Genomic DNA, 56,379 nt, shown 5'->3' on the forward strand with positions numbered 1-56,379 from the left:
TGATGCTCGCCACCGGCATGTACAAACTGCAGTTCTGGGTGCCGGAAAGCCGCAGCTACCACGGCGAACTGATCGGCAACGGCCAGGGCCGCGCCGAGCTGGGGGTCGCGACCGACGAGGCGCGCTGGCAACTGCTGGTCAGCACCCCTGGTGACTGTGACGCAGACTGCCAGCAACTGGTGTACCTGGCGCGCCAGGTACAGATCGGCCTTGGCCGCGACGCCGCCCGTGCCAGCCACGCGCTGGCCGCCGGGCAACCGTTGAGCGAGGCGTATCAGGCCAGGCTTGCGCGCGAGTACCCGCAACTGCAGCGCTATGCGCTGGAGCTGGCGCAGTACAGCAGGGCCGCCGGGGGCCTGAAGGGCGCGCAGCTGTGGATCGTCGACCCCCACGGCAACCTGGTGTTGCGCTACGACGCACGGGTCAAGGGCAAGGACCTGCTCAACGACCTGCGCCATCTGCTCAAGCTGTCCAACATCGGCTAGGAGGCACGCACCATGGCCAGACCCGGATACCGCCTCGCCGTGTTCGCCACCTTCCTCGCGCTGGTGGTGGTGCTGCTGGGGGCCTATACCCGCCTGACCCACGCCGGCCTGGGCTGCCCCGACTGGCCGGGCTGCTACGGCTTCATCAGCGTGCCCAAGACCGAGGCGCAACTGGCACATGCCGAACGCCACTACCCGGACACGCCGGTCGAGGCCCACAAGGGCCGCAACGAGATGGTGCACCGTTATTTTGCCGGCACCCTGGCGCTGGTGATCGCCATGCTGGCGGTGCAGGCGCTGCGTCGGCACGGGCACAACGGCCAGCCGTACCGCCTGCCGCTGCTGCTGTTGGCGGTGGTGTTCTTCCAGGCCGCGTTCGGCATGTGGACGGTCACCCTCAAGCTGTGGCCGCAGGTGGTCACGGCGCACCTGCTGGGCGGCTTTGCCACCCTGAGCCTGCTGTTTCTGCTGAGCCTGCGCCTGTCGCGCGCGTTCATGCCCCTGCCCGGCCTGCCGCTGCGGCTAAGGCGCCTGGCGGCACTGGCGTTGCTGCTGGTGATCGGGCAAGTCGCCCTGGGCGGCTGGGTGAGCGCCAACTATGCCGCGGTGGCCTGCGTCGACCTGCCGACCTGTCACGGCCAGTGGTGGCCCGAGGCGGATTTTGCCAACGGCTTTCACCTCACCCAGCACATCGGCCCCAACTACCTGGGCGGACAGCTCGACAGCGAAGCGCGCACCGCCATCCATATCACCCACCGCCTGGGGGCGCTGCTGGTCACGCTGGTGTTGCTGACCCTGGCCTGGCAGCTGCACGCTATCGGCCTGCGGCGCCTGGCCAGGCTGGTGCTGCTGGCGCTGGCGGTGCAGGTGGGGCTGGGCATCAGCAATGTGGCGTTCGGGCTGCCGCTGGCGGTGGCGGTGGCGCACAACGCCGGTGGCGCGGCGCTGCTGCTGACGCTGGTGCTGGTCAACTACCGCACGCGCCTGGCCACGCAGCCCAAGGCGCGCAGGGTCAGCCAGGGCTGGCGCCTGACGCCGCTGCGCCCGGTGGGCGTGGTGCATTATCTGGGAGAGAACCCATGGCAACGCTTCTGAACCCCGCGCGCCAGCAGGCGCTGTGGCGCGACTACCTGGAGCTGACCAAGCCCAAGGTGGTGGTGCTGATGCTCATCACCTCGCTGGTGGGGATGTTCCTGGCCACCCGCGCGGGCGTGCCGTGGACGGTACTTGTGTTCGGCAACCTGGGCATCGGCCTGTGTGCGGGTGCCGCGGCGGCGGTCAACCATGTGGTGGACCGGCGCATCGACGCACTGATGGCGCGCACCCACAAGCGGCCGCTGGCCGAGGGGCGCGTCGCACCGCTGGCGGCGCTGGCGTTCGCCTTGCTGCTGGCGGTGCTGGGCATGGTGCTGCTGCTGAGCTTCACCAACGCACTGACCGCCTGGCTGACCCTGGCCTCGCTGCTGGGCTATGCGGTGCTCTACACCGGCTTTCTCAAGCGGGCCACGCCGCAGAACATCGTGATCGGCGGGCTGGCCGGGGCGGCGCCGCCGCTGCTGGGCTGGGTGGCGGTGACCGGGCATGTGGGCGCCGAGCCCCTGTTGCTGGTGCTGATCATCTTCGCCTGGACCCCGCCGCACTTCTGGGCCCTGGCCATCCATCGCAAGGAGGAGTACGCCAAGGCCGATATCCCGATGCTGCCGGTGACCCACGGCGAGCACTACACCAAGCTGCACATTCTGCTGTACACCGCCGCCCTGCTGGCGGTGAGCCTGTTGCCTTACGTGATCCACATGAGCGGGCCGCTGTACCTGGCCTGCGCCGTGGTGCTGGGCGGGCGCTTCCTGCACTGGGCCTGGGTGTTGTACCGTGGCAGTCGGCCGCACGCGGCGATCAGGACCTTCAAGTACTCTATCGCGTACCTGTTCCTGCTGTTCATCGCGCTGCTTGTTGACCATTACCTACTGTTGAACCTATGACTCGAACCCAGAAAACCGTTTTCATCCTCGTTGCCCTGGTCGCACTGATTCTCGGGCTTACCATCAACAAGGTGCTGAGCAATCGCAGCCAGGGCGACCCCACGGCGCTGATCGATGCCGGGATCATCCTGCTGCCGCAGAGCCGCCAGGTGCCGGCGCTGCAGATGACCGACGAGAACGGCCAGCCGGTGGTGCTGGACCAGCTCAAGGGCAAGTGGTCGCTGCTGTTCTTCGGCTACACTTTCTGCCCGGACATCTGCCCGACCACGCTGGCGCAACTGCGGCAGGTCAAGAGCGAGCTGCCCAAGGAGGCGGTGGACCGTTTGCAGGTGGTGCTGGTGAGCGTCGACCCGAACCGGGATACACCGGCGCAGTTGAAGACGTACCTGGGCTACTTCGACAAGGATTTTCGCGGGGTGACGGGGTCGTTGGAGGATACGCAGAAGCTGGCCAATGCGGTGAGCATCCCGTTCATTCCGGCCGACACCAGCAAGCCGAACTACACGGTCGATCACAGTGGCAACCTGGCGCTGCTCGGGCCGGATGGTACCCAGCGCGGGTTCATTCGGGCGCCGTTCAACAACCAGAAGCTGGTGGCGCAGTTGCCGGGGCTGGTCAAGCGCGACTGAAAAAACTTCGCCGGCAAGGCCGGCTTCTACAGGTTGTACGTAACCCTGCAGGAGCCGGCCTTGCCGGCGAATGGGGCGCTGCGGTCTATCAGAACGCTGGCTTGACCGCGCCCTTGTACTTCTCTTCGATGAACTTCTTCACTTCAGGCGTGTGCAGTGCTGCTACCAGCTTCTTCACCGCGTCCGAATCCTTGTTGTCCTCGCGGGTCACCAGGATGTTCACATAAGGCGAATCGCTGCCTTCGATGACCAGGGCGTCCTTTTCAGGGTTGAGCTTGGCTTCCAGCGCATAGTTGGTGTTGATCAGCGCCAGGTCGACCTGGGTCAGCACGCGCGGAATGGTGGCAGCTTCCAGCTCACGGAATTTCAGGCCCTTGTCGTTACCGGTGATGTCCTTCACGGTCGACAGGATGTTGGTGTTGTCCTTGAGCTTGATCACGCCAGCCTTGTCCAGCAGCAGCAAGGCACGGCCGCCGTTGGTGGCGTCGTTGGGGATGACCACGGTGGCGCCCGATGGCAGTTCGTCGAGCTTCTTGAGCTTGTTCGAATAGGCGCCCAGCGGCTCCAGGTGCACGCCGGCAACGCTGACCAGGTGAGTGCCCTTGGCCTTGTTGAACTCGTCCAGGTACGGCTGGTGCTGGAAGAAGTTGGCATCCAGGCGCTTCTCGGCCACCTGCACGTTGGGCTGGACGTAGTCGGTGAACACCTTCACCTTCAGGTCCACGCCTTCCTTGGCCAGCGCCGGTTTGACGAACTCGAGGATCTCGGCGTGCGGTACCGGGGTGGCGGCAACAGTCAGGGTCTCGGCCGCGTGGGCAGAGAAGGCCGCGACGGCGGCAACAGCAGCAAGCAGTCTTTTCATCTAATCGCTCCTTGTGAGGGCCGTTCCGGCCCCCGGCGCGTCGGCGTGGCCGACCCTTGGTTACTTACGGGAAAAATGCACAACCAGTTTGTCGCCGACACTCTGCAGAACTTGAACCAGCACCAGCAGCAGTACCACGGTGACTACCATCACGTCGGTCTGAAAGCGCTGGTAGCCGAAGCGGATGGCCAGGTCACCCAGCCCGCCGGCACCCACCACACCCGCCATCGCGGTGTACGACACCAGGGTGATGGCCGTCACGGTGATGGCTGCGAAGATGCCCGGCCGCGCTTCGGGCAGCAGGGCGTTCATGATGATCTGGCGCGTGGTGGCCCCCATCGACTGGGTGGCCTCGATGATGCCGCGGTCGACCTCGCGCAGGGCGGTTTCCACCAGTCGCGCGAAGAACGGCGTGGCACCGACCACCAGTGGCGGGATGGCCCCGGCCACGCCCAGCGAGGTGCCGGTGATGAGCACGGTGAACGGGATCATCACGATCAGCAGGATGATGAACGGCAGCGAACGCAGCACGTTGACCACCAGCGACAGCAGCGCATACACGCGCTTTTCTTCGAACAGCTGGCGCGGGCCGCACAGAAACAGCAGCACGCCCAGTGGCAGGCCCAGCAGTACGGTGAACAGCAGCGAGCCGAACAGCATGATCATGGTATCGATCGTGGCCAGCCAGATTTCGGCCCAGTCGATGTTGGCAAAGAAACTCAGGGCGTCCATCAGCGCAGTACCTCCATATGAACATCTGCCGCAATGAAGCGGGCAAATGCCGCCTCGATGTCGCCACCGGTGATGGCCAGGGTCAGTTGACCGTAGGGGGTGTCCTTGATGCGGTCGATACGCCCGGCGAGGATGCTGTAGTCCACCCCGGTTTCACGGGCCACGGTGCCCAGCAGCGGCGCATAGGTGGCGTCGCCCTGGAAGGTCAGGCGCACGATGCGCCCCGGTACATGGGCAAAATCGTCGCGCTGTTCGCTTTCGTCGACCTGCTCGTCTTCCTGCACGAAACGCTTGGTGGTCGGGTGCTTGGGGTGCAGGAACACCTGCGCCACCGGGCCCTGTTCGACGATCTGCCCGGCGTCCATTACCGCCACCTGGTCGCACACGCGGCGGATCACGTCCATCTCGTGGGTGATGAGCACGATGGTCAGCTTCAGCTCGCGGTTGATCTCGGCCAGCAATTGCAGCACCGAGGCGGTGGTTTGCGGGTCCAGGGCGCTGGTGGCTTCGTCGCACAGCAGGATCTTGGGCTTGGTGGCCAGGGCGCGGGCGATGCCGACGCGCTGCTTCTGGCCGCCGGACAGCTGTGCCGGGTACTTCCTGGCATGCTCGCTCAGCCCTACCCGGGCCAGCAGCTCGCCGACGCGCTGGTCGATCTCGGCGCGTGACATGCGCCCGGCCAGGGTCAGCGGCAGCGCCACGTTGTCGGCCACGGTCTTGGAGGCCAGCAGGTTGAAGTGCTGGAAGATCATCCCTACCTGCTGGCGAAAGCGGCGCAGGTCGTTGGCGTTGAACGCCGTGACGTCTTCGCCGTCGACGATGATCTTGCCGCCGCTGGGGGCCTCGAGGCGGTTGATCAGGCGCAGCAGGGTACTTTTGCCGGCACCGGAATGGCCGATCAGACCGAACACCTGGCCGTCTTCGACGCGCAGGCTGGTCGGGTGCAGTGCGGGGATGTCCCTACCGGCGACGCGGTAGGTTTTATGGACTTGTTGAAACTCGATCACGTAGCGAACCTTGTGGGGCGCATGAAATAGGGTCAGCTGTTAGCCGGGGGGCGCATTTTAGCCTGTTCGTATATAGGTTCTTAGCATTTATTTCGTGTTTGACCAACGCTTGAGGAATAACGCGATCAGTGGTTGCTCGCTGGTCATTCGAAAGGAACGCCCGGCACTCCTGTCAGTCACTACCTGAAGAGCCCCATCCAGGGGCCCCGCGTACGATGATGAGGAGTTGCAGACCCATGCCCAGCAAGAAGAATGCGCCCCAGGAAAGTCAACTCGCCGGCGCCCAGACGCCCGACAAGGCCAACACCAACGCCAAGCTGCAGAGCCTGGAGCCGTTTCGCAGCGATGCCACCGGCCAGGCGCTGCGCACCAACCAGGGGGTCAAGGTTGCCGACAACCAAAACACCCTCAAGGCCGGTGACCGCGGCCCCTCGCTGCTTGAAGACTTCATCATGCGCGAGAAAATCACGCATTTCGACCATGAGCGCATTCCCGAGCGCATCGTGCATGCCCGCGGCACCGGCGCGCATGGCTACTTCCAGGCTTACGAGTCGCATGCCGCACTGACCAAGGCCGGCTTCTTGCAGGACCCGGACAAGATCACCCCGGTGTTCGTGCGCTTCTCCACCGTGCAGGGGCCGCGTGGCTCGGGTGACACGGTGCGCGACGTGCGCGGCTTTGCCGTCAAGTTCTTTACCGATGAGGGCAACTTCGACCTGGTTGGCAACAACATGCCGGTGTTCTTCATTCAGGACGCGATCAAGTTTCCCGACTTCGTGCATGCGGTCAAACCCGAACCGCACAACGAGATCCCCACCGGCGGTTCGGCCCACGACACCTTCTGGGACTTCGTCTCGCTGGTGCCCGAGTCGGCGCACATGGTGATCTGGGCGATGTCCGACCGCGCGATACCGAAAAGCCTGCGCACCATGCAGGGCTTTGGCGTGCACACCTTCCGTCTGATCAACGCCGAAGGCGTGGCCAGTTTCGTCAAGTTCCACTGGAAGCCCAAGCAGGGTGTGCATTCGCTGTTGTGGGACGAGGCGCAGAAGCTGGCGGGCAAGGACACTGACTATCACCGCCGCGACCTGTGGGAAGCGATCGAGACCGGCAACTACCCGGAATGGGAACTGGGCGTGCAGATCGTGCCCGAGGCCGACGAGCATAAGTTCGAGTTCGACCTGCTCGACCCGACCAAGATCATCCCAGAAGAGCTGGTACCGGTGACGCCGCTTGGCAAGATGGTGCTCAACCGCAACCCGGACAACTTCTTTGCCGAAATCGAGCAGGTGGCGTTCTGCCCCGGTCATATCGTGCCGGGCATCGACTTTTCCAACGACCCGCTGCTGCAGGGCCGGCTGTTCTCCTACACCGACACGCAGATCAGCCGCCTGGGTGGCCCGAACTTCCACGAGATCCCGATCAACCGGCCCGTGGCGCCCAACCACAACGGCCAGCGCGATGCCCAGCACCGTACCACCGTGCACAAGGGCCGGGCGTCCTACGAGCCCAACTCCATCGATGGCGGCTGGCCGAAGGAAACCCCGCCGGCGGCGCAGGATGGCGGCTTCGAGACCTACCCCGAGCGCATCGAGGCGCACAAGGTGCGCCAGCGCAGCCCCTCGTTCGGCGATCACTTCTCCCAGGCGCGGCTGTTCTTCCAGAGCATGAGCCCGACCGAGCAGGAGCACATCATCAGTGCCTACAGCTTCGAGCTGGGCAAGGTGGAGCGCGAGCATATCCGTGCCCGCGAGGTGAACGAGATTCTCGCCAACATCGACCTCAAGCTGGCGGCGCGGGTAGCGCAGAACCTTGGCCTGCCGGCGCCCAAGGCCGGCACCGTGGACGTCAAGCCACAGTCGCTCAAGGCTTCGCCGGCGCTGAGCCAGATGAACCTGCTGGGCGAAGGCATCAAGGGGCGCAAGGTGGCGATTCTGGTGGCCGATGGCGTGGATGCCACGCTGGTGGACCCGCTGGTGAAGGCGTTGCAGGCCGAGAGCGCCCAGGGCGTGCTGCTGGGGCCGACCTCGGCACCGGTGAAGACCGCTGCCGGCAAGACCCTGGCGGTGGATGCCTCGATGGAAGGCATGCCGTCGGTGGTGTTCGATGCGGTATGGATCGCCGGTGGCAAGGCCAGCCTGCAGGCCCTGAGCGGCGATGGCGTGGCGCTGCACTTCGTGCTGGAGGCCTACAAGCACCTCAAACCGCTGGGTACCGACAGCGATGCCAAGGCCGTGCTCGACAAGCTGGGCCTCAAGGCGGATGAAGGCATGGTGGTGGGCAGCGATCAGAAGGCCTACAAGGCGTTGATCGCGGCGATTGCCAAGCACCGGGTGTGGTCGCGGGAAGCGGCCGCCAAGGCCATTCCGGCGTAGTCAAAAAGGCCGGCTCCTGCAGGAGCCGGCCTTGCCGGCGAAGAACGCACCGCCGACATCACTCGGCGCGCCGCGGCGTAAGCACCACCTGCGCCGGCTGGTTGCGATGAATCTCGTGGGCCTGCTGCAAGGCGAAGCTCGCATCGCGCTTGCTTACCCGCTTGGCCAGCAAGGTCTGTAGCCACGGCGCGTCATCACGGCGCGGCACCTGGAACACCACGTCACACTGGTAATTCACCACATCGGTGGCGATGTCATCCAGTTGTCGGCGAAGTTCTTCTATTTTCGTGATTTTCAACGCCACTACGGTGCTCGGCGCCGTGGGGTCGATGACTTTTGCCGGCGGCTTGGCTTCCGCCGCCTTGAGCGCGGCCTCGGCCTTGTCCAGCTCGGCCTTGCGCGCCTGGGTGATGGCGCCATTTACGCCGCCGGTCAGCGCCGGGGCCTTGGGCATCAGCGCACGGGCACGTGCCAGCGCGGTGGCTGCGGCATTCACATCGCCCTTCTGCAGCACGATCTGGCTGCGCTGCAGGTAGGCTTCGGCCAGCTGGCGCTGCATGGGTTCGAGGCGTGCATCGTCCGGCGACTGGGCCTGCAAGGTGGCCAGCTGGTCTTCGGCGGTGGCCAGCTCGCTGCTGGCGATGTTCTGCTCCAGCAGCTGCCAGGCATCGGGCTGCGCGGGCGGCGGCGGGTCGACCGGCGCGCTGGAACAGGCGGCCAGCAACACGGAAAACGCGGCAAGGAGCAGATAACGGGAGGCGAACGGCTTCATTCCTGCGACTCTCTATTTGCGCAAAAAGCGAGCAAGTCTACACCCAGCGCGCTGGCGCGAAAATAACTCTTCAGGATGTAGCGGCGATTAAAATGTCGCAGGGCGCGACCCTGTCGGCCGCACCCTGCCCATGGGGCTGCGCGCTCAGCGCCGGGGCAGCGCCAGGCTCACCAAGAATAGCACTGCCGCACACACCACGATGGATGGGCCGGCCGGGGTGTCCTTGAACCACGACAGGGCCAGCCCGCCACACACCGCCACTACGCCGATCAGGCTGGCGCCCAGGGCCATCTGTTCCGGCGAGCGCGCATGCCGCTGTGCGGCTGCGGCGGGGATGATCAGCAGCGAGGTGATCAGCAGCACGCCGACGATCTTCATCGCCACCGCGATCACCACCGCGATCAGCAGCATCAGCGCCAAGCGCAGCGCAGCCACCGGCAGGCCTTCGACCCGGGCCAGTTCCTCGTGCACGGTCACCGCCAGCAGCGGGCGCCACAGCGCCACGATCAGCAACAGGACCAGCGCACTGCCGCCCAGGATCCACGCCAGGTCGCCCGGGCTGATCGCCAGCAGGTCGCCGAACAGGTAGGCCATCAGGTCGATGCGCACATCGTGCATGAAGCTCAGCACCACCAGGCCCAGCGACAGCGTGCTCGGCGCGAGAATCCCCAGCAGGGTGTCGGAGGCCAGCGGCTGGCGCTGCTGCAGGGTCACCAGCAACAGCGCCAGCAACAGGCAGCCGACGGTCACCGCCAGCGTCGGGCTGACGTCCAGCACGAAGCCCAGGGCCACGCCCAGCAGCGCCGCGTGGGACAGCGTGTCGCCGAAATACGCCATGCGCCGCCACACCACGAACGAGCCCAGCGGGCCCGCCACCAGCGCCAGGGCCAGGCCTGCAAGCAGGGCATACAACAGAAAATCAGCCATGCTTGCAGTGGTCTCCGTGCACATGCCCGCCAGGGGCCGGGGTGACCACCGACCCGTGCAGGTCGTGGGCGTGGTCGTGATGATGGTGGTAGATCGCCAGGCTTGGCGCGTTGTTGCCGAACAGCTCGACGAAGGCCGGGTCGCCGCTGACCTGCTCCGGGTGGCCCGAGCAGCACACGTGGCGGTTGAGGCACACCACCTGATCGGTGGTGCTCATCACCAGGTGCAGGTCGTGGGAAACCATCAGCACGCCGCAGCCGTAGCGGTCGCGCAGGCGCGTGATCAGGCTGTAGAGCTCGGCCTGACCGGCCACGTCGACGCCCTGTACCGGCTCGTCGAGCACCAGCAGTTCTGGCTTGCGCAGCAGCGCGCGGGCCAGCAGCACCCGCTGCATCTCACCGCCGGACACGGTCTGGATGGGGCTGTCGATGACGTGTTCGGCGCCCACTTCGTTGAGGGCCGCCAGTGCTGTCTTGCGGTCCACGCCCGGCACCAGGCGCAGAAAGCGCAGTACCGACAGCGGCAAGGTGGCGTCCACCTGGATCTTCTGCGGCATGTAGCCGATGCGCAGTCGCGGCTTGCGCCATACGCTGCCGGTATGCGGCGCCAGCAGGCCGAGTACGGCGCGCACCAGGGTGGTCTTGCCGGCGCCGTTGGGGCCGATCAGGGTCACGATCTGCCCGGGCTCCACGCACAGGTCGATGCTGTCGAGCACGGCCTGGCCGCCGAAGGTGACGCCCACCTGCTCGAGGCGGATCAACGCGTTGCTCATCAGGCGCTCCGGCAGGTGCCGCACAGACCGACCACTTCGACGGTCTGGGTCTCGACACTGAAACCCACATCATTGGCGCTGGCCACGATGGCGTCGCTGATGGAGGCTTGCTCCAGTTCGATTGCCACGTGGCATTGGCGGCAGATCAGGAACTGGCCCTGGTGGGCATGCTCGGGGTGGCTGCAGCCCATGAAGGCATTGAGCGACGCGATGCGGTGCACCAGGCTGTTTTCCAGCAGGAAATCCAGTGCGCGGTACACGGTGGGCGGTGCGGCGCGGCGGCCGTCCTGCTCGCTGAGCACGGCAAGGATGTCGTAGGCGCCCAGCGGCTTGTGGCTTTGCCATACCAGCTCCAGCACGCGGCGGCGCAGGGCGGTCAGGCGCAGGCCCTGACGCGCGCACAGCGCATCGGCCTCGGCCAGCGCGCTGTGCACGCAGTGGGAGTGGTCGTGGGGACGGTTGGCCAGCGGGGTATTGGGCATGGGCAGCGACGGTTCTGTTGAGAGACGTTATTATGTTACCCGTTCCTGCCCCGATGAGTGCCTATCGTGTCCCGATTTTTTGCCGTTTTTGTCGCTTTTGTCACAAGCAGCCTGTTGCTGACCCCGGCGCAGGCCGAGGTTCAGGTGCTGACCAGCATCAAGCCGCTGCAGCTGATCGCCGCCGCGGTGCAGGACGGTGTCGGTACGCCGGATGTGCTGCTGCCACCGGGCGCTTCGCCGCACCATTACGCCTTGCGCCCTTCCGATGTGCGCAAGGTGGGCCAGGTGGACTTGCTGTACTGGATCGGCCCGGACATGGAGGGTTTTCTGCCCCGTGTGCTGGGTAGCCGCAGCAAGCCGACGGTGGCGGTGCAGAGCCTGCCGGGCCTGACCTTGCGCCATTTCGGCGAGGACAGCCATTCCCACGCGCAAGACGCCGACGAGCACGACCATGACCACCGCCCAGGCAGCCTGGATGCGCACCTGTGGTTGTCGTCGGTGAACGCGCGGGTGATTGCGGCGAAGATGGCGGCGGACCTGGGCGCGGCCGATCCGCAGAACCAGGCGCGCTACACCGCCAACGCCAAGGCATTCGGCGAGCGCCTGGATGCCTTGGATGCGCGGCTCAAGGCGCGGGTGAGCGCTGTTGCGGGCAAGCCGTACTTTGTCTTCCATGAAGCCTTCGATTACTTCGAGGCGGCCTACGGGCTCAAGCACACCGGCGTGTTCAGTGTGGCGGCGGAGGTGCAGCCGGGCGCGCAGCACGTGGCCGCGATGCGCAAGCGCCTGCAGGAAGTGGGCAAGACCTGTGTATTCAGCGAGCCGCCGCTACGCCCGCGGCTGGCCGAGACGCTGACAGCGGGGTTGCCGGTGACGCTGGCCGAGCTGGATGCGCTGGGCGGCACGATGCCAGCGGATGCCAATGGCTATGAGCGGTTGCTGGAGAACCTGGGCAATGGATTGGCGGGGTGCCTGGAAAAGCTCTGACCCACCGATCTGTAGGAGCCGGCCTTGCCGGCGAAGGGCTGCGCTGCAGCCCAACGGCTCCGCCGGCAAGGCCGGCTCCTACCTGGAGTGGCTCAGTTACAACGCGAACGGCAGGGCGATGTCCACCTGCTGACGCGCCGCCAGGCGCACCTCGAAATCCGCCGGGTCGTGAATCAGCACGTCCATCCCGGCAAACGACTCGGCCGCAATCAGCCGCGACAGCCAGAACCGCACGCAGGCCACCCGCAACATCACCGGCCACAGGTGTGCCTCGGCTGCGGTGAACGGGCGCAGCGCCGCATATGCACCGAGCAACGCCCGCGCCCGCGGCGGGTCGATCTGCCCGGCATCGTCGCAGCACCAGTCGTTCAGGGTGATCGCCAGGTCATACAGCATCGGCCCGGAGCACGCATTGTAGAAATCGATCAGCCCGGTCAGGTGGGTGCCTTCGAACAAGGCGTTGTCGCGGAACAGGTCGGCGTGCAGGTTGGCCCGCGGCAGCGCCATGATCTGGCCCTGGTGCGCGACGATCTCGTCCAGGCAGCCCTGCAGCAGCGCCTGTTGCGTCGAGTTCAGGCGCGGCATCAGTTCGGCGCCGGTCGCCAGCATCCAGTCCAGGCCACGGTCGGTCTTGCGCTCCAGCACCTTGTGCTGGGTCGCGGTGTGCAGGTGGCCGAGCAGTTCGCCCACCTGTACGCAATGCTGGTTGTTCGCCACCTTGATGTGCTTGCCCGGCAGGCGCGGCTGCAGCAGCGCCGGCTTGCCGGCCAGCTCGCGCAGGGCCACGCCGTCGCGGGTGCGCAGCGCATAGGGCACCGGCAGGTCGGCCTCGTGCAGCACGTCGAGCAGTTCGATGAAGAACGGCAGGTCCTGGATCGGCCCGCGTTCGACCAGTGTCAGCACGAACTCACCCTGTTCGAGGCTGACGAAGAAGTTGCTGTTCTCGGTGCCGGCGGCAATTCCCTGGAAGTCCCGCAGGCGACCCAGTCCATAGGGCGCCAGAAAGGTTTCCAGCTCGGGCCGGGTCAGTGGGGTGAAGACAGACATGGTCAAAAACTGCTCATTCGGGCACTTCCCGCAGGAAGTGCCAGGTGGATGGTAGGGGCCCGCATTACCACTCGAAGATTTTCCAGGAAGGAATCAGCATGTCGGGTTGGTCGGAACGGATGAAGTTGCCTTCCGAGCCGTCTGCGCGCACCAGAAAGTAAGGCTTGCCCCCTTTGGGGGTGACCTTGATGGCATACAGGAAACCGTTCTGGCGGTATTCCTGGATGGTCTTGTCGCCTTCCGTGCGAATGGTTACATCCGGATCGGCCGAAGGCGCTTCATCCGCCGCATTGGCTACCAGTGGAGCGGCAGCCAACACACCGAGCAGCAACAGGCGATTTAGTCTACGCATGATAACCTTGTCCCTTTGTCGTCAATGTTCCGGACATTCTAGCGCCGGGCCCGTTGAAAAGGTTGATTCTGCTCATGAGCCAAGCTCCCCTCGTCCTGGTGGACGGTTCGTCCTACCTGTACCGCGCGTTCCACGCGCTGCCACCGCTGACCAACTCCAAGGGCATGCCCACCGGCGCGGTGAAGGGTGTGCTGAACATGCTCAGGAGCCTGCGCAAGCAGTACCCGGACAGCCCCTTCGCGGTGGTGTTCGACGCCAAGGGCGGCACCTTTCGCGACGAGATGTACGCCGAGTACAAGGCCAACCGGCCGAGCATGCCCGACGACATGCGTGTGCAGATCGAGCCGCTGCACGCCAGCGTCAAGGCGCTGGGCTTCCCGCTGCTGTGCGTGGAGGGGGTCGAGGCCGACGACGTGATCGGCACCCTGGCCCGCAGCAGCGCCGCGGCGACCCGCCCGGTGGTGATCTCCACCGGTGACAAGGACATGGCCCAGCTGGTGGATGCGCACATTACCCTGGTCAATACCATGTCGGGCTCGTCGATGGACATCGAGGGCGTGAAGGAGAAGTTCGGCGTCGCACCCGAGCAGATCATCGACCTGCTGGCGCTGATGGGCGACTCATCCGACAACATCCCCGGGGTCAAGGGCGTGGGCGAGAAGACCGCCGTCGGCCTGCTGGTGGGCGTCAATGGCGGTATCAAGGAGCTGTACGAGAATCTCGACCTGGTGCCGAGCCTGCCGATCCGCGGGGCCAAGACCCTGCCGGCCAAGCTGCTGGAGCACAAGGAGCTGGCGTTCCTGTCGTACCAGCTGGCCACGATCAAGGTCGACGTGCCGTTGGAGGTCGGGCTGGACGACCTGCACCTGGGCGAACCTGACCGCGAAACGCTGCTGCAGCTGTACACCGAACTCGAGTTCAAGGGCTGGATCGACGAAGTTCAGCGCGAGAACAAGCGCCTGGAGCTCGCCCCGCCCCCTGCCGCCACACCCGACGCCGAGGCGCCCCCGGTGGCCGTTGCCGAGCCGGTAGCCCCTGTCGAGGCCGCCTATGAAACCATTCTGGACAAGGCACGTTTCGACGTGTGGCTGCAAAAGCTCAAGGACGCCGAGCTGTTCGCATTCGATACCGAAACCACCGGGGTCGATGCACAGCAGGCCCAGCTGGTCGGCCTGTCGTTTGCGGTCAAGCCCCATGAGGCCGCCTACATCCCGCTGGCACACGACTACGAAGGCGCCCCGCAGCAGCTGGACCGCGAGCTGGTGCTGAACGCGCTCAAGCCGCTGCTGGAAGACCCGAACAAGGCCAAGGTCGGGCAGCACGCCAAGTACGACATCAACATCCTGGCCAACTGCGCGGGCATCACCGTGCGTGGGGTGGCCTTCGACACCATGCTCGAATCCTATGTGCTGAATTCCACGGCCACCCGCCACGACATGGACAGCCTGGCCAAGAAGTACCTGGACCACACCACCATCGGCTTCACCGACATTGCCGGCAAGGGTGCCAAGCAGCTGACCTTCAACCAGATCCACCTGGACAAGGCCGGCCCCTACGCCGCCGAAGATGCCGACATCACCCTGCGCCTGCACCACAAGCTGCACGCCGAGCTGGCGGCGCTGCCAAGCCTGGCCAGTGTGCTGAGCGATATCGAGATGCCGCTGGTGCCGGTGCTGGCGCGTATCGAGCGCGAGGGCGCGCTGGTGGATGCCGACCTGCTCAGGATCCAGAGCGGCGAGCTGGGCGACAAGATGGACGCGCTGGAGCGCGAAGCCATCGAGCTGGCGGGCGAGCCGTTCAACCTGGGTTCGCCCAGGCAGCTGGGCGCCATCCTTTATGACAAGTTCGGCCTGCCGGTACTGAAGAAGACCCCCAAGGGCCAGCCGTCGACGGCTGAAGAAGCCCTTGAGGCGCTGGCCGAGGAAGGCTTCCCGCTGCCCAAGGTGCTGATGCAGTACCGCTCCATGAGCAAGCTCAAGAGCACCTACACCGACCGCCTGCCCGAGCAGATCAACCCGCGTACCGGGCGTATCCACACTTCCTACCAGCAGGCGGTGGCTGCCACCGGCCGCCTGTCGTCCAGCGACCCGAACCTGCAGAACATCCCGGTGCGTACCGCCGAGGGCCGGCGCATTCGCCAGGCCTTCATCGCGGCGCCCGGCTACAAATTGCTGGCGGCGGACTACTCGCAGATCGAGCTGCGCATCATGGCCCACCTGGCCAAGGACGAGGGCCTGCTCAGCGCCTTCCGCAACGGCCTGGACGTGCACACTGCCACCGCGGCCGAAGTGTTCAAGGTGGAGCTTGGCGACGTGACCTCCGACCAGCGGCGCAGCGCCAAGGCGATCAACTTCGGCCTGATCTACGGCATGGGCGCAAAGAAGCTGGGCAAGGATATCGGCGTCGACAGCAAGACGGCCAAGGCCTACATCGACGTGTACTTTGCCCGCTACCCGGGCGTGCGCGACTACATGGAGCGCACCCGCAAGCAGGCGGCCGACCAGGGCTACGTGGAAACGCTGTTCGGGCGGCGCCTGTACCTGCCGACCATTCACTCCAACCGTCCGCAGGAGCGCGCTGGCGCCGAGCGTACCGCGATCAACGCGCCGATGCAGGGCACCGCAGCTGACATCATCAAGCGCGCCATGGTCACGGTGGACAACTGGCTGGCGAGCACTGCGCTGGATGCCCGGGTGATCCTGCAGGTGCACGACGAACTGGTGCTGGAAGTGCGCGAGGACCTGGTGGAACAGGTGGCGCAGGAGATTCGCGTGCACATGAGCGGTGCCGCGCAGCTGGATGTACCGCTGGTGGTGGATGTGGGCGTGGGGGCGAACTGGGACGAGGCGCACTGAAAAGCGTGCTTGGCGCCTACCAAAAACAGAAATTTGCTGCGGCATAAGGTCGCGGCAATTTCTGCTTTTTCGGCCTATGGAAAATAGTTTCCCGCGCCGAGGAACTAAACCGGTGAACCACGACTCAGAGTAACTGAATGGCTGGTGAAGCCCTTCGATGCTCCTATGTTGTGTTAAGTGTTGGCAGATATCTGGACCCCGCCCTAGCGGTCCGGAACTTGAACCCCGAACTTCCCCCTCCCCATACGAAGTCCGGGGTTTTTTTTGCCCGGCATTTGCCGGGCAGCCCTTATTCTGCGGGCTTGTCCGGCAGTTGCAGCCAGCGAGCCAGTACCGTGTAGGCCTCTTCCAGCCCCTGGCGCTTGGGCGCCGAGAACAGCTGGATGGTCACGCTGTCGCCCCACCCCTTGCGGATTTCGGCCTGTACCTTGAGCAGCGTGCCCTTGGCCGCGCCGAAGGTCAGCTTGTCGGCCTTGGTCAGCAGGATGTGCATCGGCATGCCGCTGGCCACGGCCCAGTCGAGCATCATCTTGTCGAAGTCGGTCATGGGATGGCGCACGTCCATCATCAGGATCAGGCCCTTGAGGCTCTCCCGGCTGCCCAGGTAGGCCTCCAGGTGGCGCTGCCAGTGCTGCTTGAGCGGGATCGGCACCTTTGCATAACCGTAGCCCGGCAGGTCGACCAGACGCCGATCGTCGTCCAGACTGAAGAAATTCAACAGCTGGGTACGCCCCGGGGTTTTCGAGGTGCGCGCCAGGCTCGCGTGGGTCAGGGTGTTGAGGGCGCTGGACTTGCCGGCGTTGGAGCGGCCGGCAAAGGCCACTTCGAAACCTTCGTCGTCCGGGCACTGGTCGACTTTGGCGGCACTGAGGGCGAATTTGGCCTGCTGGCAGAGTCCGAGGATGGGGTTTTTGACTTGCATGGTATTTCCGATTGGGCGTTGCTCGAGGGGGTCTCGGCAAGCGGTGTCGTTTCCGTTTCAGGCACGGGAGTATATAATGCCCCAGTTTTTGTGTGCGCATTATCCCAGCGTAGGAGGATGTGCACGGGAGCTGCTTGACCAAGCTTGCGCAGTAGACGCAGTGCAGCCCCAACCCTGAAAGGGTCGTATTCGGCGCTCAGGCTACACAGGATCCCTACAGCGTGGAAGTCACGCCTGACATAAGGGACCGCAGAGGCTGTCGAAGCAGCTCCCCAGGGTTTCAAGGCTATGCCGCCGCGTGGTTTGTGCATGGACTGCAGTAACGAGGACGATCAGGCCACCCTGACCGGGTGAGTCAACAAGACAGGTTGCCTCGATACATAACTCTTTCACCCTTAGCCGTAGTTGGATTAGCTGATGAACAAACTATTCGTGAGTCTGCTGTTGACCTTAGGCATCACCGGGGCTGCCAACGCTGCCGGCAATATCGTTGGGGATGCTGCTGCCGGTCAGGCAAAAACCGCTGTATGTGGCGCGTGTCACAACCCCGACGGCAACAGCATGGCGCCGAATTTCCCGAAACTGGCCGGCCAGGGCGAGAAATACCTGGAGAAGCAACTGCACGACATCAAGTCGGGCAAACGTACCGTGCTGGAAATGACCGGCATGCTGGCCGCGTTCAACGATCAGGACCTGGCCGATATCGCGGCCTATTTTGCCAGCCAGAAAGGCAGCGTGGGCGCCGCCGACCCGGCGCTGGTCGAGCGTGGTCGCGCACTGTTCAACGGCGGTGATCTGGAAAAAGGCCTGCCGGCCTGCACCGGTTGCCACTCGCCCAACGGCGCAGGCATTGCCGCCGCCGGCTTCCCGCACCTGGGTGGTCAGCACGCAAGCTACGTGGCCAAGCAGCTGACGGACTTCCGTGAAGGCAACCGCACCAACGATGGCGATGCCACCACCATGCGCACCATCGCCAGCAAGCTGAGCAACAAGGACATCGACGCGTTGTCCAGCTACATCCAGGGCCTGCACTGAGCCCCGGTTTAACGCTGGGTTAATACAGCGGCGCAAAAATGAAAAGGGTGGCCCGGGCCACCCTTTTTTGTGCCCGCTGCCGTTACACTAACGAACTCGGGCCTGCCCCGGCCTGTCTGAACCCAGGTCGCGACGAGGCGACACATCACTGCTCAGGAGTAACGCATGCGTAATCTGATTCTCGGCGCCGCGCTGGTCGCCGCCAGCGCCTTCGGTATGACGGTCCAGGCCGCAGACCCTGTGATCGCCGGCAAGGAATATGTCGAGCTGAGCAACCCGGTACCGGTGTCCCAGCCTGGCAAGATCGAAGTGGTCGAGCTGTTCTGGTATGGCTGCCCGCATTGCTACAGCTTTGAACCGACGATCAACCCGTGGGTCGAAAAGCTGCCTGACGACGTGAACTTCAAGCGTATTCCCGCCATGTTCGGCGGCCCATGGGACGCCCACGGGCAGATGTTCCTGACCCTGGAAGCCATGGGCGTGGAGCACAAGGTGCATGCGGCCGTGTTCGATGCCATCCAGAACCAGCGCAAGCACCTGACCAAGCCTGAAGAGATGGCCGACTTCCTGGCCACCCAGGGTGTGGACAAGGACAAGTTCCTGGCCACCTTCAACTCGTTCGCCATCAAGGGACAGGTCAACCAGGCCAAGGAACTTGCCAAGCAGTACAACATCAAGGGCGTTCCGAGCATGGTCGTCAACGGCAAGTACACCTTCGACCTGGGCACCGCAGGTGGCCCGAACGGCGTACTGAACGTTGCTGACCAACTGATTGCCAAGGAACGCGCCGCCAAATAAGAGGCGAAACTATGCGCCGCTGGAAATCCGAGCGCCTCGTCGGCCTGCACGAACCGCAGGTCAACGAGCACCATATCGATGCAAGTGGTCTACCGTCCGACGGTCGCTTGCGTCTGCTCAGCTTCAATATCCAGGTAGGCATCAGCACCGAGCGTTACCGGCACTACCTGACCCGCAGCTGGCAGCACCTGCTGCCGCACATGGGGCGTGCCGGCAACCTGCAGAAGATCGGCAACCTGCTGGGCGACTTCGACCTGGTGGCCCTGCAGGAAGCCGACGGCGGCAGCCTGCGCTCGGGCTACGTCAACCAGGTGGAACACCTGGCGCAACTGGGTGCTTTCCCCTACTGGTACCAGCAGCTCAACCGCAACCTCGGGCGCCTGGGCCAGCACAGCAACGGCGTGCTCAGCCGCCTCAAGCCGCAACTGCTCGAAGACCACCCGCTGCCCGGCCCGGCCGGCCGCGGTGCGATCCTGGTGCGGTTCGGTGAAGGCGAGGATGCGCTGGTGGTGGTGATGATGCACCTGGCGCTTGGCGCGCGAACCCGCGCCCTGCAACTGGGCTACATCCGCGAGCTGATCGGCGGCTATCGTCACCAGGTGCTGATGGGCGACATGAACACCCATGCCACCGACCTGTTGCAGCACTCCCCGCTGCGCGACCTGGGCCTGATTGCGCCGCAGGTCGAAGCGACCTTCCCCAGCTGGCGACCACAGCGTTGCCTTGATCATATTCTGCTCAGCCCGAGCCTCACCCTGGAACGGGTCGAGGTGCTGTCCCAGCCGATTTCCGACCATCTCCCCGTGGCGGTCGAGATTCGTTTGCCTGATGCCCTGACTGTCGATACCCTTCCGGCCTTGCGTTAGTCCCCTTATCTGCGGACCTTGGCATGACCGACGAAGCTCAACGCTGGAAAGAAAAATACCTCAAGAGCATCGAGCAGCAGGAAAAGCTCGAACGCCGGTGGGACGCCCGTCTCGACCTGCTGCGCCGCGGCCTGGTGCGCAGCACCCTGGCGGCCGAAGGCAGCGACCGCGCGGTAGACCAGTGCATGAAGGAAATGCGCGAGGTCATCCGTACCGACAACATGGACGCCGCCCTGGCCGGGTTGATCCCGCGTCTGGAAAAGGCCGTGCTCGATTCCGAGCAGCGCCGTGAAACCCGGATCGCCCAGGTAGGCACAGCGCTCAACGCGCTGGTGGCCCAGTTGCAGAAGCTGCCGTTGCCCAGCGAGGTCAGCCGACCGCTGAAGAAATTTGCCAAGCAGCTGGATGCGCGGGCCAGCCAGTCACGCGAGATGCCGTTGCTGCTGAGCGAGCTCAGTGGCTTGCAGGGCAAGGCGCTGGCGGTGCTGGAGCACCCTGAAGAGGCGAGCAAGCCGGGGTTTCTGCAGCGCTTGTTTGGCGGGCGTGAAGAAGAGACGCAGGTCGCTCAACCCGAAACGCAGGCCCTGGAGCCGGTGGCGCAAGCAGCGGTCGAACCTGTGCATGAGCAGCCTGCGCCGGCTGCGGCGGATGTGGATGAACTGCAGCCGTTGCCCGAGCCCCCAGCCTTGGTCGACACAGAGGACGCCGAGGCTGCTGCGCAGCCCATCGCCGGCAATGCCGGCTCCTACACTGTAGGCGCCAGCCTTGCTGGCGAAGAGGCCCCAGCGCTCACACCGCCACCCACGCCTGCCCCGGTGCTGACCGAGCAAGCGGACGCTGTCGAAGTCGATGGTGCACCCGAACCCACCCCCGAAGAACTCCTCTACGCCCTCCCCGACGGCACCGAGCCTTCCTATAGCTCCGTCGCCACCCATATCGAGCAGACCCTGCTCGGTTTGCTCGACGACCTGACCCTGCCCGAACGCCACAAGCCCCAGGCCCTGGCGGTGCGTCAGCGCCTGGAGCACGGGCTGAACTGGTACGAGCTGCTGCCGGTGCTGGATGACCTGGCGGTACTGATGCTGGCCATCACCGACAGCGGCCAGCATGAATTCGAAGCCTACCTGCAACAGCTCAACGAGCGCCTCGAGACGTTCCAGAGCCACCTGCAGGAGGCCAGCGAAGGGCATGCCGACAACAGCTCCGTCGCCCGCGACCTCAATACCCAGCTGCGCGAACAGGTCGATGGCCTGCAAAGCAGCGTGCAGGGCGCTGCCGACCTCGACAGTCTCAAGCACATCCTCGAGAACCGCCTCGAGGGCCTGCTCGGCACCATGGACGAGCACCAGCATCAGCGTGACCTGCGCGAGCAGGAACTGGCCAGCCGCCTGCAAGGCCTGGCCGAGCGGGTCGCGAGCATGGAGCAGGAAGCCCTGGGCTACCGCGAGCACCTTGAGGAACAGCGCCAGAAGGCCCTGATCGACCCGCTCACCGGCTTGCCCAACCGCGCCGCCTGGGCCGAGCGCCTGGAGCAGGAAATGCTCGCCTGGCAGGAAAACGGCGGCCACCTGCTGATGGCCATGCTCGACCTCGACCACTTCAAGCGCATCAACGACAGCTACGGCCACCAGGCCGGCGACAAGGTGCTCAAGATCGTTGCCAACGAGCTGCGCAAGCGTCTGCGCAGCCGCGATTTCATCGCCCGCTTCGGCGGCGAGGAGTTCGTCCTGCTGGTGCCGCAGACCGCGCTGGGTAGCGGCATCGAGCTGGCCGAGACGCTGCGCGGCGCCATCGAAGCCTGCCCGTTCCACTTCAAGGGCGAACGGGTGACCATCACCCTGTCCATCGGCATCACCGCGTTCCGCTCCGGCGAGCGCAGCGACGCAGTGCTCAAGCGCGCCGACGAGGCGCTGTACCGCGCCAAGCACCTGGGTCGCAACCGCGTCGAACAGGGGTGAACGGGTTTGCGCAGGATACGTTATGCTATTGCATTACCGACTGCCCAGGCCCTGCCCCATTTCCATGAAAGCCTTCCTTACCGCGCTTGTGATGCTGACATTGGCCGGTTGCGCCACCGGCCTGAAGATCGACCGTAGCCACCCCTCGGTCAGCCAGGACAACCGCATCCAGTTCGTGGTGCTGCATTACACCAATGCCAACCTCGAGCGCTCGCTGGCCCTGCTGACCCACGGTGAAGTCAGCAGCCATTACCTGATCGGCGACAACCCGGCGACCATCTATCAGCTGGTGGATGAAAGTCGTCGCGCCTGGCATGCCGGCGACAGCCAGTGGGAGGGCCGGACCTGGCTCAACTCCACTTCCATCGGCATCGAGATCGTCAACCCGGGCTTCACCGACACCCCCACCGGGCGCGTGTGGCACCCCTACAGCGAGGCGCAGATCCAGGCGCTGATCGTACTGCTCAAGGACATCGTGCAGCGCAACGGCATCCAGCCGCGACACATCATCGGCCACAGCGACATCGCGCCCCTGCGCAAGCTCGACCCGGGCCCGATGTTCCCCTGGAAACGCCTGGCCGACGCCGGCCTTGGCGTCTGGCCCAACGCTCAGGCGGTGGCGCAGCAGCGCGCGCGCTTTGACGTCAACCCGCCAAGCATCACCTGGTACCAGCAGCAACTGGCGCGCTTTGGCTACGCCATCGAGCAGACCGGCGAGCTGGACGTGAGCACCCGGCATGTACTGGCAGCGTTCCAGATGCGCTTTCGGCCACAGCTGTTCGACGGCCAGCCGGATGCCCAGACTGCCGCGATTCTGCAGGTGCTGAACAGCCAGCGCTGAGCGGTACCGCCCAACGGGCAGGCTGATTCGTCCGGCAGTTGCTATACCTCATGGTATTCAACGGGATGATTCTTGATGTCGCCTGCCCTTGCCACGTTGCGTCGCCTCCTCTATCGACCCTGGCTGCTGGCCACGCTTGCGGCCACGGCGAGTGCAACCCTGTTGCTGCTGGCCAGCCTCGGCGTGGCCATGCACCAGGTGCAGCAGCGCGAAAGCGCGCAGATGAACGCCAAGGGCGAGCGCTTTCTCGAACGCCTGGAGCAGATCTTCGGCCAACTGCGCGAAAGCGTCGACGCCCTTCAGGCACAGCCCCTGCGCGGGTGCAGCAGTGCGATGCAGGCAGCCTTGCAGCAGGTGACCTTCGACAACCGCTTCGTGTTCGAGGCCACTTACCTCGACGGCACGCAGTCGTGCTCCAACCGGCTGGGCAGCAGCAACTTCGACCCGCTGCGGGCACCGGACATCCAGGGCCCCACCTACAGCTACTGGCTCAATACCACCACCGAACCCGACGACAACCGCGCCGCACTGGTGCTGGGGCGTGGGCACTTTCGCGTGTCGACGTCGCGCGGGCACCTGACCGACGTGGTCGACCTGCCGCCCGGTGGCAGCCTGCTGGTGGTGCTCGACCACGGCGCGCGTGCCGTGCCGGTACTGGGCCCGGAGCAGCCGTGGCCGCCCGGCGATCAGTGGCCGCCACCGCCCAGGGTGGACCTGATGGAACTGCCCGATCGCCTGGTATACCGCATGCCCACCAAATCGCCTGACTACCAGCTGGTGCTGATCACCCCGCGCGAAAGCCTGCCGCTGAAGATGAACGGCGTGCTCTGGCTGCTGTTCCCCGGCAGCCTGCTGCTGGCCTGGTGCATCGGCTGGCTGGTGCTGCAGTTGGTGCGCCAGAGCCGTTCGATGAGCTCGGAGCTGCAGGGCGCGCTGCGCCGTGGCGAAATGCAGGTGCTGTATCAGCCGATCTTCGAGCTGGCCAGCCGGCGCTGCGTGGGCGCCGAGGCCCTGGTGCGCTGGCGTCGCCCCGACGGCACGCTGACCAGCCCCGACCTGTTCATCCCGCTGGCGGAGAACACCGGGCAGATCCGCCAGATCACCGACTTCGTGCTGCAGCGTGTGCTCGAACAGCTGGGCCAGCTGCTGCGCGCCAACCGCCAGTTGTATATCTCGGTGAACCTGGCGGCGTGCGATGTGATGGTGCCGCGCATCGGCCGGGTGGCGGCGCGCCTGCTGGCCTTGCACCATGTGTCGGCCAGCCAGATCGCCTTCGAGGTCACCGAGCGCGGGCTGATCGACGTGGTGGTGGCGCGGGACAACCTGCAGGCCTTGCGGGCGGTGGGGCACCAGGTGCTGATCGACGACTTCGGTACCGGCTATTGCAGCCTGGCCTACCTGCAGACCTTGCCGGTGGACTGCCTGAAGATCGACAAGGCGTTCATCGATGCCCTGGGGCACGACGCGGCCAGCAGCGGCGTGGCCCCGCACATCATCCGCATGGCCCACGCCCTGCAGTTGCGGGTGATCGCCGAGGGTATCGAGTACGAGGACCAGGCGTTGCTGCTCAACAGCGAGGGGGTCAACTATGGCCAGGGCTGGTTGTTCGCGCACCCGCTCAGTGCGCGCCAGTTCGTCGAGCTGGTGACTCGGGGGCGGCGGCTGGGGCCGCGGCGGATCGATGACGAGGCGTAGCGCCCCTTCGCCAGCAAGGCTGGCGCCAGCAGGCGAAGGCGGTTACACCGGCAGCGCCATGTAGAACTGCGTGCCCTGCCCTGGCCGTGAGTACACGCCCATGCGCCCGCCATGCAACTGCACGATCTCCTTGCACAGTGCCAGGCCCAGCCCGGCACCGCCTTTCTTGCGCCCAACCTGCACGAAGGGCTCGAAAATCCGCCCCTGCTGGCCATAGGCAATGCCTTCGCCATTGTCCTCGATACTGATGATCACCCGTTCGGCATGCCGCCGGGCATTGAGGCGGATACTGCCCGCCACCGGCGTATGGCGGATGGCATTGTCCAGCAGGTTGTCCAACACCCGGTCCAGTTGCGCCGGGTCGGCCTGGATGCGCGGCAGTGGCGCGGCAAGCTCCACGCGCAACTCGATCTGCTTGTCGGCCAGCGCCGTTGCGAAGCGCTCGCGGGCCCGCGACAGCAACTCGTCGATCACGCAGGGTTGCAGTTCGAGCTTCTGCAAGCCGCTCTGGTAGCGCGAAAAGTTGAGCAGGTCGTTGATCAGCTGGGTCAGCCGCTGCATCTCCTCGCCAATGGTGTCGAACAGGTCCGCCTCGCGGCTCTCGGCTGGAAACGTCAGGCGCTCGCGCAACAGGCCGAAGGCCATGTGCATGCCGGTCACCGGGGTGCGCAACTCGTGGGAGGCGCGCAGCACGAACTCGCTGCGCACCCGTTCGAAGGCGCGCTGCTCGGTGACGTCGTGCAACACCATCACCGCGCCCAGGATCTGCCCCTGCGGATGGCACACCGGGGTCAGGCTGTAGGCCAGCAAGCGGGTTTCTTCATCTATTTCCAGGCTCAGGTCGTCCGGCACGCGGTCCAGGCTGCCGCCACGCAATATCAGGCGCAGTTGGTCGTCCAGCTCCGGGCGTTGCAGCGCCTTGCCCAGGCCCTGGCCCAGGCGGCTGGCGTCCCAGCCCAGCTGGCGCTGGGCCACCGGGTTGAGGTGTTCCAGATGGCCTTCGCGGTCGATGATCAGCAGGCCGTCGTCGATGCTGTCGAGCACCGCCTGCAGGCGCTGCTGGCCGGCCAGCAGTTCGTCGACATTGGTGGCCTGATGCTTGCGCAGTGCCTCGGCCATCAGCCCGAAACGGCGGGTGAGCTGGTTGATCTCCACGGCCGGAGTTACCGGCAGGGTGACCTCGAAGTTGCCCTGGCCGATCTGGTCGGCGGCCTTGGCCAGCGCCTCGATCGGCTGGCCGAAGCGGCGTGCGATGCCGTGGGCAGTGATGAAACCCAGCACCAGCACGGCAAGCCCGAGCAGGCCCAGCATGCTGGAGACCAGCAGGGCACGTTCGCGGGCCTTCTGTTCACTGTGGTTGATATGCGCCAGGGCCTGCTTGTGCGAGTCGATCAGGTCGGTGCGCAACTGGTTGAAGGCTTCGCCCAGGGGTTGGTCCGGGCCCAGGTTGCGGCTGGGCTCGGGGCTGTCGCGAAAGGCCTTGAGGAAGGCCTGGTAATCACGGTTGGCGGTACTGAAACCCGCAAACCCCTCGGCCTGGCGTTCATGGCTCAGGCCCTCGTCGAGCAGTTGCTGAAACTTGTCCTGCAGCGGTTGCAGCGCCTGCACCTCGCTGTCCGGGTCCAGCAGCAGGGACAGCTGTTCACCCAGGTTCTGACGCAGCTTCAGGCCCAGGTCGAGGATGTAGGAGTTGTCGCTGATCAGCTTCTGCTGCGAGCTGGCCATCTGCTGCACGCTGACCAGGCCCAGAATCAGGCCCAGCAGGGCCACGGTGATCAGCGCCGAGATGCTGAGAAAAAGCCGCGTGCGCAGCTTCATTGCCAGCTTCACAGGTTGTACTGCTTGCGCTTGCGGTACAGCGTCGAGGCATCGATGCCCAGTGTCTTGGCGGCCTGGTCAAGGGTGTCGCTGGTGGCCAGCACTGCACCGATGTGCGCGCGCTCCAGCTCGTCGAGGCTCAATGCCGCCCCCACCCGCGGCGCGTTGCTGGTGGGTTGTTCGGCCATGCCCAGGTGGCTGACCTCGACCCGCTCCTGCGGGCAGATGATGCTCGCCCGTTCGATCACGTTGCGCAGCTCGCGAATGTTGCCCGGCCAGCGGTAGTTGAGCAGCGCGGCGCGGGCCTCGTCGCTGAAACCGCGGGCGGGGCGCGCGTATTCCTTGACGAAGCGGGCCAGGAAGCGGTCGGCCAGGGTCAGGATGTCTTCGCTGCGTTCGCGCAGCGGCGGCAGGTGCAGGGTAATCACGTTCAGACGGTACAGCAGGTCTTCGCGAAAACGCCCGTCGCGCACCATGTCCTCCAGGTTGAGGTTGGTGGCTGCCAGAATCCGCACGTCGGCGCGGCGCGTGACCGGGTCGCCGACCCGCTCGTATTCCTTGTCCTGGATGAAGCGCAGCAGCTTGGGTTGCAGGGTCAGCGGGAAGTCGCCGATCTCGTCGAGAAACAGCGTGCCGCCGTCGGCCTGGTTGACCCGGCCCAGGGTGCTTTCGCTGGCCCCGGTAAATGCCCCGCGACTATGGCCGAACAGCTCGCTTTCCATCAGTTCGGCCGTCAGCGACGGGCAGTTGATGGTCACGCAGGCCTTGCGCGAGCGCTTGCTCCAGCCATGAATGGCGCGTGCCAGCTCGCCCTTACCGGTACCGGACTCGCCAAGGATCAGAATGTTGGCGTCGGTGTTGGCCACCTGGCGCGCGGTTTCGAGTACCACCATCATGGCCGGGCTGTGGGAATCCAGGCCGTCCTTGGGTTTGCGCACTTCCCCTTCCAGGGCCTCCAGACGCGCCGAGAGCTGGCGCACCTCCAGTTGTTTGGCAGTGGCCAGGCGCAGCTGGTCAGGGCTGCACGGTTTGACCAGGTAATCGGCGGCGCCGGCCTGGATTGCATCGACAGCGGTGTCGACCGCCGAATGCGCGGTCACTATGACCACGCGCATCCACGGCGCCTGGATACGCATCTGCGCCAGTACGTCCAGGCCGTTGTCCTCGCCCAGGCGCAGGTCCAGAAAGCACAGGTCGAACACCTGGCGCTGCAATAGGGTTTCGGCCTGGGCGGCGCTGTTGGCCGTGGCCACGCTGTAGCCTTCATCTTCCAGGCAATAGCGGAAGGTACGCAGGATTGCGGACTCGTCGTCTACCAGCAGAATGCGGCCCTGATGTTCCGTGGCAGATTCCATTTTCCTACGCTCCTTTTAAGAATGTTCTTGGTTAGTCTCGGAAAAATCGGGCAAGTTGCATGGTCGATTCTGATTGATTCCGCGCCCTGCATGCTAGCTCCCTGCTGCGAATATGACTAACTCATTGAAAATAATGAGTTTGTTTATTTTTTGAGCACTGGCACAACGATTGCGATGATGTTCCTTCTGACCAACAGGAGGCTTCATCATGCGTGCAATACGCCCGTTGGCAGTTCTGACTGCCGCACTTCTGCTCACCCCGCTGGGTGTCACCAGCGCCTCGGCGGCCGAACCCGGCCTGCAGCAGGCCCGTCAGGAAGGCGCCTTGCAGACCGCCCTGGCGCTCAACCGACTGCTCAACCCGTTCAAGATCGAAGTGGCCATCCAGGGTCAGACCGCCCGCCTGCAGGGCGAGGTGGAGAACGAGGTGGAGCGCGAGCTGGCGGCGCAGGTGGCACTGGCCACCGCCGGCATCGAGCAGGTCGACAACCAGTTGCAGGTCAACCCCGAGCTGGTGGATGAAACCCTGCAACGGCGCGCTTATGCCCAGCGCCTGGAGGACGCCACCCTGGGGGCGGTTATCCGCGCCCGCCTGCTGTGGAGCAGCCAGACCCAGGGCCTGCCCATCGAAGTCGACAGCCGGGCCGGGGTGGTCACCCTGCGTGGCCGGGTGACCAGCGCAGAGGCCAAGCAGATGGCCGGCAGCGTGGCGGCCTCTACCGATGGCGTGTACCTGGTCAACAACCTGATCAGCCTGGGCGTGAGCGACCCGGCCCAGGCCCGCGAGCAGGCAGCTGCGGCAGCGGCCGAGGTGCAGAGCGACGCGTGGATCAACGACAAGGTGCAGACCAGCTTCTTATATAGCCGCAACCTGGACGGGCCCAACATCAAGGTGGCGACCCAGGAGGGGGTGGTGCGCCTGTCCGGGGAAGTCATGAGCAACGAGCAGAAGACCATCGCCCAGGAGATTGCCCGCCAGATCCGCGGCGTGCGCGGGGTGGACGCCGACATGCTCAAGGTGGCGATCAAGGTGGAGGGCTGATCGTGCAAATCGCACGAGGCCCTGGGGGGCATCGTGCAGGATGCGTCCTGCAGCTGCCCTCGGTACATGCCTAACATGTTGATTTATAAGCGTTTTATTTGATTTCAAAAGCTGGCATGCAGGCTGCAATGACTCTATCAGTCAATAACAACGATGCAGCAGAGGAGCCCGGCATGAACCTGTTAACCGCCGCCCTAGTGCAGATTTCCCCGCTTCACGTACGCCAGTTGCTGTTTCTCTGCCTGGCGGCGCTTCTGACCCTGGTTGCAGGGCAGATGTACAGCATCTGGCAGTCCAAGCAGATCGCCAACCAGATGTCCGTACAGGCTTATCACGTGGCCCATGTGCAGGCCACGCGTGCTTCGATGCTGGAAGCCAGGACCGCGCCACGTACCCACTCGGTCGATGCGGCCACCGTGGAAACCGTCGTGCCGCAGGAACGCTGGGTGTTCTGACCGAGCAATGCCCCACATCTGACACAACCGCTTTCAAAAACGGTAAGGAGAAACACCATGTTAAGTTGGGCCATCACCTTCCTGATCATCGCCATTGTCGCTGCCGTACTGGGCTTCGGTGGTATCGCCGGCGCCGCTACCGGTATCGCGAAGATTCTCTTCATTGTCTTCCTGGTACTGTTCGTCGCTTCCTTCTTCTTCGGTCGTCGCGGTAGAGGTTGACTATGAAAGGGACGCTCTACAGAGCCCTGGCAGGCGCCCTGATGGTGGGGGCCTGTACAGCGGCGATGGCGGCCAATGACGGCCAGGTCCGGACCAGCCAACTGCTTGGTTCGGACCCCGAGTACCGGGAAACCTGGCAGAAAGTGGTCAAAAAGCAGGAGCGGCTGCCCGATTGGGTCATCAACCTCAGTGGTGCTTCCACCGAGCAGATGACGGCGATCGAGGAAGACGGCGACAAGTATCTGGTCGGCCCCTTGTGCGAGACCGAGCAGAGCTGCGACAGCAGCCGTCTTATCGTGGCCTTCAGCTGGGACAAGGATGAGGCATACGCGCTGTGGGTCCAGGTACCCGCCGGCCTGCCTGCCGACAAGTCACCCAGCCGTCACACCGACAAGCGTTGGTTGGGCGAGCCGAATGACGGCATGAAACAGATGCTCGAAGAGCAGCTGAAGAAAGACCCGAACTACTACTGAGTGTCGCCGGACGCATCAGTATCACCATGGAAGCTGAACCTTTTGCCTGTTCCAGTTTCTATGCTGCGCCCGCTCGAGGAGAGCGGACGCATGACCAGGGGGCCGGGCTGCTCTGATTGCTACAGGATCGGAGGGGCCTAGGGGTACAGGGAGTACCTCCTTCATGGGCCGGGTCAGGGTGGTAAACGGCAACACAGTCGTGGACCGGGGTCGCATGCCGCCAGGGCAGCCCCCGGTCAGACTTGTGCACCCGGCGCAAGCCTGATGCATTTCCCCGCTTGAAAGTGACAGATCGGCCAGACGGCTGACCACCCATCAAAAAAATTCCTGACTTCTTTGACCTGCCAAATGACGTTTTTCACGCATTCGGATTGTCGAACAACGCTGTTTTGCCGGTTTGTGGATACCGCTGTATCGGCCTAATCATGGCGCTTTGGCCTTATTCGGGATTCCGAACGGGTAGGTTTTCTGCCGCTGGGACGTCCGTTTCATGCCAAAAAGATCATGCCGATTCGGCATAGGGTAGTCATTTACGGCATTAGACTCAGTGCGCCTGCATCGGAATAGTTGCGCCTTTTTCGCTGGTCCGAGCGCCCCTTGCGCTCACTTGCGGTGACCTTCTACGGCGCATTGCCTGCACCATGAAAACTCCAGGGAATCGCTTTCAGCGGCTCTAGAATGCAGGTTTCAAGGCAGTGACCGTGTCCACTTGAACAAAGGGTAACGACATGAAGAAGGCAAAACTAAGCCTCGCCTGGCAAATCCTCATCGGTCTGGTATTGGGGATCGCCATCGGGGCGTTGCTGAACCATTTCAGTGCAGAAAAGGCATGGTGGATCAGTAACGTCCTGCAACCGGCAGGTGACATCTTCATTCGCCTGATCAAGATGATCGTCATCCCGATCGTGATTTCGTCGCTGGTCGTGGGTATCGCCGGGGTTGGCGATGCGAAGAAACTTGGCAGTATCGGCCTCAAGACCATCATCTATTTCGAGGTGGTGACCACCATCGCGATCGTGGTCGGCCTGGTGTTGGCCAACCTGTTCCACCCGGGCGCCGGCATCGACATGAGCACCCTGGGCACCGTGGATATCTCCAAGTACCAGGCCACCGCCGCCGAGGTGCAGCATGAGCATGCGTTCATCGAGACCATCCTCAACCTGATCCCGTCGAACATCTTTGCAGCGCTGATGCGTGGCGAGATGCTGCCGATCATCTTCTTCTCGGTGCTGTTCGGCCTGGGCCTGTCGAGCCTGCAGGCAGACATCCGCGACCCGCTGGTGAAAACCTTCCAGGGCGTGTCGGAAGCCATGTTCAAGGTCACCCACATGATCATGAACTACGCCCCGATCGGCGTGTTCGCCCTGATTGCGGTGACCGTGGCCAACTTCGGTTTCGCCTCGCTGCTGCCGCTGGCCAAGCTGGTGCTGCTGGTGTACTTCGCCATCGCCTTCTTCGCCTTCATGGTGCTGGGCCTGATCGCCCGCCTGTTCGGTTTCTCGATCCTGAAGCTGATGCGCATCTTCAAGGACGAGCTGATCCTGGCCTATTCCACCGCCAGCTCCGAGACCGTGCTGCCGCGCGTGATCCAGAAGATGGAAGCCTACGGTTCGCCCAAGGCCATCTGCAGCTTCGTGGTGCCGACCGGCTACTCGTTCAACCTGGACGGTTCGACCCTGTACCAGAGCATCGCGGCGATCTTCATCGCGCAGCTGTACGGCATCGACCTGTCGATCAGCCAGCAACTGCTGCTGGTGCTGACCCTGATGGTCACCTCCAAAGGCATTGCCGGTGTGCCGGGCGTATCGTTCGTGGTGCTGCTGGCGACCCTGGGCAGTGTGGGCATCCCGCTCGAAGGCCTGGCGTTCATCGCCGGTGTCGACCGCATCATGGACATGGCGCGTACCGCCCTGAACGTGATCGGCAACGCCCTGGCGGTGCTGGTCATCTCGCGCTGGGAAGGCATGTATGACGATGCCAAGGGCCAGGCGTACTGGAACTCGCTGCCGCACTGGCGCAGCAAGACCCCGGCGCCGGCTGGCGAGACCGCTCAGCACTAAGCTGCTGACGGCCTGAAACACAAGAGCCCCGACCCGTCGGGGCTTTTTGTTGCCTGCCAGAAGCTTCGCCGGCAAGGCCGGCTGCTACAGACGATGCCGAACCTGTAGGAGCCGGCCTTGCCGGCGAATGGGCCGCCGCCGTTTATGGCGTCTGCCTACCCACCCCGCTATCATGCGCTCCAACTTGCAAGGGAAACGACCAATGCTCAACGGCCTCTGGCTCGGCTTTTTCGTGGTGGCCGCCCTCTCCGCACTGGTGCAGTGGCTGGTGGGTGGCAACGCGGGCATCTTCGCCGCCATGGTCGAGAGTATCTTCGCCATGGCCAAGCTTTCGGTCGAAGTCATGGTGCTGCTGTTCGGTACCCTGACCCTGTGGCTGGGCTTTCTGAAGATCGCCGAAAAGGCCGGTATCGTCGATTGGCTGGCCAAGGTACTCGGCCCGCTGTTCCGTCGCCTGATGCCCGAGGTACCGCCCGGCCACCCGGCGCTGGGCCTGATCACCCTGAACTTCGCCGCCAACGGCCTGGGCCTGGACAACGCCGCCACGCCTATCGGCCTCAAGGCCATGCGCGCCCTGCAGGAGCTCAACCCCAGCTCCACCACGGCAAGCAACGCGCAGATCCTGTTCCTGGTGCTCAATGCCTCGTCACTGACCCTGCTGCCGGTGACCATCTTCATGTACCGCGCCCAGCAAGGCGCTATGGACCCGACCCTGGTGTTCCTGCCGATCCTGCTGGCCACCAGCGCCTCGACCCTGGTGGGCCTGCTGTCGGTGGCGGTGATGCAGCGCCTGCGCCTGTGGGACCCGGTGGTGCTCGCCTACATGGTGCCCGGCGCGCTGCTGCTGGGCGGCTTCATGGCGCTGCTGGCGGGCCTGTCGGCCACCGCGCTGGCCACCCTGTCGTCGATCCTGGGCAACCTCACGCTGTTCGGCCTGATCATGCTGTTTCTGCTGATCGGCGCATTCAAGCGGGTGCCGGTGTACGAAACCTTCGTCGAAGGTGCCAAGGAAGGGTTCGACGTGGCCAAGAGCCTGCTGCCCTACCTGGTGGCGATGCTGTGCGCGGTCGGCGTGCTGCGCGCCTCGGGGGCGCTGGAGTTCGGCCTGGACGGCATTCGTCATGTCATCGAATGGCTGGGCTGGGACACGCGTTTCGTCGATGCCCTGCCCACCGCGCTGGTCAAGCCGTTCTCCGGCAGCGCGGCGCGGGCCATGCTGATCGAGACCATGCAGACCCACGGGGTGGACAGCTTCCCGGCACTGGTGGCCGCGACCATCCAGGGCAGCACCGAAACCACCTTCTACGTGCTGGCGGTGTACTTCGGCGCCGTGGGTATCCAGCGCGCACGCCACGCCGTGGGCTGCGCGCTGCTGGCCGAGCTGGCCGGGGTGCTGGCGGCCATCGCGGTGTGCTACTGGTTCTTCGCCTGAGCCACGGTCCAGTCCACCAGTTGCGCCATCAGCCGGTCGGTGGCCTGGCCGAAGCCGCCGACCACCGCCGGTACCTGGGTCTGCGCCACCGGCTGGCGCACCTCGAAGCTGTGGCTGGCCAGCACGCGCTGGGTACGCCCCTGCACCAGTCGCGCATCCAGGCGCACCACTACTGCCAGCCCGGCATCGCTGTACTCGCTCTGGAACGCCTGCAGTTCGCCGACGATCTCGTAGTCGGCCTGCAGGTTGGCGTCGTCGGCACTTACCCGCTGTACCCGGCCGTCGCGCTGGAAGGCGTCGAGCATGCGGTTGCGCAGCAGTGCCGGCACCGGGTCGGCCCAGCGTGCGCCCTTGTAGCTGCTGATCAGGTCGCCTGTCGGCACCACGGCAATGCGCGGTGTGCCGAGGATCTCGCTGGCCAGCGGCTTGTTGATACGCAGGGTCCAGGCCACGGGTGCGGCGTTGCTGCGCACCGGTTGCGCCGCCGGCAGGCGGTACACGTCGGCCGGCTCCGCCTTGGGCAGGATCGAGCAGGCGCTGCTCAGGCTCAGCAGCGCGGCCAGGGCGAGGGTGCGGCAGGGGCGGCTCATGGGGTGAACTCCTTGTTTTTGTCGCGGCCCAGCAGGTAACCGCTGGGGTTGGCCTCCAGGCGCTGGGAGATGCCCTTCAAGGCAGTCAGGGTATCGCGCAGTTCGCGGATCGCCGGGGCCAGTTCGTTGAAGCCCTGGGCGCCGCTGGTGATCGCCTCGCGGTTGTCGGTGAGCAACGCGTCGATGGTGGCGGTGCTGCGCGCCAGCGACTGCATGGCCTGGTCGGCGCTGTTGACGATCTGCTTGCCGTCGCTGCCGAGCAGGCTGTTGGCGTTGCGCATCAGCTGGCTGGTCTGCTCCAGCGCCGCGCCGGCCTGCTTGCCCACCTGGGCCATCTGCTGGATGGCCAGGCGGATGTCGTCGCGCTGCCCGGCAATCGCGCCGGTGGTCTGCTCCAGGTTGGCCAGGGTGGCGCCCAGGCGGGTGGCGTTCTCTTCGGAGAACAGCCGGTTGGCGTTGTGCAGCAGCAGGTTGATGTTGGTCACCAGGTCGCTGCTGTTGTTGAGCAGGCGCGCAATCGGCGATGGCGAGGCGACGATCACCGGCAGCCGGCCGCCCTTGCCTTCCAGCGGCGGGCTCTGCGGGGTGCCGCCGCTGAGCTGGATCAGCGAGGTGCCGGTGACGCCGGTCAGGGTCAGCTTGGCCTGGGTGTCCTGCTTGATCGGGGTCTCGGCGCTCAGGCGGATCTGCGCCAGCACCCGGCGGGGGTCGTTGGGGTCCAGGCGCAGGCTGATCACATCGCCCACCTTGATCCCGCTGTACTGCACCGCACTGCCCTTGGACAGCCCGGTGACGGCCTCGTTGAACACCACCTCGTAGTCCTTGAAGGTGCTGTCGACGCTCGACTTGGCCAGCCACAGGCCGAACAGCATGGCGCCGGCCACCACCAGCACGGTGACCAGCCCGATCAACACATGGTGCGCGCGGGTTTCCATTTCAGTTCTCCTTGAGCGCTGTGGCGGCCTGGTAGGCCGCACGGCCGCGCGGGCCATGAAAATAGTCGTGAATCCACGCGTCGTCGGTTTCCGAGACCTGGTCGATGGGGCCGGCCACCAGCACCTTCTTCTGCGCCAGCACGGCCACGCGGTCGGTGATGGTGTAGAGGGTGTCCAGGTCGTGGGTGATCAGGAACACGCTCAGGCCCAGCGCATCGCGCAGGGTCAGGATCAACTGGTCGAAGGCGGCCGCGCCGATCGGGTCGAGCCCGGCGGTGGGCTCGTCGAGAAACAGGATGTCCGGGTCCAGCGCCAGGGCGCGGGCCAGGGCGGCGCGCTTGATCATGCCGCCCGACAGCGACGCGGGGTATTTGTCGGCCGCCGATAGCGGCAGCCCGGCCAGGGCCAGCTTGACCCCGGCCAGATGCTCGGCGTCGGCGCGGCTCAGGCCGGCATGTTCGATCAGCGGCAGTGCGACGTTCTCGGTGACGGTCAACGACGAGAACAGCGCGCCCTTCTGGTACAGCACGCCGAAGCGACGCTCCACCTGCGAGCGCTGCTGGTCGCTGGCCTGGCTGAGGTCCTGGTCGAAGATCCTCACCGTGCCCTCGTTGGGCCGGCGCAGGCCGACGATGCTGCGCAGCAGCACCGACTTGCCACTGCCCGAGCCGCCGACCACGGCGAGGATCTCGCCGCGGTACAGGTCCAGGTCGAGCTGTTCGTGCACGCTCTGGGTGCCGAAGCGGTTGCACAGGCCCCGCACCTCGATGACCTTCTCGTGGCTTGCCTCACTCACCAGCTCATCTCCATGAAGAACAGCGCGAACACCGCATCCAGCACGATCACCACGAAGATCGACTGGACCACCGCCGAGGTGGTGTGGGCGCCGACCGATTCGGCGCTGCCGGTCACCTTGAAACCTTCCAGGCAACCGATGGCCGCGATCAGGAAGGCGAAGAACGGCGCCTTGGCCAGGCCCACCAGGAAGTGCTGCACGCCGATGTCGCTTTCCAGCAGCGACAGGAACATCGCCGGCGAGATGTCCAGCGACACCGCGCACACCACGGCGCCGCCGATGATGCCGCACAGCATCGCGACGAAGGTCAGCAATGGCAGCGCGATCAGCAGCGACAGCACCCGCGGCACCACCAGCAGCTCGACCGGGTCCAGGCCCAGGGTGCGGATCGCATCGATTTCCTCGTTGGCCTTCATCGAGCCGATCTGCGCGGTGAAGGCGCTGGCGGTGCGTCCTGCCATCAGGATGGCGGTAAGCAGCACGCCGAATTCACGCAGGAACGAGAACGCCACCAGGTCGACGGTGAAGATGCTCGCGCCGAAACTGGCCAGCACCGTGGCGCCGAGAAAGGCCACTACCGCACCCACCAGAAAGGTCAGCAGTGCGACGATGGGCGCCGCGTCCAGGCCGGTCTGTTCGATGTGCGCGACCACGGCGGTCATGCGCCAGCGCCTGGGTTGCAGCAGGCGCCGGGCCAGGGTGGCGATGATCAGGCCGATGAAGCCGAGCAGTTGCCGGGTGTCTTGCCACAGCACGTCGACTGCCCGGCCGATGCGGCACAGCAGTTGGGTCAGCACGGACGTTTCCGGCTGGCGCTCTGGCAGGCAGTAGTCCTGTAGCGAGCAGTACACGGTGTGCAGCAAGGCGCGGTCGGCGGCCGACAGCGGGCTGGCGTGGTCATCGGCCAGTTGCCCCAGGCGCTCGGCACCCAGCAGTTCGACCAGCAGCGAGGCACCGGCGGTGTCCAGCTTGCCCAGCTGGGCGAGGTCGACCTGGGCGCTGGCATCGTACTGGCCGTGCAGGGCCTCGGTGCTGCGCTTGAGCGGCGTGTAGTTGGCCAGGGTCCAGTCGCCGGCGATGCGCAGGCAGGCCGGGCTGCGCGTGGTATCGAGGGTGGCGCTGGCGGGGGTGACGGTGGTGGTCATAGGCTCCAGACAGTCCGGCAGGCGCTCCAGTGCGCCGGGTCAGAGCATAGCGTCACTTGGCGACGGATGCTTGACCGTCATCAACCACCTCGAAGCGCAGCACGCCGATCACCTGGCCGTCCTCGGTGAGCACGCGCACCTGCCAGTGCCCGACCGGGTTGCTGGGGAACACCTGCTTGTGGGTCCAGGCGCGGTAGCCTTCCTTGCGCCCGCCATTGATGTTCAGGGCAATGCGATCGACCTCTTTGCCGTCCTGTTTCCATACGTGGTAGATGCGTTCGTTGAGGCCGCGCGGGGCCTTGATCGCGGTATAGGCGTAGAGCCCGGCGCTGCGGATCTGGCTGGCGCTGACCTGCTCAAGGCTGTCGCCGGGGGTGCGGTTCTGCAACTGGGTGCTGATGGCCACTTCGGTCATCCACAGTGTCGCCGGCGGCACCCACGAGCGCAGCAGCCAGCCGCTGCCGCCAACGGCCAGGGTGACCAGCACCAGCATGGCGGCACGGCGCCAGTGATTGATCGGGAAGCTGCTGGCCAGGCTCGGGAACGACAGCAGCATGGCGATGCCCAGCGCCAGCTTGAAGCTCTGCGACGTGGTCAGGTGCAGGATGATCGGCAGCGCCGTGAGCAGCGCGGCGAACAGGGTCAGGGTGTGCAGGGCCAGGAACAGCCAGCGGCGCGGCGCCAGCCAGCGGTAGTACAGCGGGTCGACGATCGACACCAGCCCGGCGCCGGCCAGCAGGCCGGTGAACACCAGCTGGCCGCTGTTCCAGGTGGTGGTGACGAAGAAGAACGGCAGCACGAAGAACAGGCTTTCCTGGTGGATCATCTGCGTGGCGTAGCGCAGCAGCGGCTGCGGGATCTCGCGCTTGAACAGGCGGGTGAACAGCTGGGTGAAGGTGTTCTCGAACATCAGCCACAGCCAGCTCACCAGCAGCAGGATGGCGACCCAGCTGGCCAGGCCTTCCTGACGGTCTACCAGGATGAAACTGCCGATACCGGAAATGAAACCGCCGAGGGCGATGACCCCCGGGTAGCGCTTTATCAGGTCGATCAGGCGCAGGAGAAGTGCGGGCATGGTGGGGCGTTCGCTGGGTGAGGTAAAAATCTGTTACAGGATACGCTGCTTTCGGGTGTCAGTAATGGCCCTATCGCGGGTCAAGCCCGCTCCCACAGGGTGCACGTGATCATTGTGGGAGCGGGCTTGACCCGCGATTGCGTCAGCCGCGGCGTCGACGCCACAGCAGCAAGGCCGCGAACACCAGCCCTAGCCCCAGTGCCCCCAACCCATACAGCTGGTCATACCCCAGCAACGGCTTCTCTACCCGCACATACCCAGGCTCGGCGAACAGCGCCTGCAGCGCCGCATCCGCATCCTCCAGGCTGACCTCGCGCAACCGGGTCTTCGCCTCGCCGACCCGACCGTCGGCATAGTCGTTCAACGCTCCCCAGTAGTAGTCGGCCAGCGCGCTGTTGCCCTGGCTGGTCCACGCTTCGCGGGCGATTGCCGCGGCCTTGATGCGCTCGAACGTGGCGCGGTCCAGTCCGTCCTTGCGCAGGCGCTCGATCATCTGCCCCAGGATCTGCTCGGCCGCCTCGACCTGATCGCTGTCCAGGTCGGCATTCAGGCTCAACAGGCCGGTGTCGCCAAAACGCTCGCGCTGCGCCGACGGCCCATACGACAGGCTGTGCTGCAGGCGCAATTCGCGATACAGCGCCCAGTCCAGGTAGCGCTGCAGCAGGTCGTAGGTGGCGTCGTGGTTTTCATCCAGCACCGTCTCCAGGAACATCCAGTGCAACCGCGCACTGTCGCCCAGCCAGCCGCGGATCAGCTCGCGGCGCGCCTGGGCCTTGTGGGTCACGCCATCGAGTACCCGGCGCTCGCCCGGTTCCACCGGCTCCAGCTGGCCCCAGGTGCGCTCCAGGTAGGCGGGCAGCACGCGGTCCAGGCCGCCGACCACGATCAGGCTCATGTTGTTGGGGGCGTACCAGTGCTGGCGCAGTTCGTTCACTTCTTCCAGGGTCATGTCCTGCACCGAGGAGCGCTCGGCACACTTGAGCCCCAGCTCCACCGCCAGCTGGTCGCTGGCGCGGTGGCCGAGGTCCTGGCGGTCCAGCCAGCGCTGCAGGTGGGTGTAGTGCCCGCCGTCTTCACGCTCGACGATGCTCTTCGACACCTGCAAGGCGTTGGCATCGATACGTGTGTCCTGGAGCACGGCCAGCAGCAGGTCGAGCACCTTGCGCTGGTTGCGCGCCGGGGCCTCGATGACGAAGGTGGTGTCGGCGCTGCTGGTGTAGGCGTTCCATTCACCGCCCAGGGCCTGCATGCGTTCTTCCAGCCCGCCTTCGCCCGTGTCGTCGATACCGCTGAACAGCAGGTGTTCGAGCAGGTGCGGCAGTTCCTGGCGCGCGCACGGGAAGTCGTCGAAGCCGATGCCCACCACCAGTCGGATCGACACATGGTCGCGCTCGTAGCCGGGCTTGAGCAGCACCTGCAGGCCGTTGGGCAACAGGTAGCCCTCGACCTGGGTGCGGTCGAGGGCAAAGCTTGAAGGGGCGCCCAGCAACAGGCAGATGAACATCAGGCAACGCATCACAGGCTTCCTTGCACGGGTTCGGGGCAGCGTCGGGTCAAGGCGAATGGGCATCGTCCGGTACGCTGTCGATCATCAGGGCGCCGGTATCGCTGCCGCCCAGTACCGCATAGGCACTGCTGCAGAACAGCGAGTTGAGACGTTTCATGTCGGCGATCAGTTCCAGGTGCAGCGAGCTGGTCTCGATGCTCTGCACCACCTTGCGCTGCAGGCGGCTGACGTGGGCATGGGCCAGGCGCCGCTCCTGGGCGCGGAAGCGACGCTTCTCGCGCAGCAGCTGGCGTGCGCTGTGCGGGTCGCCACTGAGGAACACCGACAGGCCCAGGCGCAGGTTGGACAGCAGCTGGGTCTGCAGCACGGTCAGCTCCTCCAGGCCCACCTGGGAGAACTCGCGGCGCTGCGACGTCTTCTGCTGCTGCACCTTGCGCAGCATGCGCTCGATCAGGTCGCTGGCCAGCTTGAGGTTGATCGCCAGCTCGATGATCTCGGCCCAGCGCTGGCTGTCGTGCTCGCCGAGGTCTTCGCGGGGCATCTGCGCCAGGTACAGCTTGATGGCGTTGTACAGGCCCTCGACGTCGTCGCTGAGGGTGCGCACCTGCTGGGTCAGGGCGGTCTGGCTGCCGCGCAGCACGTTGAGCATGGCATCGAGCATGCTGTCGACCAGGTCGCCCAGGCGCAGGGTCTCGCGCACCGCGTTGGCCAGTGCCAGGCTCGGGGTGTCCAGCGCGGCAGGGTCCAGGTGGCGGGGCTTGGCGTGGCCGTTGGTTTCCTCGCGCTCGGGCAGCAGCCAGCGGCACAGGCGCCCCATTGGCGTCGCGGTGGGCAGCAGGGCCAGGCAGCGCAGGGTGTTGTAGATGAGGTGGAAGCCGATCACCAGCTCTTGCGGGCTGAAGGTCAGGCTGTCCATCCAGTGCACCAGCGGGTCGAGCACCGGGATGACCACCAGCAGGCCGATCAGCTTGTACAGCAGGCTGCCCAGCGCCACCTGGCGCCCGGCGGCGTTCTGCATGCTGGTGCTCAGGAACGCCAGCAGGCCGCTGCCGATGTTGGCGCCGATCACCAGGCCGATGGCCACCGGCAGGCTGATCATTTCGGCGCCGGCCAGGGTGGCGGTGAGCAGCACCGCGGCCAGGCTGGAATACGAGATCAGGGCGAACAGCGCGCCCACCAGGGCGTCGAGCAGGATGTCGCCGGTCAGCGAGGCAAACAGCACCTTGACGCCCTGGGCCTGGGTAATCGGCGCAGCGGCCTCCACGATCAGTTGCAGGGCCAGGATGATCAGGCCCAGGCCGATGCCTACGCGCCCCAGTTGCCCGGCGCGGGTCTGCTTGCGCGAGAGGAAGAAGATCACCCCGAGGAAGATCAGCAGCGGCGACAGCCACGACAGGTCCAGGGTCAGCACCCGCGCCATCAGCGCGGTCCCCACGTCGGCGCCGAGCATGATGGCCAGGGCCGGGGTGAGGGTCATCAGGCCCTGGCCGACGAACGAGGTCACCAGCATCGCGGTGGCGTTGCTGCTCTGCACCATGGCCGTGACCAGGATGCCGGCGATGAACGCCAAGGGCCGCTTGGCCATGTTCTGGCTCAGCAATCGGCGCAGGTTGGAACCGTACACCCGCAGGATGCCGGTACGTACGATATGTGTGCCCCAGATCAGCAGGGCCACGGCCGAGAGCAGGTTGAGCAGGGTCAGCATACTTACGGCCCCCTGTTAAGGCGCCCCAGTGGGGCAAGTGGATGACGCGGTGAGCCTGGCCTGGTGACCGGCGGTTTTTTCCAGTGCTCACTTAAGCTGTAGTCGGCCAAGGGCCGTGGCGCCAGCATGGCATGCATGCACAGGCTTTGAAACCTCGCGCGCCGGTTCGGGCAACTTCGCTGGCGCGTTGCCGTCCCAAAAGACAAAAGGCCCCATTCGGGGCCTGTTGTTCAACGCAGCCAGTGTTACTGACCCGGAATGTCCTTGCGAAGTTTCACCGGGTCGCTCTGCTGTTTCTTTTTCGCCGCCGCGGTGCGCATCTTGATGTTGATCGCCTCCACCGCCAGCGAGAAGGCCATGGCGAAGTAGACGTAGCCCTTGGGCACGTGCACGTCGAAGGCTTCTGCAATCAGCACGGTGCCGACCACGATCAGGAACGAAAGCGCGAGCATCTTCAGCGACGGGTGCTTGTCGATGAACTCGCTGATGGTCCTGGCGCACAGCATCATCACCAGCACCGCGACGATGATCGCCGCCACCATCACCGGCACGTGGGACACCATGCCCACTGCGGTGATCACCGAGTCCAGCGAGAACACGATGTCGATGATCGCGATCTGGATGATGGTGTACAGGAACTTGCCACCGGCCTTGCCGGAAGACGGCTCGTCGTGGGTTTCGTCCTCGCCTTCGAGGCCGTGGTAGATCTCCTGGGAGCTCTTCCACAACAGGAACAGGCCGCCGAAGAACAGGATCAGGTCACGCCCGGAAATGCCCTGGCCGAACACATGGAACAGGTCGGCGGTCAGGCGCATGACCCAGGCGATCGACAGCAGCAGCAGGATGCGCGTGACCATCGCCAGCGCCAGGCCGAAGATCCGGGTGCGCTGCTGCATGTGCTTGGGCATGCGGCTGACCAGGATCGAGATCATGATGATGTTGTCGATGCCCAGGACGATCTCGAGAGCCGTCAGGGTAAAAAAGGCAACCCAGATTTCCGGGTTGGTCAGCCATTCCATGTGTGTTCCTTCGAGCGTGTGGGGCGTTGCGCGCCGCAGGGGTCGACGCGCAAGCGTTGGGATGAAACGGATGAATTATAGGCTGCTGAACAGCGGGAAAATTCCCATCAGCAGCGCCGCGAACATGATGCACAGGCACACCAGCACCGCCCATTTGAGGGTGAAGCGCTGGTGATCGCCGAATTCTATACCGGCCAGGGCTACCAGCAAGTAGGTCGAGGGTACCAGCGGGCTCAGCAGGTGGACCGGTTGCCCGACGATCGAGGCACGGGCCATCTCCACCGGGCTGATGCCGTAGTGGCTGGCAGCTTCGGCCAGCACCGGCAGCACGCCGTAGTAGAAGGCGTCGTTGGACATGAAGAAGGTGAACGGCATGCTCACGATCGCGGTGATCACCGCCAGGTACGGGCCCATCGCTTCGGGAATCACCGCCAGCAGGCTCTTGGACATGGCCTCGACCATGCCGGTGCCGGACAGGATGCCGGTGAAGATGCCCGCCGCGAAGATCAGCCCCACCACCGCCAGCACGCTGCCGGCGTGGGCCGCGACGCGGTCCTTCTGCTGTTGCAGGCACGGGTAGTTGACCACCATGGCGATGCTGAAGGCGATCATGAACAGCACCGGCAGCGGCAGCAGGCCGGCGATCAGCGCGACCATCAGGGCCAGGGTCAATGCGCCGTTGAACCACAGCAGCTTGGGCCGGCGCGCGTCGGGATATTGCGATACGCTGATTTCACTGTGGTCGATTTCATCGCCCGGCAGGTGCAGTTCGCCCAGGCGGGCACGTTCGCGCTTGCCGTACATATAGGCGATGGCCAGTATGGCGAACACGCCGAAGGCCATGGCCGGGATCATCGGCACGAAGATGTCCGACGGGTCGACGTGCAGCGCGCTGGCGGCGCGGGCGGTGGGGCCGCCCCAGGGGGTCATGTTCATCACCCCGCCGGCCAGGATGATCAGGCCGGCCATGATCCGCGGGCTCATGCCCAGGCGGCTGTACAGCGGCAGCATGGCGGCCACGCAGATCATGTAGGTGGTGGCGCCGTCACCGTCCAGCGATACCACCAGGGCCAGCGCGGCGGTGCCCACCGAGACTTTCAGCGGGTCACCCTTGACCAGCTTGAGGATCTTGCGCACGGCCGGGTCGAACAGGCCGGAGTCGATCATCAGGGCGAAGTACAGAATGGCGAACATCAGCATCACGCCGGTGGGTGCCAGCTTGCTGATGCCCTGCAGCATCATCGGGCCGATCTCGCCCGAGAAGCCGCCGAACAGGGCGAAAATGATCGGTACCAGAATCAGCGCGATCAAGGCCGACAGGCGCTTGGTCATGATCAGGTACATGAAGGTGATGACCATGGCGAAGCCGAGGAAGGTCAGCATGGGGCAGTTACTCCAGGCGAGGCGCGTCGAGAAAGGGACGAACGGATCAGCGCAAGGTGCGCGGTGCTGGGAGTGACGGCGGGAGGGCAGGCAGAACGCGGGCGTGGAAGGACATCAGTATCACCATTGTTGTTGTTGATTGGGCCGGGCACTGCAGTAAAGTCAGAGCCCTGGCTGACCGGTCTTTTGCCGGAGGTGAGGCGATGCTAAGTGCCCAAGCTTTCAGCCAGCTTTCGGCGGCACAAAGGCGACAGAAGGTTTCATCAACCAGTGCGGGTCTGCAGGAGCGACGAGGATGGGCGAAGTGCATGAAGGCGGCTGCCATTGCGGCGCCGTGCGGTATCGGGTGGCGGGTGCGCTGGAGGATGTCGCGCACTGCCATTGTTCGGTGTGCCGGCGCGTGACCGGCGGGTTGCTGGTGACCTGGGCGACGGTGCGCTGCGAGGACTTCCAGTGGCTGCTGGGCACGCCGCAGCGCTACGACTCGTCGGCCAGCTGCGTGCGCTACTTCTGCAGCCGCTGTGGCGCGCACATGGCGCTGACCACCGACCTGAGCCCCGAAAGCATCGATATCACCATCACCACCCTGGACGCACCGGAGCAGGTGCAGCCTCGCCGGCATATCTGGACCGACAGCCGGCTGCCCTGGGTGCACCTGGACGAGCAGCTGCCGGGCGAGCCCGGCGAGACGCTATAGCGCGGGCTACTCGATGATCACCCCGCCCAGGCCCTTTGGCGTGTTGAACGACTGAGCGCGCAGTTGCTCGGCCTGGCGCAGGATGATCTGCGCCTGGCGGTTGCCAGGGTCCTGGCTGAGCACGCTGTTGGCCAGCGAACGGGCGGTGGCACCGTCACGACGGGCCAGGGCGCTGCGTGCCTGGCTCAGTTGCTGGCCCACCAGCCCGGCATTGGCTGCGCTGGCAGGTCGTTGTACGGGCGGGCGCGGGGTGGTGAGCGGACGCTGCTGCGCCGGCTGCACGACGCGAGCCTGTTGTTCCAGCTGTTGCTGGCGCTTGGCGAGCTGGGTTTGCTCGTCGCGTAGCTGCTGCTCCTTGGTGGCCAGCTCACGGGCCTGCTGCTCGCGTTGCGCCCGTTCGGCCGCAGCCTGACGAGCGGCTGCCGCACTGGCCGCGGCGGCTGCCGCCTGGGCCTTGGCCTGCTGGTCGCGCTGCTGGCCCTCGAGCCCGGCCTGGGCGCGTTGCAGCAGGCTGATGGCGCGCGGGTCCTTGCTCTCGATGCGCAGCGCGCTTTCGGCTTTTTCCAGCGCACAGTCGAACTGGCTGCTGCGCAGGCACGCCTGGCCGGCGGCCAGTTCGGCTTCGAACTGCTGCAGCGACTGGCGCTGGCTGGCCTGGTAGGCACCGTAGCCGAGTACCGCCACAACCACACCGGCGGCCAGGGCAAGCTTGCGCCCGAGGTTGCGCGACTTGGCCACCGGCGCCCCCTGCACTATCGGCGGTACGGGCGGCGGCGTCACCACCGGTGTGCTCACGATGCCTGCCGGGGCCAGCGTGTGCACCGGTTCGATCACCGGCGCGGGCGCCGCTGCGGGCATGGGGGGCGGGGCCGCGCTCACCACGACCACCGGCGCCGGCGCGGCGGGTGCAGCGGCCACAACCTGGCTGCTGGCGCCGCAGTACGGACAGAACGCCACCGGGCCGCTCAGGGGCTGGTTGCACGCGCTGCTGGCGCAGTTGAGCGGGAAGGCCGGATTTTTCGCGGATGCGGACATGGGGCCTTCCTCAGTTCACAGGCGGTGGCGCCATCGGCGCAACGGGCGGTGGGGTACCGACAGGCGGCGCTGAAGCGGGCGTCGGGGCGAACAGGTGGGCCAGCTCGGCGATCTGCCCGGCGCCCAGCCAGGCGGCCATGCCTTCGCGCCACAACAGGCTGTCGCGGGTCACCTGGCCGGTCTGCACGTACTGCTGCAGCTGGCTGGTGGTGTACGGGCCATAGTTGGTGCCGGCCACGCTCAGGTGGTAGCTGTACTGCGGTGCGGCCACCGGCGGTGGCACCATGCCGGCTGCGCCTGGTGGTGGCGGTGGCGCCATGCCCGGCATGGGGGCGGCAGCTGGCGCTGTGCTGGCGGCCGGCTGGAACAGGCCGTCGAGCCAGCCGCTGGTGAAGAAGTCCTTGAGCAGGGTGCGCTTCTCGCTGTGCTCGTCGTGCACTTCGTCGCGGTACACATCGGCGCGCGAGCCGCTGACCGGCTCGGTGAACTGCTGCAGCAACGCGCGCGCCTGCTCGACAAGGCGCTCGGCGTTGTCCGGGGCCTGGCGCTTGAGGCGGTTGTCGTACTCGTTTTTCAGCAGCTCGGCGATCTTGTACGGGAAGGTCTGGTACAGCGACGACACGCCGATTTCGTCCTGGCGCATCTGCGGCTTGTAGGCGCCGCGGCGCAGGTCTTCGAACAGCGCGACCATGGCTGCCAGTTGCTGCGGGCTGCGCAGTTGCTCGTAGCGTTGGCGCAGCTGGTCTTCGATGTCCTTGCGCTGCAGCTGGTTCAGGCCGTTCTGGCGGATCGCGAACTCGTCACCGACGCTGAAATAGTCCTGGTCGATCATCAGTTCGTAGCGTTCCGACGGGTTGCGGCGCAGTACCCCCATCACGACCGCGTGCAGGTACAGCTTGAAGTCCTCGGCGAACTGGCGGTACTGCTCCTGGGTGAACTGGATCGGCTGCACGAACTGGCTGATGCGCTTGTGGCTGTGCAGCGGGATGGTGGTGCTTTCCTTGCGGTAGCTGGCCAGGTAGGTCGGCAGCGGGGTCAGCGCCGGCAGAGGGAAGCCGCTGAGCTCGGTAAAGCAGATCAGCTTGCCCGGGGTGCCCGACTCGACGAACTGGATCTGCCCGGCGGTCATGCCGGTGCCCTGTGGCAGGCACTGGCCGAGCATGGCGCCATAGGTGCGCTTGAACTCATTGGCGTCCTGCACGCCGACCAGGCAGGTGTAGCGGTCCTTGCCGATGCCGAAGCCGCCGGTGAGGTTGAGCGGGGTCCACGGCATGGCACGTTGCAGCAACTGGCGGAACTTCTCGCGCTGCTCGTCCGGGGTCAGCGCGGCCAGCGCACTGAGCAGCGGGTCGGTGCCCTGGGTCTGGCGCGGCAGTTGCTGTACGGCCTTGGCGCGCAGCTTGGACAGCAGCTCTTCCTGGCCCTCCTCGTCCTGCAGCTTGCCGAACAGGGTCTTGGAACCGCCGAAGTCCTTGAATGCGTCCTTGGCCCACTCGCGTACCTGGGCGCCGTCCACCGGTTGCTCTTCGTTGTTCTGCACCAGCGCCAGGGGGATCAGCGTGGCGTGTTTTTCCTTGATGCTGGCGTCGATCTTGCTGATGTCGGTCTCGATCCGGCGCAGCAGCTGGTCGACTGCGTTGCGCCCGTCCTGCAGGCGACCGACGAAGCCGTTCCACACCGCGCGACCGCTCTGGTCCACCGACTCCTTGCGGCCCAGCCAGTCGGACAGCTCGCGCAGCAACTGGGCCGCCTCGCGCGCGGCCACATGGCGCACGTAGAACAACAGGCTGTCGCGCAGGGTGTCCTTGACCTGGGTGAGCACGGTCTCGGCCTGCTTGTCCTTGCCGCTGAGGCGGGCCATCAGGCCGCCGCCGGTGGTTTCCTTGAGGCGCTCGAATTCGCGGGCCAGCTCCGAGGACTCCAGCTTCTCGGCCAGTTCCTTGAAGCGTGCGGCGTTCTTTTCCAGCGCCGGGATGATGCCGCTGCCTTCGTTTTCCAGGCGGTCCTTGAGCATCTCGACCAGGGCCAGGGTGTAGTCCAGGCCACCGCGCTCATCGTCGTCCAGGCGACGGAAGAGTTTTTCCGGCAGGGCGTCTTCGCGCACCAGCTCGGCCAGGCGGCGCTGGCGGTTTTCCTTGATGCGTACCTCGTGGTTGCGCTCGGCACTGTCGATGTTGCTGCCCTTGGTGTCGCGTTCCAGCTGCTGCTGGATCTCGCGCACATGGGTCAGCCATTGGTCCTTGTCGGCGCCGCCGCTGTGCAGGCGTTCGAACAACGCTTCGACCTTCTGCTCGATCTGGGCGGTGATGCTGTTGTCGCCTTCCACCAGCAGCAGGTCGTCGGCGATCTGGTAGTGGGTGAACTCGCCGGTGGCCAGGGTCAGCTCGACCTTGGACAGGAAGTCCGGCAGTTCGGTGAAGGTACGCGGGGTGACGTTCAGCTGCTCGCGCAGGAAGTCGTCACGCTCGCGGTCGGTAGGACGGTTGTCGTTGGCCGAGGCGTTGGCGATGCCGAAGAACGCCTTGAGCATCTGCTGTACCTGACGGCTCAGGCGCACGTTCTGACGCGCATCGATCTGGGTGTCGAGCACGGCCTGGCCGAGCGAGGAGTACGAGCACGGGAAGCGCAGCTCGGTGTCGTCGCCGTAGTCCTGGGGCAGGCGCACAGTGTAGGAGCGGATCTTGTGCTGGTTCTGGTTGACCGCGATCGAACGCTTCTTGTTGGCGAAGTCCTGCGAGGTGAAGTCGGTGAACAGCACGTCCGAGAGCATCTCGTAGACGTCTTCCTGGTCGCTGGTCTTGGCCTGGGCGACGTTGCTGTTGTCGATGATGTAGACGTCATCGTACGGGCGGTTGTCGATGAACAGGTTGTCGGTGGCGTCCCAGTGCTTGACCAGACGGTTGCCGCGCATGCTGGTTTCCAGCTCCATCAGCGCCGCATAGCCGTTGGCCTGCACGCGCTCGGTGTTGTAGGCATGGAAGCCGCCGGGCAACACGAAGAACAGGTCGACCTTGCCGGCGATGTTGTGTTCCTTGAGGATCGCCTTGGCCAGGTAGCCCATGTCCAGGAACGAACCGGACCCGGTGCCGCCGGCCGCCGAGCCGCTGATGACGATACGGATCTTGCCGGGGTCGATTTCCAGGCCGAGCTTCTTGAGCTTGTCGGCGTTGCCGCCGATGTTGGCCAGCAGGCGCCCGACCTTGTCGCGCAGCTTGTCGCGGATCACCGGGTACTTGTCGTAGAAGTACAGGCGCGACAGCGCACGGATCTGCCCGGCGCCCTTGGAGGGGTCGATGCCCAGGGCGCGGATCTTGTCCGGGGTCAGCGGGAACCATTCGGCCACTTCACGGTGGCGGTTGAGCTCGTCCATCGAGTGGGTGTACTTGCTCAGGTTGAGCGGCTCGATGATCTTCTCTTCGGAGGTGAAGGCCACTTGCTCGGCCAGCACGTCGGTCTTGATCGACTTGCCGTCCTGGGTGACTTCGCCAGCATCCAGGTCGAAGTTGATGAACTGCACCAGGGGGAAGTCGGCAATCTGCTGCACCTGGTTGTTGCCGCCCCAGATGGCATTGAGAATGCGCCGGCGCAGGCGAATGTTGACCTTCATGCCGGTACCGCCCAGGGCGATGAACAGCGTCGGGTGGATCTTCTCGCTGACCATGTTCAGCGCTGCCGGGCCGGAAGGTTGTGCATTCTCGTTCATCTGAAACTCCATGAGCCCTGGCTGGGCTGGCCGAATCGGGTCGGCGGGCTAAATCCGTGGATCAAATTGAAGCGTCAGGCCAGGCCTGACGCGGGCAGTGCAGGCCGGGCTCAGCGCTTGGCCGAGAAGGTCATCAGCCAGGCCACCAGCGAAATGCCGGCCACGCCAGCCAGTGGCGCAAGGTACAGCGGGGTGAGGAACTGACCGGAGTTGATCACCGCCAGCACGGCCATGGCCGACACCAGCAGCAGGCCCAGGAACAGGAACCAGCCCGAGGCGTTGGCGCGGCTGGGGGCCACGCGCTCGCGCACGCGCCAGTTGGCGTAGGCGTTCTTGATCACGAAGAAGATCAGCGCCAGTACCACCAGTACGGCCACGCCGATCAGGGCGTCACGGCTGTCGACCTTTTTCGGGCCCAGGTCCATCAGCGGCGCCGGAACGCTCAGGGTGGAGGTGGTGGTGGCCGGTGCGGCGTCGTTTTCTACGGGGGCTGGCAGGGAGCTGGTCTGGGTCATGATCGGGGTCCTGGGTTATTTGAGGCGCACGGCGACGTCGGCGGCGAGTTTTTCGAGGGTGGCGCCGAACAGGCCGCGCTTTACGGTCGCGACCTTGTTCTGCCGGGCGTCATAGACGCTGGCGCTGCTGAACGGCTTGAGCGGGTACTGCTGGGCGATGCCTTCGACCATCACCGTGACCGGCTTCTTGCCGCCGATCAGGGCCTTGGCCAGCAACAGGCCGATCAACGCCAGCACCAGCAGGGCCAGCAGCAACAGCACCGGGCCCAGCGGGTAGCTGATCTGCAGCACGATCGGCAGGCGGGTGGCCGAAGCGCTGGCTTCGCTGGACGGCAGGAACACATCGGGCAGTGCATCGTTGGGGAACAGCTCGTTCATGCGCTCGATGAACTGCTGGGAAATCTGCAGTTGCTGCTCGCTCAGGCGCACTTCGATGGCCCCGGCACGCTGGTAGCCGCTGGACAGCAGCACTTCGCTGGACCACTGCGACGGCAGCGGCGGCAGTTGCAGGCTGATCGACAGCTCGTCGGAGCGGGCGCCGGGTTCGAGGTTCTCGATGCGGTCCATCGAGATCGCCGACTGCAGGGCTTCGCCGGGCATGTCCAGGCTCATCGCGACCTTGGCCGAGTGGATCTGGTAGGGGTTGAACTGGTTCTCGAAGCGGCCCAGCAACACCGCGGTCTTGGGCGAGCCGTCGACGTTGATGTTGAGCACCACGGTCTGCTGGTCGGGGGCCAGCTCTGCACTGACGTCGGGGGTGTCCTTGACGCCGGTCGGGATGAAGCGCACGGCGGCCTGGGTCAGCGGCTTGAGGCGTACACGCGCGTCGTTCAGCAGTTTGGCCAGGGCCGGCTGGGCCAGCACCTGTTCCAGCGCGGCACCGGCATTGGCGCCGTAGGCCAGGGCGTAGATCATCAGGCCGTTGGCTTCGAAGTTGCTGCTCTTGACCGGCATCTTCTGCGGGAAGGCGGCGATGCGGCTGATCACGTCTTCCTTGTGCAGCAGGTCGTAGAACTCGCGGTTCTTGAGCTGGGTCTCGCTGCTGTTGTTGGGGCTGTTCTTGTTGTTGGTGACGATCCAGATGATGCCTTCGCGCCCTTCCAGGCCGGTCTTGATCGCGGCCAGCAGGGCTTCCTTGAAGTCGGTGTCGGCATAGGCGCCACTGGCCTTGCGTGCCAGGGCCAGGGCATTGACGCTGTCGCCGAGCTTGGCGTGGGTGCCGGGGCCGCGGTAGGTCCATTGCGGCGAGGGGTGGCTGCTGTCGGCCTGGTTGAAGGCGCCGATCACCACTTCGCCGTTGCCGGCGGCGGTGGCGGCCAGTTGCGTGATCAGCGGTTTGAAGCCCGAAGCCGGGTCGAGGTAGAACGGCTCCATCCAGCCGGAGTTCTGTACCAGAAACACCTGGCGCAGCGGTTGCGCCTGGGCGCTCAGGCACACCAGGCTCAGGGCCAGCAGCAGGCCACGGCGCAGCAGGCGGTTCATGCGTTCCATCGGTAGAGCGCTCCAGTCGAATCGATGTACAGCCACAGGGCGTTGTCGTGGAAGAACCACTGGGCGTTCCAGGGTTGGGCCACTTTGAGGGTGATGCTCAAGGGCGGCTGGCCCACGCGTTCCAGGCAGAACTGGCTGTCGATGGCCTGGTCGTTGCCGAAGAACTGTTGCAGGCTCGACGGCCACTCGACGCGCACCGACAGCAGGTACTGGCTGTCGATGAACTCGATGAAGGGGTAGACCACTTCGCGCCGGGTGGGGGTGTTGTCGACGTCGTGCTCGCCCCAGGGCGCATCCAGGCGCACGTTGAACATGTAGTTCAGGTGCCCGGTGCTCAGGCGCGAGCCTTTGACTTCCTTGCGTTCGTCCGAGTCCAGGCGCAGGCAGTACTGCTCGCTGCCCTCGAACAGTTGCTGCCAGATGCCGTAGCCGTTGACGAACGGCGGGCCGTATTCGGGGCGGGCCTGGGCACCGGCGGGCCAGCTCAGCCACTGGGCGTCCAGCTGGGCGCCGAGCTTGACGCTGAGGTAGCCGTGGGCGCCGATCCACAGCAGGCGCCGCGAGGCCGGGTCGCGCAGTGGCGCGGACAGGCCCTGCAGGTGCGCCGGGTTGGCGTGGGCGATGGGGTGCAGGGTCCACTGTTCATTGTGGCGTGCCACCAGGCTGAAGCTGCCGTCGGGCATCTGCTGCGGGATCAGTACCTGGTCGTCGAGATCGCCGGGGGCGGCGATGGCACGGCCCGGGCAGCGGTCGACATGGTAGCGGCCATCGAGCGGGTCGACGCGCACCTCGGTGGCACCCTCGTCACAGGCCAGCAGCAGGCGTTGCTGTTCGCCCACCTCGCGCAGGCCCACGCCCCACGCCCAGCTGGGCAGGCTGCAACGGCCGATCGGGGTGCTGTGCGGCAACAGCGCCGCCCACTCCTGGGCCTGGCGCTGCCAGCGGAACAGGCTGCCGTCGCGGGCCAGCGCAAACAGCGCCTCGCGATGACCGCCCAGGTTGGCGACGAGAAAATTCAAGCCGTTCTTGCGTGGCAGCTGGTCGTACTTGTGCGCGGTGTTCAGGCTGCGCGGGGTGGCGCCGTCCAGCTTGCGGTACAACGCGGCGAGGGTGTGCTCGGCACCGTCGAGCCGGCAACTGCCCTCCACCACCCGGCGTCCGCTACCGTTGCCATAGGGCGGCAACCAGCGTTGCTGGCGGTCGAAGCGCACGGGCGTGAGGGCTGTACCGGTCTGCGGGCAATGGCGGAAGCTGGCCGGCAGCCAGCCCTGCGCACCGGGCGCCTGCTGCGCACCGACGAGAAAGTCCAGGTCGGGCTGCGCGTCTTCCAGCGCCTTGCCGGCGACGTGGGTCAGGGAGAACCTGCCATGGGCATCCTGCAACCAGCGTTGCCCATCCAGCGACCACTCGTACTCGCGGTCGTCTCCGACTACGTCCATATAATCCCACCATGCCAACGGTCGTCCGTGCGCGGCAGTGCCTGCTTGAGGTCAGGCCGTCACGTCGAAAGAAAGAGGTTCTGCGAAATGTCCCGGCGCCTTTCGGCGGGGCGCAATGGCAGCCAAATGCCATTTTTCAAGCGGCGAAATAGTGGCACAGGCAGTTACAAAGTCAACTACCGACTCAGGGCAATTGCAGCCCGCCAGCGGCCTTGTGCAATGCGCGCAGGTGTTCACCGAGCTGCTTGAGGTTGGCTTCGACGGCGGCGATTTCGGCGGCGCGCTCGGGGCCGAGCAAGGCGCGTACTTCCTTGTCCAGGTCGCCGGTCAGGCGCTGCAGTTGCTGCTGGCGCTGGCTGCTGGCCTGCTCCAGCTGCTGGCGTTCGCTGGCCTGGGGCAGCCCGTAGCCGCTGCCGTTCAGCAGTTCGGCCGGTTTGCTGAGAAAGCCGCTGTTGGCGAGGATCTGCTGCAGGGTGCTGTTGGCCTGGGCCACGTTGGTGTCGTTGAGCTCGCGACCGCTGAGGTAGCGCTGCTTGACCTCGTCCTGGGCCAGCAGCAACTGGCGGCGCAGGCCGGCCTGTTCCAGCAGCAACAAGGCCGCGCTGGTGCGCAGGTCGGCCTGGGCGAACCATTGCTGGCGCTGGGCGGGTGGCTGTTCGAGCCAGGCCTCCACGCTGGCCTGCGGCACCGGCAGGTGCTGCTTGAGCACCTGGAACATGGCCTGGTAGCGGTCGCGGTAGGAGTCGAAGCGGTAGCCCAGGCGCAAGGCTTCGCGCGGGTCGTCGAGCACGCTCATGTCGGCCAGGCCACGACCCTGCAGCACCTCGAGCAGGCCATTGGGCATGATGCTGTCGAGCCCGGCCAGGCGCGGGTTGCCGGTGCCGCTGCGCAGCAGCTTGAGGGTTTCGACCGCGCAGTTGTTGGACAGGAAGTAATAGTGGCCGTCGTAGTTCCAGTGCATCTCGGCGGCCTGGCGCACCAGGTCTTCGATTTCGTCCCGGTCGAGCTTGAGCGGGATCGAAGCCAGGCTGCGCAGTTCGGTCTTGGTGTACTCGTCGATCACCTGTGCCAGTGGCAGCACGAACAGGCGCGAGGGGTAGGCGCCGGTCAGGCCGTCCCAGCTCGATAGCTGCACGTCGTTGACGAAGGCGCGGTACGAGAGCACCAGGTGCTGGTCCAGGTCCAGGCGGCAGTCCGGACCGCGCGGGCGCCCCGGCGCGCAGATCACCAGGCGCAGCATGCTGTGGCCCCAGCGGCTGACCCAGTTCTGGTTGGCTTCGGCCAGCAGGAAGTCCACGGCGTACACGCGTTCGGGGTCGACCTGGCCCAGCGGCTGCTTGTCGAAGTCGTTGCCGGCGTTGAGGAACGGCAGCCCAGGCGCACACTCGGCAGCGGCAGGCGCCCAGTCGAAATGCTCGCGCAGGTACTTGTAGAGGGCCGGGCGGCGACAGGCGTAGCTCGGGTCGAGGAGGAAGTACTCCATGTTGACCGCGATGAATTCCTTGGGGCTGCTCAGCTCGTAGCTGTCCGGGGTGCGTGCGATCTGGCGGTTGTGCTGTTCGCGCTCGCCACGCCGGCCCACGTATTGCGGCCAGCCGGCGAGGTCGAGCAGGCGCGGGTCGTCGCTGAGGGTGAAGCGGCGTTCGGTCTGGCCGCGGCATTCATCGGGCAGCCCCACCTTGCCCAGGCTGGTGTTCTGGCGCACGCAGCGGCTGATCAGCCGGCGCTCGGGCGCTGGCCACAGGCGGGCGCGGTCATACAGGTGGGTGAGCTCGTGGAGAACGGTAGCCAGCAGCTCCTGGCGCACCGTGCCATGCGGCCGGCCGGTCTGCGCGGTGGCAGCGCTGCCATCGGTGAGGCCCGGCAGCAGGCGCCGGTTGAGCTCCAGGCTCGATACCAGCGACGCCTGGCCATAGGCGTCTTCGGGCATGCGGGTGGTCCAGGAGACGTCGACGCGGCGGTCCAGCTCAGCCTTCAAGCGTGGCGGCAGGGTTTGCAGGGCTTCGTCGAGCAATGCCTGGCTGGCCCGCTGCTGTTGCGGGTCGAGGCCGTCTGCCTGCAGGTGCAGTTGCAGGTCGGCCAGCGCAGGGGCGCCGAGCAGCGTCAGTACGCTGCCCAACAGCCAGGCAAGGGGTTTCACAGCGACAGGATGGCTTCGGCCAGCACCTGGTCGCTGGCGTCGCGTGCTTCGGGGACGCGCTGGCGCAGGGTATCGAAGGCAGCTTCCAGTTGCGCGCCACGGATATCGCCACGGCTGGCGACGAAGCTGGCGGCATCGTCACGGGCCTCGCGCACGACCTTGGAGTCGCGGATCGAGGTGGTGGTGTCGGAGGTGAAGTCGATCGAGCGGCCAAAGGCACGCACGATGATATTGCTGGTGGCCACCAGGGTTTGTGCCTGGACCACGTCGGCCAGCAGCATCAGGCCGAGGGTGGCGGCAATCAGCGGTTTACGCATGGAGCATCTCCGGAAAATCGGTTGTGGTTATTGGACGAGAATTGCCTGCGCCAGTTCAAGGTCGCTGGCATGAAGTTCGGGGGTGTGCTGGCGCAGTGCGTTCAGCGCGGCTTCCAGCTGTGCGCCACGCAGGGCGCCGTCGCTGGCGACGAAGGCGGCGGCATCGTCGTGGGCGGCCAGGATCAGCTTGCGATCGAACGGGGCGGTGGTCACCTTGCTGGTGGCGTAGCCCGCAATCACAAGGCTTTGAGTGGTCAGGTCGAAGGCCTGGGCGGCAGTCGACGCGCAGAGTGCGAGCAGCAGCGGTAGCAAATAACGCATGAGGTCTGGTTGGCTGTGAAATCAGGCGGCAAGGCTATCCCAATGCGCGGGTGGGGACCAGCGCAGGGTACCCGGCTTTTACACGTTGTTACGTGTACCGGGCCCTTGCGCGGTTCAGATGGCCAGGATCGCCTGGGCCAGTTGGGCGTCGGAAGCCTGCAGGGTCGGGGCCTGCTGGCGGATGTGGGCGAAGGCGCTTTCCAGTTTCACACCGCGGATGGCGCCCTGGCTGGCGACGAAGCTGGCGGCGTCGTCACGGGCGGCGCGCACGATCTTGTCATCGCGCAGCGATGAGGAGGCATCGGAGGTCGCGTTGGTGGAGGCGGCAACGCCACGCACCACGGTATCGGTGGTGACCACGAAGCTGGATGCGTGGGCAGTGGAGGCCAGGGCCAGCAGCATTGCGGCGCCAAGCAGGCGGGTACGGGACATGGTCGATCTCCTGAATATGGGCCCGGCTATTATGCAGCAGGTGGTGCAGTGGCGTCTGCTTCGCCGGCTCGTGCAGCGCAACTGTACGATTGTACTGGTGATACTTTGGTTTATAAAAACTGTACTGGTATTGGGTTCGAATGCTCTGGCGCGGGCCTTTCAAACAAAAAAACCCGTCAGCAGTCACCTGCGACGGGTTTTTGAATTCGGGGTGCCGGCGTTGGCCGGCGGGCCCTGCATCAACGCCAGAAAGGCTTGCTCAGCTCTTCGTAACGTTGTGCTTCGCTGATACCGGCATCAGCCAGCAGACGCGAGTCCAGGCGAGCCAGTTGGTGGCGGCTGGCGATGCGGCGTTGCCACAGCATCAGGTTGGCCAGCAGGCGCAGTGGCAGCGAACCCTGGGATTGTTGAGCGTTGTTTTCAAAAGCCAGATCGGAACTGAGTGTACGTTCCATGGTGTCATCCTTCCGCTTGTGGCGGCATTAGGTAGTGATTTAACTGATGCCAATGATCCTCCTGTGTCGTCCATAACAGTAGATACAGTTCACCTGCATTGTGATGGGCCAGTTAACTGTTTATGCAGACTGTTGCACTCGGATTGGACGCAACTGTACCGGTCCGCACTGAAACGGTGCAATTTAGGGTCAATGAGGGGATTTTGCGTAGGAAGGTACCGTCAAAACACCGGTACAGTAGAACAGTTTGTGTAACGGTTGGACGGGGCAACTGTACAGCCGGTGCGCATTGCGCGCCACCGGCTGTACAGGGACGGCTTCAGTTGGCCAGCATGCGCCCGGTTTCTTCCAGGTTTTCATGCCACTGCAGGGCTTCGCGCAGGATGTGCGGGGTGTGCCCACCCTTTTCGCAGGCGCGGGTGAAGTAGTCGTTCAGTGCGTCGC

Annotated in this window: 52 protein-coding genes (2 of these 52 running past the window's edge); 20 read left to right on the top strand and 32 right to left on the bottom strand. The window is 65.3% G+C overall.

Annotation, left to right across the window (positions count from 1 at the left end; genetic code table 11):
- The 4 genes in view from N0B28_RS00290 to N0B28_RS00305 are tightly spaced (at most 12 nt apart) and all read left to right on the top strand, a layout consistent with a single transcriptional unit that may run on beyond the window.
- On the top strand, positions 1-485 hold the 3' portion of the coding sequence (locus tag N0B28_RS00290; RefSeq protein ID WP_058541993.1) for a hypothetical protein. It extends 103 nt beyond the left edge of the window; 485 of the gene's 588 nt are visible here — the last part of the coding sequence; its start codon lies beyond the left edge, outside the window; the stop codon is at positions 483-485.
- 12 nt (positions 486-497) lie between these two features.
- Complete coding sequence (locus N0B28_RS00295; RefSeq protein ID WP_054916030.1) at positions 498-1,580, top strand: COX15/CtaA family protein; 1,083 nt, start codon at positions 498-500, stop codon at positions 1,578-1,580.
- Positions 1,565-2,464, top strand: coding sequence for a heme o synthase (gene cyoE, locus N0B28_RS00300; RefSeq protein ID WP_043862285.1), 900 nt, complete (start codon positions 1,565-1,567; stop codon positions 2,462-2,464). Before N0B28_RS00295 ends, cyoE begins: the two co-directional genes overlap by 16 nt.
- Positions 2,461-3,093 (top strand): SCO family protein, encoded by a 633-nt coding sequence (locus N0B28_RS00305; protein ID WP_043862286.1) that lies wholly within the window; start codon positions 2,461-2,463, stop codon positions 3,091-3,093. The genes cyoE and N0B28_RS00305 overlap by 4 nt, the downstream gene beginning before the upstream one ends.
- 88 nt (positions 3,094-3,181) lie before the next feature.
- On the opposite strand, the gene N0B28_RS00310 is transcribed toward N0B28_RS00305, so the two are convergent.
- From N0B28_RS00310 to N0B28_RS00320, 3 genes are read right to left on the bottom strand one after another with little or no spacing between them, the layout of a single operon-like run.
- Positions 3,182-3,955 carry a MetQ/NlpA family ABC transporter substrate-binding protein gene (locus tag N0B28_RS00310; RefSeq protein WP_043862287.1) on the bottom strand — a complete coding sequence of 258 codons (774 nt, stop codon included), beginning with the start codon at positions 3,953-3,955 and terminating at the stop codon, positions 3,182-3,184.
- Positions 3,956-4,015: 60 nt separating this feature from the next.
- Positions 4,016-4,687 carry a methionine ABC transporter permease gene (locus N0B28_RS00315; protein WP_043862288.1) on the bottom strand — a complete coding sequence of 224 codons (672 nt, stop codon included), beginning with the start codon at positions 4,685-4,687 and terminating at the stop codon, positions 4,016-4,018.
- Positions 4,687-5,694: a methionine ABC transporter ATP-binding protein gene (locus N0B28_RS00320; protein ID WP_054916029.1), complete on the bottom strand. Its 1,008-nt coding sequence runs from the start codon at positions 5,692-5,694 to the stop codon at positions 4,687-4,689. The genes N0B28_RS00315 and N0B28_RS00320 overlap by 1 nt, the downstream gene beginning before the upstream one ends.
- Before the next feature lie 236 nt (positions 5,695-5,930).
- On the opposite strand from N0B28_RS00320, the gene katE reads away from it, so the two are divergent.
- Complete coding sequence (gene katE, locus N0B28_RS00325) at positions 5,931-8,069, top strand: catalase HPII (protein ID WP_043862290.1); 2,139 nt, start codon at positions 5,931-5,933, stop codon at positions 8,067-8,069.
- A gap of 58 nt (positions 8,070-8,127) precedes the next feature.
- Here the strand turns inward: katE and N0B28_RS00330 are convergent, their stop codons facing one another.
- From N0B28_RS00330 to zur, 4 genes are all read right to left on the bottom strand, one after another.
- Positions 8,128-8,841, bottom strand: coding sequence for a PA5502 family lipoprotein (locus N0B28_RS00330; protein WP_043862291.1), 714 nt, complete (start codon positions 8,839-8,841; stop codon positions 8,128-8,130).
- A gap of 144 nt (positions 8,842-8,985) precedes the next feature.
- Positions 8,986-9,768, bottom strand: coding sequence for a zinc ABC transporter permease subunit ZnuB (gene znuB, locus N0B28_RS00335; protein WP_043862292.1), 783 nt, complete (start codon positions 9,766-9,768; stop codon positions 8,986-8,988).
- Entirely contained in the window at positions 9,761-10,540 is a 780-nt protein-coding gene (gene znuC / locus N0B28_RS00340; RefSeq protein WP_043862293.1) for a zinc ABC transporter ATP-binding protein ZnuC, read from the bottom strand. The genes znuB and znuC overlap by 8 nt, the downstream gene beginning before the upstream one ends.
- Positions 10,540-11,022: a zinc uptake transcriptional repressor Zur gene (gene zur, locus N0B28_RS00345; RefSeq protein WP_043862294.1), complete on the bottom strand. Its 483-nt coding sequence runs from the start codon at positions 11,020-11,022 to the stop codon at positions 10,540-10,542. The genes znuC and zur overlap by 1 nt, the downstream gene beginning before the upstream one ends.
- A gap of 66 nt (positions 11,023-11,088) precedes the next feature.
- Here zur and N0B28_RS00350 point away from each other — a divergent pair, with 66 nt between their 5' ends.
- On the top strand, positions 11,089-12,009 hold the full coding sequence (locus N0B28_RS00350; RefSeq protein ID WP_275729755.1) for a zinc ABC transporter substrate-binding protein: 921 nt from the start codon (positions 11,089-11,091) through the stop codon (positions 12,007-12,009).
- A 96-nt stretch (positions 12,010-12,105) separates the two neighbouring features.
- Here N0B28_RS00350 and N0B28_RS00355 read toward each other — a convergent pair whose 3' ends face one another.
- Complete coding sequence (locus N0B28_RS00355; RefSeq protein ID WP_275729758.1) at positions 12,106-13,056, bottom strand: homoserine kinase; 951 nt, start codon at positions 13,054-13,056, stop codon at positions 12,106-12,108.
- Between the two features lie 64 nt (positions 13,057-13,120).
- On the bottom strand, positions 13,121-13,408 hold the full coding sequence (locus N0B28_RS00360; RefSeq protein WP_043862296.1) for a DUF2782 domain-containing protein: 288 nt from the start codon (positions 13,406-13,408) through the stop codon (positions 13,121-13,123).
- A gap of 74 nt (positions 13,409-13,482) precedes the next feature.
- Between N0B28_RS00360 and polA the strand changes: the two genes are divergently transcribed.
- A complete protein-coding gene (gene polA / locus N0B28_RS00365) occupies positions 13,483-16,263 on the top strand; it encodes a DNA polymerase I (protein ID WP_100634941.1) in 2,781 nt (926 codons plus the stop codon).
- Positions 16,264-16,552: 289 nt separating this feature from the next.
- On the opposite strand, the gene yihA is transcribed toward polA, so the two are convergent.
- Positions 16,553-17,185: a ribosome biogenesis GTP-binding protein YihA/YsxC gene (gene yihA / locus N0B28_RS00370; protein ID WP_054916024.1), complete on the bottom strand. Its 633-nt coding sequence runs from the start codon at positions 17,183-17,185 to the stop codon at positions 16,553-16,555.
- Between the two features lie 417 nt (positions 17,186-17,602).
- Here yihA and N0B28_RS00375 point away from each other — a divergent pair, with 417 nt between their 5' ends.
- From N0B28_RS00375 to N0B28_RS00400, 6 genes are all read left to right on the top strand, one after another.
- A complete protein-coding gene (locus N0B28_RS00375; protein ID WP_043862299.1) occupies positions 17,603-18,220 on the top strand; it encodes a c-type cytochrome in 618 nt (205 codons plus the stop codon).
- Between the two features lie 165 nt (positions 18,221-18,385).
- Positions 18,386-19,018 carry a thiol:disulfide interchange protein DsbA gene (gene dsbA / locus N0B28_RS00380; RefSeq protein ID WP_043862300.1) on the top strand — a complete coding sequence of 211 codons (633 nt, stop codon included), beginning with the start codon at positions 18,386-18,388 and terminating at the stop codon, positions 19,016-19,018.
- A gap of 11 nt (positions 19,019-19,029) precedes the next feature.
- A complete protein-coding gene (locus N0B28_RS00385; protein ID WP_043862301.1) occupies positions 19,030-19,884 on the top strand; it encodes an endonuclease/exonuclease/phosphatase family protein in 855 nt (284 codons plus the stop codon).
- 23 nt (positions 19,885-19,907) lie between these two features.
- Positions 19,908-21,842 carry a GGDEF domain-containing protein gene (locus N0B28_RS00390; RefSeq protein WP_100634943.1) on the top strand — a complete coding sequence of 645 codons (1,935 nt, stop codon included), beginning with the start codon at positions 19,908-19,910 and terminating at the stop codon, positions 21,840-21,842.
- 64 nt (positions 21,843-21,906) lie between these two features.
- Positions 21,907-22,683 carry an N-acetylmuramoyl-L-alanine amidase gene (locus N0B28_RS00395; protein WP_275729765.1) on the top strand — a complete coding sequence of 259 codons (777 nt, stop codon included), beginning with the start codon at positions 21,907-21,909 and terminating at the stop codon, positions 22,681-22,683.
- Between the two features lie 75 nt (positions 22,684-22,758).
- On the top strand, positions 22,759-24,378 hold the full coding sequence (locus tag N0B28_RS00400) for an EAL domain-containing protein (RefSeq protein ID WP_275729768.1): 1,620 nt from the start codon (positions 22,759-22,761) through the stop codon (positions 24,376-24,378).
- Positions 24,379-24,420: 42 nt separating this feature from the next.
- Here the strand turns inward: N0B28_RS00400 and N0B28_RS00405 are convergent, their stop codons facing one another.
- Together N0B28_RS00405 and algB are read right to left on the bottom strand one after the other, a co-directional pair.
- Entirely contained in the window at positions 24,421-26,196 is a 1,776-nt protein-coding gene (locus N0B28_RS00405) for a KinB sensor domain-containing domain (protein WP_275729770.1), read from the bottom strand.
- Between the two features lie 8 nt (positions 26,197-26,204).
- Entirely contained in the window at positions 26,205-27,551 is a 1,347-nt protein-coding gene (gene algB, locus N0B28_RS00410; RefSeq protein WP_043862306.1) for a sigma-54-dependent response regulator transcription factor AlgB, read from the bottom strand.
- A 208-nt stretch (positions 27,552-27,759) separates the two neighbouring features.
- Here algB and N0B28_RS00415 point away from each other — a divergent pair, with 208 nt between their 5' ends.
- The 6 genes from N0B28_RS00415 to N0B28_RS00440 all read left to right on the top strand — a co-directional run bounded on the left by N0B28_RS00415 (position 27,760) and on the right by N0B28_RS00440 (position 33,235).
- On the top strand, positions 27,760-28,593 hold the full coding sequence (locus N0B28_RS00415) for a BON domain-containing protein (RefSeq protein WP_043862307.1): 834 nt from the start codon (positions 27,760-27,762) through the stop codon (positions 28,591-28,593).
- 173 nt (positions 28,594-28,766) lie between these two features.
- Positions 28,767-29,048 (top strand): hypothetical protein, encoded by a 282-nt coding sequence (locus N0B28_RS00420; RefSeq protein WP_043862308.1) that lies wholly within the window; start codon positions 28,767-28,769, stop codon positions 29,046-29,048.
- 57 nt (positions 29,049-29,105) lie between these two features.
- A complete protein-coding gene (locus tag N0B28_RS00425) occupies positions 29,106-29,270 on the top strand; it encodes a DUF1328 domain-containing protein (protein WP_009401691.1) in 165 nt (54 codons plus the stop codon).
- A gap of 2 nt (positions 29,271-29,272) precedes the next feature.
- Entirely contained in the window at positions 29,273-29,743 is a 471-nt protein-coding gene (locus N0B28_RS00430; protein ID WP_058542001.1) for an inhibitor of vertebrate lysozyme family protein, read from the top strand.
- A 728-nt stretch (positions 29,744-30,471) separates the two neighbouring features.
- Positions 30,472-31,803: a glutamate/aspartate:proton symporter GltP gene (gltP, locus tag N0B28_RS00435; protein WP_054916020.1), complete on the top strand. Its 1,332-nt coding sequence runs from the start codon at positions 30,472-30,474 to the stop codon at positions 31,801-31,803.
- Positions 31,804-32,005: 202 nt separating this feature from the next.
- Positions 32,006-33,235 (top strand): spore maturation protein, encoded by a 1,230-nt coding sequence (locus tag N0B28_RS00440; protein ID WP_043862311.1) that lies wholly within the window; start codon positions 32,006-32,008, stop codon positions 33,233-33,235.
- Here N0B28_RS00440 and N0B28_RS00445 read toward each other — a convergent pair.
- The 9 genes from N0B28_RS00445 to N0B28_RS00485 all read right to left on the bottom strand — a co-directional run bounded on the left by N0B28_RS00445 (position 33,217) and on the right by N0B28_RS00485 (position 43,390).
- Entirely contained in the window at positions 33,217-33,825 is a 609-nt protein-coding gene (locus N0B28_RS00445; protein ID WP_275729778.1) for an ABC-type transport auxiliary lipoprotein family protein, read from the bottom strand. The two genes, N0B28_RS00440 and N0B28_RS00445, sit on opposite strands and share 19 nt — an antisense overlap.
- Positions 33,822-34,760, bottom strand: a complete 939-nt coding sequence (locus N0B28_RS00450; protein WP_043862313.1) for an MlaD family protein — start codon at positions 34,758-34,760, stop codon at positions 33,822-33,824. The genes N0B28_RS00445 and N0B28_RS00450 overlap by 4 nt, the downstream gene beginning before the upstream one ends.
- 1 nt (position 34,761) lies before the next feature.
- Positions 34,762-35,556, bottom strand: coding sequence for an ATP-binding cassette domain-containing protein (locus tag N0B28_RS00455; protein WP_258660646.1), 795 nt, complete (start codon positions 35,554-35,556; stop codon positions 34,762-34,764).
- Positions 35,553-36,710 (bottom strand): MlaE family lipid ABC transporter permease subunit, encoded by a 1,158-nt coding sequence (locus N0B28_RS00460; protein WP_173925070.1) that lies wholly within the window; start codon positions 36,708-36,710, stop codon positions 35,553-35,555. Before N0B28_RS00460 ends, N0B28_RS00455 begins: the two co-directional genes overlap by 4 nt.
- Positions 36,711-36,753: 43 nt before the next feature.
- Positions 36,754-37,776 carry a DUF5924 family protein gene (locus N0B28_RS00465; protein ID WP_054916017.1) on the bottom strand — a complete coding sequence of 341 codons (1,023 nt, stop codon included), beginning with the start codon at positions 37,774-37,776 and terminating at the stop codon, positions 36,754-36,756.
- Between the two features lie 142 nt (positions 37,777-37,918).
- Positions 37,919-39,292: an insulinase family protein gene (locus N0B28_RS00470; RefSeq protein WP_275729783.1), complete on the bottom strand. Its 1,374-nt coding sequence runs from the start codon at positions 39,290-39,292 to the stop codon at positions 37,919-37,921.
- Between the two features lie 37 nt (positions 39,293-39,329).
- Positions 39,330-40,988 carry a Na/Pi cotransporter family protein gene (locus N0B28_RS00475; protein WP_043862318.1) on the bottom strand — a complete coding sequence of 553 codons (1,659 nt, stop codon included), beginning with the start codon at positions 40,986-40,988 and terminating at the stop codon, positions 39,330-39,332.
- A gap of 245 nt (positions 40,989-41,233) precedes the next feature.
- A complete protein-coding gene (locus tag N0B28_RS00480) occupies positions 41,234-42,007 on the bottom strand; it encodes a TerC family protein (protein WP_043862319.1) in 774 nt (257 codons plus the stop codon).
- A gap of 75 nt (positions 42,008-42,082) precedes the next feature.
- On the bottom strand, positions 42,083-43,390 hold the full coding sequence (locus N0B28_RS00485; protein ID WP_043862320.1) for a CitMHS family transporter: 1,308 nt from the start codon (positions 43,388-43,390) through the stop codon (positions 42,083-42,085).
- Between the two features lie 295 nt (positions 43,391-43,685).
- On the opposite strand from N0B28_RS00485, the gene N0B28_RS00490 reads away from it, so the two are divergent.
- Positions 43,686-44,087 carry a GFA family protein gene (locus N0B28_RS00490; RefSeq protein WP_043862321.1) on the top strand — a complete coding sequence of 134 codons (402 nt, stop codon included), beginning with the start codon at positions 43,686-43,688 and terminating at the stop codon, positions 44,085-44,087.
- Positions 44,088-44,093: 6 nt separating this feature from the next.
- Here N0B28_RS00490 and N0B28_RS00495 read toward each other — a convergent pair whose 3' ends face one another.
- The 11 genes from N0B28_RS00495 to N0B28_RS00545 form a co-directional block, all read right to left on the bottom strand.
- Positions 44,094-45,122, bottom strand: coding sequence for a hypothetical protein (locus N0B28_RS00495; protein WP_100634946.1), 1,029 nt, complete (start codon positions 45,120-45,122; stop codon positions 44,094-44,096).
- Between the two features lie 10 nt (positions 45,123-45,132).
- Positions 45,133-48,825, bottom strand: coding sequence for a tubulin-like doman-containing protein (locus N0B28_RS00500; protein WP_275729791.1), 3,693 nt, complete (start codon positions 48,823-48,825; stop codon positions 45,133-45,135).
- A 110-nt stretch (positions 48,826-48,935) separates the two neighbouring features.
- Complete coding sequence (locus N0B28_RS00505; protein ID WP_054916013.1) at positions 48,936-49,340, bottom strand: hypothetical protein; 405 nt, start codon at positions 49,338-49,340, stop codon at positions 48,936-48,938.
- Positions 49,341-49,355: 15 nt separating this feature from the next.
- Positions 49,356-50,831, bottom strand: a complete 1,476-nt coding sequence (locus N0B28_RS00510) for a hypothetical protein (protein WP_043862324.1) — start codon at positions 50,829-50,831, stop codon at positions 49,356-49,358.
- Positions 50,819-52,270: a hypothetical protein gene (locus tag N0B28_RS00515; protein ID WP_078481906.1), complete on the bottom strand. Its 1,452-nt coding sequence runs from the start codon at positions 52,268-52,270 to the stop codon at positions 50,819-50,821. Before N0B28_RS00515 ends, N0B28_RS00510 begins: the two co-directional genes overlap by 13 nt.
- A gap of 184 nt (positions 52,271-52,454) precedes the next feature.
- The gene (locus N0B28_RS00520; RefSeq protein WP_275729796.1) at positions 52,455-54,410 is read right to left on the bottom strand and encodes a DUF4105 domain-containing protein; all 1,956 of its coding nucleotides are present in this window, start codon (positions 54,408-54,410) and stop codon (positions 52,455-52,457) included.
- On the bottom strand, positions 54,407-54,727 hold the full coding sequence (locus N0B28_RS00525) for a DUF2388 domain-containing protein (protein WP_043862327.1): 321 nt from the start codon (positions 54,725-54,727) through the stop codon (positions 54,407-54,409). The genes N0B28_RS00520 and N0B28_RS00525 overlap by 4 nt, the downstream gene beginning before the upstream one ends.
- Before the next feature lie 27 nt (positions 54,728-54,754).
- Complete coding sequence (locus N0B28_RS00530; protein WP_054916009.1) at positions 54,755-55,048, bottom strand: DUF2388 domain-containing protein; 294 nt, start codon at positions 55,046-55,048, stop codon at positions 54,755-54,757.
- A gap of 114 nt (positions 55,049-55,162) precedes the next feature.
- Positions 55,163-55,480, bottom strand: coding sequence for a DUF2388 domain-containing protein (locus N0B28_RS00535; RefSeq protein ID WP_043862329.1), 318 nt, complete (start codon positions 55,478-55,480; stop codon positions 55,163-55,165).
- A gap of 239 nt (positions 55,481-55,719) precedes the next feature.
- A complete protein-coding gene (locus N0B28_RS00540; protein ID WP_043862330.1) occupies positions 55,720-55,935 on the bottom strand; it encodes a DUF1127 domain-containing protein in 216 nt (71 codons plus the stop codon).
- Between the two features lie 319 nt (positions 55,936-56,254).
- Positions 56,255-56,379, bottom strand: partial view of an acetyl-CoA hydrolase/transferase family protein gene (locus tag N0B28_RS00545; RefSeq protein ID WP_275729801.1) — the end only. Its footprint extends 1,369 nt past the window's final position; 125 of the gene's 1,494 nt are visible here — the last part of the coding sequence; its start codon lies beyond the right edge, outside the window; it ends in the stop codon at positions 56,255-56,257.

This window comes from Pseudomonas sp. SD17-1, assembly GCF_029201585.1.
Classification (GTDB): Bacteria; Pseudomonadota; Gammaproteobacteria; order Pseudomonadales; family Pseudomonadaceae; genus Aquipseudomonas; species Aquipseudomonas palmensis.

What these genes read in the sequence shown, in the direction of transcription:
- N0B28_RS00530 (WP_054916009.1), bottom strand. Translation starts at nt 55,048, where the DNA reads ATGCGTTATTTGCTACCGCTGCTGCTCGCACTCTGCGCGTCGACTGCC.
- N0B28_RS00465 (WP_054916017.1), bottom strand. Translation starts at nt 37,776, where the DNA reads ATGCCCGCACTTCTCCTGCGCCTGATCGACCTGATAAAGCGCTACCCG.
- N0B28_RS00425 (WP_009401691.1), top strand. Translation starts at nt 29,106, where the DNA reads ATGTTAAGTTGGGCCATCACCTTCCTGATCATCGCCATTGTCGCTGCC.
- N0B28_RS00315 (WP_043862288.1), bottom strand. Translation starts at nt 4,687, where the DNA reads ATGGACGCCCTGAGTTTCTTTGCCAACATCGACTGGGCCGAAATCTGG.
- polA (WP_100634941.1), top strand. Translation starts at nt 13,483, where the DNA reads ATGAGCCAAGCTCCCCTCGTCCTGGTGGACGGTTCGTCCTACCTGTAC.
- N0B28_RS00490 (WP_043862321.1), top strand. Translation starts at nt 43,686, where the DNA reads ATGGGCGAAGTGCATGAAGGCGGCTGCCATTGCGGCGCCGTGCGGTAT.
- znuC (WP_043862293.1), bottom strand. Translation starts at nt 10,540, where the DNA reads ATGAGCAACGCGTTGATCCGCCTCGAGCAGGTGGGCGTCACCTTCGGC.
- N0B28_RS00450 (WP_043862313.1), bottom strand. Translation starts at nt 34,760, where the DNA reads ATGGAAACCCGCGCGCACCATGTGTTGATCGGGCTGGTCACCGTGCTG.
- N0B28_RS00515 (WP_078481906.1), bottom strand. Translation starts at nt 52,270, where the DNA reads ATGGACGTAGTCGGAGACGACCGCGAGTACGAGTGGTCGCTGGATGGG.
- N0B28_RS00295 (WP_054916030.1), top strand. Translation starts at nt 498, where the DNA reads ATGGCCAGACCCGGATACCGCCTCGCCGTGTTCGCCACCTTCCTCGCG.
- cyoE (WP_043862285.1), top strand. Translation starts at nt 1,565, where the DNA reads ATGGCAACGCTTCTGAACCCCGCGCGCCAGCAGGCGCTGTGGCGCGAC.
- N0B28_RS00445 (WP_275729778.1), bottom strand. Translation starts at nt 33,825, where the DNA reads ATGAGCCGCCCCTGCCGCACCCTCGCCCTGGCCGCGCTGCTGAGCCTG.
- N0B28_RS00540 (WP_043862330.1), bottom strand. Translation starts at nt 55,935, where the DNA reads ATGGAACGTACACTCAGTTCCGATCTGGCTTTTGAAAACAACGCTCAA.
- N0B28_RS00430 (WP_058542001.1), top strand. Translation starts at nt 29,273, where the DNA reads ATGAAAGGGACGCTCTACAGAGCCCTGGCAGGCGCCCTGATGGTGGGG.
- katE (WP_043862290.1), top strand. Translation starts at nt 5,931, where the DNA reads ATGCCCAGCAAGAAGAATGCGCCCCAGGAAAGTCAACTCGCCGGCGCC.
- dsbA (WP_043862300.1), top strand. Translation starts at nt 18,386, where the DNA reads ATGCGTAATCTGATTCTCGGCGCCGCGCTGGTCGCCGCCAGCGCCTTC.
- N0B28_RS00385 (WP_043862301.1), top strand. Translation starts at nt 19,030, where the DNA reads ATGCGCCGCTGGAAATCCGAGCGCCTCGTCGGCCTGCACGAACCGCAG.
- N0B28_RS00500 (WP_275729791.1), bottom strand. Translation starts at nt 48,825, where the DNA reads ATGAACGAGAATGCACAACCTTCCGGCCCGGCAGCGCTGAACATGGTC.
- gltP (WP_054916020.1), top strand. Translation starts at nt 30,472, where the DNA reads ATGAAGAAGGCAAAACTAAGCCTCGCCTGGCAAATCCTCATCGGTCTG.
- algB (WP_043862306.1), bottom strand. Translation starts at nt 27,551, where the DNA reads ATGGAATCTGCCACGGAACATCAGGGCCGCATTCTGCTGGTAGACGAC.
- N0B28_RS00360 (WP_043862296.1), bottom strand. Translation starts at nt 13,408, where the DNA reads ATGCGTAGACTAAATCGCCTGTTGCTGCTCGGTGTGTTGGCTGCCGCT.
- N0B28_RS00495 (WP_100634946.1), bottom strand. Translation starts at nt 45,122, where the DNA reads ATGTCCGCATCCGCGAAAAATCCGGCCTTCCCGCTCAACTGCGCCAGC.
- N0B28_RS00420 (WP_043862308.1), top strand. Translation starts at nt 28,767, where the DNA reads ATGAACCTGTTAACCGCCGCCCTAGTGCAGATTTCCCCGCTTCACGTA.
- N0B28_RS00525 (WP_043862327.1), bottom strand. Translation starts at nt 54,727, where the DNA reads ATGCGTAAACCGCTGATTGCCGCCACCCTCGGCCTGATGCTGCTGGCC.
- N0B28_RS00375 (WP_043862299.1), top strand. Translation starts at nt 17,603, where the DNA reads ATGAACAAACTATTCGTGAGTCTGCTGTTGACCTTAGGCATCACCGGG.
- N0B28_RS00535 (WP_043862329.1), bottom strand. Translation starts at nt 55,480, where the DNA reads ATGTCCCGTACCCGCCTGCTTGGCGCCGCAATGCTGCTGGCCCTGGCC.
- N0B28_RS00305 (WP_043862286.1), top strand. Translation starts at nt 2,461, where the DNA reads ATGACTCGAACCCAGAAAACCGTTTTCATCCTCGTTGCCCTGGTCGCA.
- znuB (WP_043862292.1), bottom strand. Translation starts at nt 9,768, where the DNA reads ATGGCTGATTTTCTGTTGTATGCCCTGCTTGCAGGCCTGGCCCTGGCG.
- N0B28_RS00480 (WP_043862319.1), bottom strand. Translation starts at nt 42,007, where the DNA reads ATGGAATGGCTGACCAACCCGGAAATCTGGGTTGCCTTTTTTACCCTG.
- N0B28_RS00505 (WP_054916013.1), bottom strand. Translation starts at nt 49,340, where the DNA reads ATGACCCAGACCAGCTCCCTGCCAGCCCCCGTAGAAAACGACGCCGCA.
- N0B28_RS00395 (WP_275729765.1), top strand. Translation starts at nt 21,907, where the DNA reads ATGAAAGCCTTCCTTACCGCGCTTGTGATGCTGACATTGGCCGGTTGC.
- zur (WP_043862294.1), bottom strand. Translation starts at nt 11,022, where the DNA reads ATGCCCAATACCCCGCTGGCCAACCGTCCCCACGACCACTCCCACTGC.
- N0B28_RS00470 (WP_275729783.1), bottom strand. Translation starts at nt 39,292, where the DNA reads ATGCGTTGCCTGATGTTCATCTGCCTGTTGCTGGGCGCCCCTTCAAGC.
- N0B28_RS00310 (WP_043862287.1), bottom strand. Translation starts at nt 3,955, where the DNA reads ATGAAAAGACTGCTTGCTGCTGTTGCCGCCGTCGCGGCCTTCTCTGCC.
- N0B28_RS00355 (WP_275729758.1), bottom strand. Translation starts at nt 13,056, where the DNA reads ATGTCTGTCTTCACCCCACTGACCCGGCCCGAGCTGGAAACCTTTCTG.
- N0B28_RS00510 (WP_043862324.1), bottom strand. Translation starts at nt 50,831, where the DNA reads ATGGAACGCATGAACCGCCTGCTGCGCCGTGGCCTGCTGCTGGCCCTG.
- yihA (WP_054916024.1), bottom strand. Translation starts at nt 17,185, where the DNA reads ATGCAAGTCAAAAACCCCATCCTCGGACTCTGCCAGCAGGCCAAATTC.
- N0B28_RS00415 (WP_043862307.1), top strand. Translation starts at nt 27,760, where the DNA reads ATGCGTGCAATACGCCCGTTGGCAGTTCTGACTGCCGCACTTCTGCTC.
- N0B28_RS00405 (WP_275729770.1), bottom strand. Translation starts at nt 26,196, where the DNA reads ATGAAGCTGCGCACGCGGCTTTTTCTCAGCATCTCGGCGCTGATCACC.
- N0B28_RS00330 (WP_043862291.1), bottom strand. Translation starts at nt 8,841, where the DNA reads ATGAAGCCGTTCGCCTCCCGTTATCTGCTCCTTGCCGCGTTTTCCGTG.
- N0B28_RS00400 (WP_275729768.1), top strand. Translation starts at nt 22,759, where the DNA reads ATGTCGCCTGCCCTTGCCACGTTGCGTCGCCTCCTCTATCGACCCTGG.
- N0B28_RS00485 (WP_043862320.1), bottom strand. Translation starts at nt 43,390, where the DNA reads ATGCTGACCTTCCTCGGCTTCGCCATGGTCATCACCTTCATGTACCTG.
- N0B28_RS00475 (WP_043862318.1), bottom strand. Translation starts at nt 40,988, where the DNA reads ATGCTGACCCTGCTCAACCTGCTCTCGGCCGTGGCCCTGCTGATCTGG.
- N0B28_RS00440 (WP_043862311.1), top strand. Translation starts at nt 32,006, where the DNA reads ATGCTCAACGGCCTCTGGCTCGGCTTTTTCGTGGTGGCCGCCCTCTCC.
- N0B28_RS00390 (WP_100634943.1), top strand. Translation starts at nt 19,908, where the DNA reads ATGACCGACGAAGCTCAACGCTGGAAAGAAAAATACCTCAAGAGCATC.